Source organism: Microbispora sp. NPDC004025, assembly GCF_053604425.1.
The window spans coordinates 283,949-339,884 of the sequence record NZ_JBSGHN010000002.1 but is presented as its reverse complement, the minus strand read 5'-3'; the positions used below and the strand labels follow the sequence as shown (position 1 = coordinate 339,884).

The following is a 55,936-nucleotide window of genomic DNA, read 5'->3' as shown; positions in this document are numbered from 1 at the left end:
CGGAACAGCGCGATGCCCGGCTCGTCCATCCGGAAGGCGAGCGGAAGACCGAGCGCGGTGTAGAACTCCACGGCCTCGTCCAGGTCGCCGACGGTGAACAGGACGTTGTCGACGCCGAGCACCGTGACGCCGCTCTCAGGTGGAGTCATGGGGCGTATTCCTCCGATCCGAACAGGACGACCGCGTCGTCGGCCGCCGACCGGGGCAGCCGTCCGGCGTCCGCAGGGGCGTGGCGCAGCCGTACCGGACCGGACAGCGGCGCCTCCTCCGTGGCGCGGCGGCCTTCCGGCGTCAGGCCCACGACGCGGCGGCGCCGGTCGCCGGGATCAGCATATGCCGGAGACTCGTCATCGCCCCGGCCGTCACTCGGCGGGCGGGAGCCGTACGGCGGTGTAGTGGCGCAGGTCGTCCTCGTCGAGCGGAGTTCCGGGGAGGGGTGATTCCGCGTCGGCGCGCAGGCCGTCCAGCATGATCTCCACCACGCGTCCCATGGCCTGCTCGTTGTGCATGCCCGGCGGCGTGTACACGTTCAGGGTCATCAACAGGGCGACGTCGCCGGGGCCGATGTCGGCGCGCAGCGCGCCGTCCGCCTGTGCCCGTTCGATCATCCGCAGGACGGCGGCGATCACCCGCTGCCGCATCTCGTGCAGGTCCGGGCCGACGCGCAACCGCTGGTGCAGGTGCGGTTCGAGCTTCGCCGGCAGCACGCCCAGCCGCAGGGCCACCGAGCCGCGCAGGAAACGGCACAACGCGTGCCAGGCGTCCGGTTCCTCGCGCCAGGACGTCTCCGCCAGGTCCACAAGGCGGCGGAGGCTCTCCTCGCCCACCGCCCGCAGCAGCGCGTCCCGGTCGGGGAAGCGGCGGTAGAGCGTGCCGACGCCCACGCCCGCCCGGCGGGCGACCTCCTCCAGCGGCACGTCGACGCCCTGCTCCAGGAACAGCTCCTGCGCCGCGGCGACGATCAGGTCCCGGTTGCGGCGCGCGTCGGCGCGCAGCCCCTTCTCCACTGCCACCTCACATCTGGACGATTTTCCTCCGGTTAGGATACCGTCGTTTATGCGGAGGAAAATCTTCCGGTTAGGGGATGCGACATGACGACAGCGCTGATCTCGGGGGCCGGAATCGCGGGCCCGACGCTGGCCTACTGGCTGGCCAGGCACGGATTCCGGGTCACGGTCGTGGAACGCGGGGGAGAGCCCCGGTCCAGCGGCAATCCGGTGGACGTCCGGGGCCCCGCCGTCCCGGTCGCGGAACGGATGGGCGTCATGCCCCGGCTGCGCCGAGCCGCCACCGGCACGACGGGGGTCAGCTTCGTCGACGCGGCCGGCAGGCGGGTCGGCCGGATGGACATGCGCGCCGTGCAGCGGCCGGACGAGGTCGAGGTGCCGCGCGGCGACCTCGCGTCGATCCTGTACGAGGCGAGCCGCGACCACGCCGAGTTCCTCTTCGACGACTCCATCGCGGCGCTCGGCCAGGACGAGCACGGAGTGGACGTCGCCTTCGAGCACGCCGCCCCCCGCCGCTTCGACCTGGTGATCGGAGCCGACGGCCTGCACTCGGTGACACGGCGCCTCACGTTCGGCCAGGAGAGGGGGACACCGCAGGGCGGGCTCGTGCGCCACATGGGCCTGTACGTCGCGACGGCGCCGCTCGCCGAGGGGGCGGCCGGGGCGGGCCGGGACATCCTCATGCACAACACGCCCGGGAAGGCGATCGCCGTCAATCCGCGGCCCGCGGGCGCGTTCTTCCTCTACCGCAGCCCGGCGGCGCCGGAGTTCGACCACCGCGACACCGAGCAGCACAAGCGGATGCTGATCGACGCCTTCGCGGACGTGTCCTGGCGGGCGCCGGAGCTGCTCGAACAGGTGCGCGCCGCCGACGACCTCTACTTCGACTCCGTCAGCCAGGTGCGCCTGCCACGGTGGTGGAAGGGCCGCGTCGGGCTCCTCGGCGACGCCGCGTCCTGCGTGTCGCTGTTCGGGGACGGTTCCACCCTGGCCATGGCGGGGGCGTTCACCCTCGCCGAGGCGCTGGCCGCCCACGCCGGCGATCCCGCGGCGGCCTTCCGGCGCTACGAGGCGGCGCACCGGCGCCTGGTGGACCCCAAGCAGCGCAACGTCGCTCAGGCGTCGGCACTTCTGGTCCCCGCGACGCGAGGCGGCATCGTCGCCAGGAACCTGGCCACCCGCCTGTGGCCCGCCGTGGCCGCCACCACGCGGCTCAAGCACGCTCTCGCGCGGTGAGCGAGCGACGGCGCGATGGGCGGGGCATGGTGCCGGTGGCGTACGCGTCCGTGAGGGGGAGGTGCGGGCCGATGACCGTCACCGAGGCCGGCTCGGTCGCGGGCCGGCCGGTGTGGGGGTCGAGACCATTCATAGGATTCTCTGAGGTGGCTCACAGGGCATGCCCGGTGAGGGGGGAGGACCCTTGACCCCATCATGCGTAAGACTTCGAACGACCGGCCCGGGCTGGTCCGCCCCGATGGGAACCCCGTACGCGTCCTCGTGGTCGACGACGAACCGGACCTCGTCGAGGTCCTCGGGGCGGTGCTGAAATACGAGGGCTGGGAGGTGCGCACGGCGGGGGACGGGACGTCGGCGGTGAAGGAGGCACGGGAGTTCCGGCCCGACGCGGTGCTGCTGGACATCATGCTGCCCGGCTTGGACGGGCTGGAGGTGCTGCGCCGCCTGCGTGCCGATGCTCCGGACGTGCGCGTGCTGTTCCTGGCCGCGCACGACGCCGTGGAGGACCGCGTCGCGGGCATCACCGCGGGCGGTGACGACTACGTGACCAGGCCGTTCAGCCTGGAGGAGGTGCTCGCCCGGCTGCGCGGGCTGCTGCGCCGCGCCGGCATGGCGCGCAGCGCCGAGGGCGACCGGCTGGTGGTGGGCGGCCTGGTGATGGACGAGGACGCCCGCGAGGTGACCCGCGACGGGGAGCCGGTCGAGCTCACGCCGACCGAGTTCGAGCTGCTGCGCTTCCTCATGCGCAACCCCCGGCGGGTGCTGAGCAAGGCGCAGATCCTCGACCGCGTCTGGTCGTACGACTTCCGCGGGCAGGCGCACGTGGTCGAGCTGTACATCAGCTATCTGCGCAAGAAGATCGACGCCGGCCGGCGGCCGCTGATCCACACGGTGCGGGGCGTGGGATACGTCCTGCGGCCGTGACAGGCCATGCTGCCCCTCGCGTGACATCGTGCTGTCCTCGGCCCTCTGTTCGAGGGGGTTGCCGTGAAACAAATGTTGCATATGAGGAATACTTAGACGTTGGGGGGGCAGGGGGGTCTTTCTGAGCGGAGGTCCCTCCGCGACAAGAGAGGTGTGCAATGACCGCGACCGCTACCGAGCGCCGCACTACTGACGGGCTTCCTCACCCTTGGCCGGATGACCGCTACGAGGTCCGGTGCGACAGGGAGAGCCCGTTCACCGGTAGCCGTGACCGCTACCACTATGCCAAGAACGCCGTGGAGTCCGCGAAGGCGCTGGAACGAGCGGGACTCGCCCGCCGTGTGGTGGTCGTCAGACTGGCGGACGAGACCGTCATCTACGACCGCGTCGGCGACGTGAACATGCCTCCCGAGTCGTGGTGATTCGGCATGGCATGGTGTGACGTGTCAGGTTGCGTCATGTTCGAATAGCGGAAGACGACGATCCCCCGGGAGTTTGTCCCGGGGGATCGTCTATATCGGTATTGATCACATAATTGATCATATGGCTGGAGAAGCCTGCTCTCCTCTAGTCCTGCCGGTCCAGGGAGGCCGCCGGCCCGCCGGTCAGGCGGGCGTGCAGGTCACGTCCGGTGCCTTTCCGCCGCCCAGGCGGGCGGCGAAGCCGAAGACGGTCGAGCCGCCGACGGGGAGATTGCCGTTGTAGCTCTCGTTGCCGAACGCATGGGCGCCGACGATGCCGATCACCGGGAGGGGGACGGCCCCCCACACCTGCGTGACGACGCTGCCGTCGGTGTAGCGCCACGACACCCGCCAGCCCTTGCTGGCGGACGAACCCGTGTTGGTCACGGTGACCTGCCCGAGCGCGGTGGCGTCCCGGGTCCCGGGCCATTCGCTGGTGATCGCGTACTTCGCCCCGCAGCCGATCGAGTCCGCGGACGCCGGAACGGCCGCGATCCCGGTGGACACCAGGACCAGGGCCGCCGTGGTGATCGCTCTCTTGATCATCGATCTCCCTTCCTCGCACTGCCCGGTCGTCGCCGGGACGCCGGACCGTCCGCTCCACGCCGGTCGGTCCGCGATGGGGGTTGGTGCTCCGCCTTCCCCGGAGAGGGGTCCATCCGGGGAAGGCGGGCGACTTGGGCGAGCCCGGGAGCGCGGGCTACGCGGGGGTGCAGGTGAGGGCCGGGGTGGTGCCCGAGCCGTTGCCGGTGAAGCCGAAGCTCGTGGTGGCGCCGGGGTTCAGGCCGCCGTTCCAGGACAGGTTCTTCACCGTGACGTTCGAACCGCTCTGGCTGACGGTGCCGCTCCACAGCTGGGCGACGGTCTGGCCGTTCGGGAACGACCACCCCACCGTCCAGCCGGAGATGGCCGTGCCACCGGAGTTGAGCACGGTGACGTCCGCCTGGAAGCCGCCCTGCCACGAGTTGGTGAGCTTGTACGTGGCGGTGCACGCCTTGCCGGTGACGGGCGACGGGCTGGGCGACGGCGACGGCGACGGCGACGGCGACGGCGACGGGCTGGGCGACGGAGACGGAGACGGCGACGGGCTTGACGACGGCGACGCGGACGGGCTGGGCGACGGGGACGGGGAGACCGAGGGGCTGGGGGACGGGGACGGCTCGGTGCCCGGCGCGTTGCCCCAGATCTTGGTGGACCCCGAGTACAGCGTCATGTTCTGCACCGTCGCCGGCGTGGACGGCGTGGTGGACACCCCGGTGTACGACCAGTCGTTGGACGGGTCCCAGCTGCCCGCGCTGGCGATGCGGAACTGCACCTCACGCCGCGACTCCGACTGACCCTGCGGTGCGATGGTCTGCCCCGAGCAGTCGATCGTGACGTAGTAGACCTTGCCGGAGAACTGCGTCGGCCCGGTCGGCGGCTTGCACTGGTTGTAGTTCGCCGTCAGGGTGATCTGGCCCGGCGTGGTGTCGCCGTCGAGGGTGAAGTAGTAGCGGAACGACCCGTCGGTCAGCGCGCGGGCGGGCCAGGCCGAGTGGTTGTAGACCATGGTCTTGATCTCGGTGAAGTTCTGGCCCGTGGCGTTGACCGCCGCCTGGAGGTAGATCTCCGGGCCGTCGGGGGTCTCCGCGACCGGGAAGTTCGCCAGCGGCGTGCCGCCGTACTCCTTGTACAGCCGCACCAGCGCGCTGGTGAAGCCCGCGTTGTAGTCGGTGGCGACCTCGTTCATCACAAAGTCGGCCCGGCTGTCGGCGTAGGCGTCGTCGGCCGTCTTCGGCCCGCCGACGAGCGCGCCGTACAGGATGTGCCGGCTCTGCTCCGGCTCGCCGTTCTGGTTGTTGGTCCAGGTGCCGTGTGCGGTCCGGTGGTGCGGGTTACGTGGCGGGTTGTTCCCGAAACCGACGACGTACGACGCCTTACGCGGGTTGTCGCCGAGCGCGTAGTTGATCTGGCGGACGGCGAAGTCGTGGTAGCGGGCCTTGCGCGTGGCGTCGGTCAGCCAGTCGCTGTAGACGAGTGCCACGAAGGAGGTGTTGGCCGCGTAGCGCAGCGATCCCCACTGGTCGAGCACGGCCTGGCCGCCGGGGGAGTAGTTCACCTTCTGGCCGTTGACGCCGACCGTCCACCAGTCGAGCCAGCGGTTGGCGTCGTCGGTGTACTGCTGCTTGCCGGTCAGCTTCGCCAGCAGCGCGTAGCAGCCGTACGACTTGTCGTCCCAGGCGATCGTCCACTTGTACGACTTGGTCGTCGACTGCGACTCGGTGCCGAGGTTGGCGTAGTACGACTCGGCCTTGGCGAGGTAGGAGGCGTCCTGGGTGGCGCGGTAGAGCCAGATGGCGCCCCACACCAGCTCGTCGTTGTACCCGCTCCAGGACTTGTAGAAGTTCGACGCGTCCGTGATGCAGTCGCTGTACTTGCCGCGCACGGTGTCGGCGAAGGAGTACAGCTGCTTGGCGTGGGTGAGGAGCTTGTCGGCGTACGTGGGGTCGGTGGGGCGGAAGACGATCGAGGACGCCGCCATCGCGGCCGCCGTCTCGCCGGCCAGGTCGGACCCGCCGCACGAGGAGTCGATCTTGTACGAGGGCCTGCTCATCGGCAGCACCTCGGCCGCCCCCCACCAGGCGTGGTCGGGGTTGCCGCTGCCGACCTGCCCGTACAGCACGTTGGGGGAGGGATGCGCCTTCACGAAGTAGTCGTTGACGAAGCGCAGGTTGTTCAGCAGGTAGGTGAGCTGGCCCGAGGACGCGTAGGCGTCGCGGTACTCGACCGCGCCCCACGCGAGCATCGTGGTGCTCGCCGCCATCGGCAGGCCGAACTTGACGTGGTCGCCGGCGTCGAACCAGCCGCCGGTCAGGTCGAGCCCGACGTCCTTGCCGTCGTTCAGCGCCGAGTCGCCGCGCCAGGTGACGCGGTTGGTGGACGGCAGCTTGCCGGACTGCTGGGCCTCGTAGAAGAAGAGCGACTTCTGCAACGCCTCGCCGTAGTTGTACGCGGGGGCCGCGGAAGCCGAGGTGGGGACCGCGGCCGGGACGACCGCGGTGGAGATGATCAGCGCCGCCAGTGCCGGAAACGTACGCCGCATGGAGATGTGCCTCGCATAGGTGGGGGGTCGGGGGCGCGGCGGCGGGTCAGGCGCCGCCGCGCCCCTGCTTATTCGGTCGTGTCCCGCCGGGACACTTCCTTGGGGTGCGGTGAAGGGTCAGGCGACACCGCACCCCGGCTCACGGGGACCCGCTCAGCCGTTGGGGAAGAGCAGGCCGTACTGTCCGAGCGCGGTCGCGACGTCCGTCTGCGCCCAGAAGCGGTGGTAGCGGAAGACCGGGGCCGATCCGCCGTTCAGGTACGACTGGACCTTCGGCCAGTCCGGGTCGTTCTTGAGGAAGGACCGGATGGAGATGAAGGTCGAGTTGCTGTTGATCGTGTCGCCGTTCGGCATCTTGCCGGTCCAGCCGGACGGGACGTAGATCGGGTCGTCGATGCGGTTGTAGTCGGCCTTGGTCTCGTTGACCGACACGCCCTTGGCGTCCTGGTTGTTCTTCCAGATGCCGTCGAGCAGCGCCTTCGCCGTGCTCTTGGCCTGGGCGTGGTTCGCCTTGGCCGCGTAGAACATCAGGGTCTTGGCGTACGAACCGGCCACGCCGACGTCGTCGGTGTAGTCCTGGATGGTCACGTGCAGGCCGGTGTTGGCCGCCGGCATCCCCGGGCCGCTGAAGCTGGAGTCCGGCTGGCCGGTCCACCTCAGGGTCGAGGGCATCCGGAAGCTGCCGTCGGCGTTGATCGTGGTGCCGGACAGCGCCCAGGTGACCCACTTGTCGAGGATGGCCTTGGCGTCGCTGTTGCCCGTGGCGTAGTAGAGCTCAGCCACGCGCTCCATCGTCCAGACCTGGAAGCCGAACCACTGGTTGGACGGCGGGTCGTGGTAGACCGGCTGCCAGTCGTAGGCCATGCCGAAGAACTTCGGCAGGCCGGACGGCGGGGAGGCGTAGTGGCCCTGCCAGCTGTTGGTCGCACCGCCGGCGATGGCGCCCTCGGCCGACTGCAGCCACTTGTAGAACTGCAGCTGGCGGGTGAGGCTGGTCGACCAGTCGCTGACGGCGGTCGAACCCTTGGGCTTCAGCGAGTTGACGTTCGACAGCACCCAGGCCGCCATCGGGTTCTGGTAGCCCGAGTGGTTGTGGCTGGAGCCGATGCGCCAGGCCCATCCGGCCGACGTGTCGGTCGCGCCGCCCCAGGCGTAGTACCACGACAGCAGGTAGTTCGACGCGTTCTTGCCGGTGCCGGCCGGGCAGGAGGTGCTGGTGCAGTTCGGCTGCTTGAAGTACTTGTCGTACATCGCGTAGCGCAGGTAGTCACCCATCTTCGCCGCGTTGGCGACCGCGGTGGAGATCTGCGACTGCTTGCCCTGCTCGGTCGCCCAGGTCAGCGCCCAGTAGGCGGCCTGGACGGCGCGGGCGTCGGCGTCCGGCGCGTTGGTGTACTTCCACTGCTTCGCGTACGACGCGTCACCCGTGAACAGGTCGAGGTACCCGTTCGGGCCGCCGAACTTGAAGGTGTCGCACGACGGCTGCGGGATGGTCTCGAAGACCGACTCCTCGGGGCCGCGCTGGTAGGTGTTGATGTACGCCGGCTTGGTGGTGCCGTCGCCGCAGCGGCCGTAGCCGTAGACGTTGTCGACGTCCAGCAGCCAGTGCATGCCGTAGACGTCGGAGGTGCCGTAGGCGCTCTTCAGCTCGTTGGCGATGGGGTCGCTGCCGACGCTGACGCTGCTGTCGAGCCTCGACGGGTAGCCGCTGATGTCGTCCCACTCACCCGCGTACGTCGCCGGCTTGCTCGGGTCGTACTTGTCGTTGGTGGGCTGGTCGGCGTGCGCCGGGATGATGTACTTCTCCATCGACTGCCACGCCGTGTTGAACTTCGACCAGTCACCGGTGACCTTGCCGTACATGGCTTCCAGCCACAGGTAGTAGCTGTACGCCTCGGACGTGGTCTCGTGGCCGTGGTCCGGCGCCTCCACGAGGAACGTCTCGACCGAGTGGTACGGCACGCCCTGCGGCGAGAAGTACCCGTTGGCCGGGTCGTGGATCTTGTTGTACATCGTCAGGAAGTTCTGGACGTACTGGTTGTCCGTGCCCGGGGTGGGGCTCGCCGACGGCGACACGTCGGGCGACGGCGACACGTTGGCCGAGGGCGACACGACGGGCGACGGGGACGGCGACGGCGAGGGGGACGGCGACGGGCTCACCGGCGGGGAGGGGCTCACGACCGCCCCACAGGTCACCCCGTTGATGGAGAACGAGGCGGGCTTGTTGTTGCTGCCGGTCCACGTTCCCTGGAATCCGACGTTGGTCGTCGCACCGGTGCCCAGGTTGCCGTTCCAGGACATGTTCGTGGCCGTGACGGTGGTGCCGCTCTGGCTCCAGTTGGCCGACCAGCCGTTCGACAGTCTCTGTCCGTTGGGGAAGGTGAACCGGAGCGTCCAGTTGCTGACCGGGTCGCCCAGGTTCTTGATGTCCAGGCTGGCCGTGAAGCCGCCCGAGCCGGAACCCCAGGAGTTGAGCGCGTACTGCACGTCGCAGGACACGGCGGCGGACGCGGGAGTCTGCGCCAGCCCGACGAGAAGGCCGCCGCTCACGGTGGCGGCCGCCAGCAGTGCCAGCGGTTTCCGCGATCGTGGGAGCGCTCCCGTACTAAGAGCTCTCGTTCTCATTTTTGGAGGGTCTCCAAAGTGGTTTGGGGGTGGGAGCATCGGATGAAGAAATCCCAGGTAGCGGATTTCGCGGCCGATGCGGGCAAGGGTGAATCTGAACCGGTAGGATGGGAGCGCTCCCACAACAGGATTGTGGATTGGGCCCCCCGTATGTCAATGACAGGTTGCCGACGCCTCACCCGGTGATCCGGCCGCGCCGTGAGCCGGGGCCCCTTGCTGGTCTTTTGCCCCTCCCTGACAGATGTGGCGAGAATTCATAACTGAAACTTTCATCTGTAACGGCCCGGCCGTTCAGCCCGCCGAGGCCGGTGGTTAGGGCTCTCGGCTGCGGGTAGGCGCTTCCCAACCCTGGAAGGGAGGCAGGCCATGACCATCCAGAAGGAGTCGCTGTCCACGGGCGAACTCGTCCGACGGCTGTCCGAGGACGTCTCCCGGTTGATCCGCGACGAACTGCGGCTGGCGCGGCTCGAAATGACGCGCAAGGGCAAACGCGCGGGTATGGGCGCGGGCCTGCTCGGCGCGGCGGGTCTCATCGCGTTCTACGGCGGGGGAGCCCTCGTGGCCACGGCGATCCTGGCGCTCGCGCTGGTGCTGCCCGCCTGGGCCAGCGCCCTGATCATCGGCGCCGCGCTGCTCGCGCTCGCCGGGCTGCTCGCCCTGGTGGGCAAGGAGCAGGTGTCCCGGGCGGCGCCGCCCACTCCCGACGAGGCGATGCGCAGCCTCAAAGCAGACATCGACGTCATGAAGGAGAGTGCGCGCAGATGACCGAGACCGACCCCGGAGCGGCCCGGCCGAACGCCGGCGCCGTGGGGGTGCACAGACAGGACGTGTCCGAGCCGGTCACCGAGCCGGAGTCGCTGAACGCCGTGCGGCAGTCGCGGCCCGGTCCCGAGCCCGTCGCCGCGGCCCGGGACACCGAGACCAAGGGCGAGGACGAGAAGAAGGGCCACGACGAGATCGCCGAGGTCCGCCAGGAGATCGAACGGACCCGCGACCACCTCGGCGACACGATCGAGGCGCTGGCCGCCAAGGCCGATGTGAAGGCGCGGGCGCAGGAGCGCGTGCACGCGACCACCGCCGCCGCGCGGGCCAGGGTCGCCGAGGTCACCGGCCGGGTGCGCGACGTCACGCCGGAACCGGTGCGGGGAGCCGCCGGCAGGGTGGGTGAGCAGGCGAGGCGCCGTCCCGGCCTGGTCGCCGCCGCCGGAGCCGCGGGGACCGCGCTGCTGCTGCTGCGCCGCCTGATCGCCCGGAACCAGGGCAGTACGACGAGGCCGGGCATGTCCGGCATGTTCCAGAGGCAGGGCATGTCGTCGAGGATGCGCGGGTTCGGCGGAGGCCGCGTGGCCCGGGGGATGGGCAGGCTCGGGACCTCCGGCAAGATCGGTAAGCCGGCCGGCGGCTACCGGATGTTCGGCGCCAAGAAGAGGATCGGCGGCATGGGCCCGCTCGGCGGCAAGGGCGCGTTCAGTGGGAAGAGCGCCTTCGGCGGGCTGCGCATGCCCGGCCGTAAGCGCGGTTTCGGCGGGATGAACACGTTCGGCCGGAAGGCCATGTTCGGCGGCAGGGGAACGCGCGGCGTGTTCGGCAGGACCCGCATGTTCGGCGGCCGCCGGATGTTCCCGCAGGCACGTCACACGCTCATGCGGAGGTTCGCCCACCGATGACCGACCCCGAGGACGAGCAGGGGCCGCTCAAGAGGCTGTCGCGTCGCGACTGGATCGGAGTCGTCAAACGCACGGCCAAGGAGTTCAAGGAGGACAACGTTCCCGACTGGGCGGCCTCGCTGACGTACTACGCCGTCCTCTCGATCTTCCCCGGGCTGATCGTGCTGGTGTCGATACTCGGCCTGCTGGGCCATAGCGCCACGGAACCGCTGCTCGGGAACATCAAGTCGCTGACGCCGGGGCCGGTCCAGCAGATGCTCGAGACCGGCCTCGCCAACGTCCAGCAGCACCAGGGCACCGCCGGGGTGTTCGCGATCACGGGTCTGCTGCTCGCGCTGTGGGCGGCCTCCGGCTACATGGGCGCGTTCATCCGGGCGACCAACGCGATCTTCGACATCCGCGAGGGCCGTCCGTTCTGGAAGGTGACCCCGCTCCGGGTGGGGCTGACGCTCCTGCTGGTGATCCTGATGGCGGCCTCCGCGCTCGCCGTCACCTTCACCGGCCGGCTCGCCGAGATCGCGGGGGACCTGATCGGCCTCGGGCCGACGGCGGTCACGGTCTGGGGCATCGCCAAGTGGCCGGTCCTCGTGCTGCTCGCGGCGGGCATGATCACCCTGCTCTACTACGCGGCGCCCAACGTCCGCCAGCCCGGCGTGCGGTGGCTCAGCCCCGGCAGCCTGCTCGCAGTCGTGGCCTGGGTCGTGGTGTCCGCCGGCTTCGGGCTGTACGTCGCGCGGTTCGGCTCCTACAACAAGACGTACGGCACGCTCGCGGCCGTCGTCGTCTTCCTCGTCTGGCTGTGGCTGTCGAACATCGTCATCCTCTGCGGCGCCGAACTCGACGCCGAGCTCCAGCGCGGCCGCAGGATCGCGGATGGCGAGTCCCCGGCGGAGCCGTACGTCGACCCCCGCGACCCCCCGAAGAACCCCGAACCCGAGGAAGGCCTGAGCGAGGTGCCCGAGCCGCGGCGCGAAGCGCGCCAGGAGGCCGACGCGCCCTGAGGCCGCCCCGGCGCCGACGCGTCGGGAGTATCAGGAAGGCCCGGCCCGGCGCCGGGCCTTCCTGATGGCCGCAGGGGCCCCCGCCTTCTCTGCGGCACAGGAGAGGACGGGGACGGGCCCGGTCAGCAGCAGTAGTAGTCCGCGCTGGCCGGCGTGGCCGACGCCGCGGCGATCGCGGCGGTGACGCCGATGGACATGAGGGCGGTGAGAACGGCGGCGGCGATACGTCGGCGCATGACGAGCTCCTTTTTCGAGTCTCGGTTGGGGGATCTGTCGCGGGGCCCGGGCTCGGCCGCGTTCCACAGCGGTGGAGCCCGTGCGAAGCAGTCCCCACTGTTGGAGACCCGAGGCCCGTATGCCAGGTCTGTGCATGTCCGGAACTGTTCCGAACGTTGGAGAACCGGTGCCGTGGGTCCTCCTGTGGCGGGAAGATCCAGAATAGTATTCTGGTGTGACGGTCCATGAAGCCCGGATCGGGCGTTACTACGAGGACTTCGTGGTCGGCGACGTCTACCAGCACCCACTCGGCCGCACGATCAGCGAGCCCGACAACACCTGGTTCACGCTGCTGACGATGAACACCAACCAGAACCACTTCAACGCGCACTTCGCCGCCGGGTCTCCGGCCGGGAAGATCATCGTGAACTCGGGGCTCTCGGTGGCGATCGTGCTCGGGCTGTCGGTCATCGACGTCAGCCAGACGGCCATGATGAACCTCGGCTGGGACGAGATCCGGCTGACCCATCCGGTCTTCGTGGGCGACACGCTCTACGCCGAGTCGATGGTGGTGGACAAGCGCGAGTCGAATTCCCGGCCGTACGCCGGCATCGTCACCTGCCGGACCCGGGGGCTGAACCAGGACGGCGACGAGGTGATGTCCTGGCGGCGCGCGGTGATGGTCTACAAGCGTGACGCGCCACACGACAAGGGATACTTCCCGCGCGCCAAGACCGGCCCGATGGAGGCGTGATGGACTTCGAGCTGAACGAGGACCAGCGGCTGTTCCAGCGGACGCTGCGGGAGTTCGTGGACAAGGAGATCGTCCCCGTCGCGCCGGAGTGGGAGCGCACGGGCCGCTACCCGGCGGAGATCGTCGAGCGGTTCGCGCAGCTGGGGCTGTTCGGCGTCACGATCCCGGAGGAGTACGGCGGGCTCGACCTCGACCGCGTGTCGTTCGCCCTGGTCTTCGAGGAGATCGCCCGGGGCTGGATGGGCGTGGCGGGGGTGCTCGGCTCCCACTCGCTGTCCGCCTGGATGATCGCCAAGTACGGCACCGAGGAGCAGCGCCGCCACTACCTGCCCGGCCTCGCCACGGGAGCGCGCCGCACCGGGATCGCGCTCACCGAGCCGGGCGCGGGAACCGACCTGCAGGGCATCGCCACCCGGGCGGTCCGCGACGGCGACCACTACGTCGTCACCGGGACCAAGACGTGGATCACCAACGCGCGGCACGCCGATCCGCTGCCCGTCCTGGTGAAGACCTCGATCGAGACGCCCGCCCACCGCGGGATGTCGGTGCTGCTCGTGGACGCCGGCAGCGAGGGCCTGACCGTCAGCCGCGACCTGCCCAAGCTGGGCTACAAGGGCACGGAGACGTGCGAGGTGGTCCTCGACGGCGTGCGGGTGCCGGCGTCCCGGCTGCTCGGCGGCGTGGAGGGGCGCGGCATGCAGCAGGTGCTGTCGGCGCTCGAACTCGGCCGCCTCAACATCGCCGCCCGGGCTGTCGGCGTCGCCCAGTGCGCCTACGACGCGGCCCTGGGCTACGCCCGCGAGCGGCACGCGTTCGGGCAGCCGATCGCCGGCTTCCAGGCGATCCAGCTCAAGCTGGCCGACATGGCGACCGAGATCCAGGCGGCCAGGCTCATGACGTACTGGGCGGCCACGAAATCGGAGGCGGGGCCGGTGCGCAGCGAGGCCGCGATGGCGAAGTACTTCGCCTCGGAGGTGGCGCTGCGGGCGACGATGGAGGCGATGCGGGTCCACGGCGGGTACGGCTACTCGCAGGAGTTCGTGGTCGAGCGCCTCTACCGGGACGCGCCGCTCATGGCGATCGGCGAGGGCACCAACGACGTGCAGCGGCTGATCATCGCCAAGGCCCTCGTCGAGGGCGACGCCACCCTGGGCTGGTGACCGTGGACGGCTGCGTGTTCTGCGAGATCGCGGCGGGGGAGCGGCCCGCCCACGTGGTGCTGGACGACGAGGTCGCCGCGGCCTTCCTCGACGCCCGGCCGGTGTTCAAGGGGCACGTGCTCGTCGTGCCGCGCGGCCACGCCGAGACCCTGCCGGACCTTCCGCCGGAATCGGTCGGGCCGTTCTTCGGCCGGGTCCAGGCCGTCGTGCGCGCGGTCGAGACGGGCACCGGCGCGGCCGGCACGTTCGTCGCGATGAACAACCGGATCAGTCAGAGCGTGCCCCACCTGCACGTCCACGTCGTGCCCCGCAACCGCAAGGACGGCCTGCGCGGCTTCTTCTGGCCCCGGGTCAAGTACGACGGCGATGCCGAGATGGAGGACTACGCCGCCCGCATCCGCGCCGCGCTGGACGCGCCCGCGGGTTCTCACTGAAGCCCGGACCGCCCTGGCGCGGGGTCGCCCGCCCGCTCCGTGCCCCGCCGACTTTTCGTAACGAATCTACGTCGTAAAGGACTACAGCATGGATTTACTGCGCACCCCCGACGAGCGCTTCGCCGGGCTGCCCGGCTTCCCCTACGAACCCCGCTACGCAGAGGTGACCGGCGGCGCCCGGATGGCGTACGTCGAGGCGGGTCCCGCGGACGGCCCGCCGGTGCTGCTGCTGCACGGGGAGCCGAGCTGGTCGTTCCTCTATCGGCACGTCATCGCCGTGCTGGCCGAGGCGGGCTGCCGGGCCGTCGCCCCCGACCTGGTGGGCTTCGGCCGTTCCGACAAGCCGTCCCGCCCGGAGGACCACACCTACGCCCGGCACGTGGAGTGGGTGCGGTCGCTCGCCTTCGACGCGCTCGGCCTCGACGGCGTGACGCTGGTGGGCCAGGACTGGGGCGGGCTGATCGGGCTGCGGCTCGTCGCCGAGCATCCGGACCGGTTCGCCCGGGTCGTCGCCGCCAACACCGGCCTGCCGACCGGCGACATCCCGATGCCGGAGGTGTGGCACCGCTTCCGCGAGGCCGTCGAGAAGGCGCCCGTACTCGACATCGCCCGGTTCGTCCAGTCCGGCTGTGTCACCGAGCTGCCCGAGCCGGTGCGCCGGGCCTACGACGCGCCGTACCCCTCGGAGGAGTTCAAGGCGGGGCCGCGGGCGATGCCGGGTCTCGTGCCGATCACCCCCGACGACCCGGCCGCCCCCGCCAACCGCGCCGCCTGGGACACGCTCACCCGCCTCGACCTGCCGTTCCTCGTCGCGTTCTCCGACCGCGACCCCATCACCGGCGGCATGGCGCCGATCCTGAAGAAGTCCATGCGCGGCGCGGCCGGGCTCGACCACCCCGTCATCGCCGGGGCCGGCCACTTCCTGCAGGAGGACGCGGGCCGCGAGCTGGGCGAGGCGGTCGCCGCGTTCGTGCGGAAGACGGCCGCGCGGTAGGCGCCGTGTCCACCCGCCACCGCGCGCAGGCAGGGGCCCCGCCCGAGCGTCCCGGCGCGCGATCACGACCGTTCACCGCCGCGCGCGCGGGCGGGCGGCGGGCGGCGGGTAGGCTGCGGCGGCGTGGAACCGGTCGTCACCACGCTCGTCGTCGCCGTCCTCGTCGCCGTGCCGGCCGTCGTGCTGTGGCGGGTGCTGCGCGGCCGTCGCGACCTCGGCAGCAGTCCCGCCGAGCGGGCGACCTTCGAGACGCTGCACACCGCGTCGCTGGCCGCGCCGCCGCTGCGCGCGGGGCTCACCCAGGCCGGGGCGCTCAAGGCGTCGCGGCACCTGCGCGAGCTGCTCGGCTCCCCGGCCATCGCCGTCACCAGCGTGGAGGGGCTGCTGGTCTACGACGGGGTGGGCGACCACCACGCGGCCGACGCGTTCGAGCACGCCGCGGAGACGCTGAAGGACGGCCGCACCCAGGTGCTCGCGCTCGACTGCGCGCGGCCCGAGTGCCCCGTCAGGCACGCCGTCGTCGTCCCGCTCACCACCGACGACCGCGTCGTCGGCTCGCTCGCGGCGTACGGCGACCACGCCTCGGCCGGGCTCGTGCGGGCGGCGCAGGAGGTCGCTCGGTGGGTGGACTCCCAATTGGAGCTGGCCGAGCTCGACCGTTCCCGGACCATGCTGATGGAGGCGGAGGTCCGGGCGCTGCGGGCGCAGATCTCGCCCCACTTCATCTACAACTCGCTGACCACCATCGCGTCGTTCGTCCGCACCGACCCCGAGCAGGCCAGGGAACTGCTGCTGGAGTTCGCCGACTTCACCCGCTACTCCTTCCGGCGGCACGGCGACTTCACCACCCTGGCCGAGGAGCTGCGCTCGATCGACCGCTACCTCACGCTCGAGCGGGCCAGGTTCGGCGACCAGCTCCAGGTCACGCTGCGCATCGCGCCGGAGGTGCTGCCCGTGGCCGTGCCGTTCCTGTGCCTGCAGCCGCTCGTGGAGAACGCCGTACGGCACGGCCTGGAGGCCAAGCCGGGGGTGGGCCGGATCACGCTCGTCGCCGAGGACGCGGGCGCGGAGTGCGTCATCACCGTCGAGGACGACGGCGTCGGCATGGACCCCGAACGGCTGCGGCGGGTGCTGGCGGGGGAGGACCGCTCGGGCGCGGGCGGCATCGGCGTGGCCAACGTCGACGAGCGGCTGCGCCAGGTCTACGGCGACGAGTACGGCCTCGTGGTGGAGACCGGCGAGGGCGCCGGCACCAAGGTCGCCGTACGGGTGCCCAAGTATCACCCCGGCGTCCAGGCCTGAGCCGAGGCTCGTTCCCCTCGCGACCGCGATCCGAGCCGTGATGCGGTCGTGATGAGGAGGCGTTGACTTCCGCACGTTCCGGTCATCACTCTCTTATGGATCGGTCGGTGAGAGGGGTGATCGTGAGCGGTCTGCGGGTTCTGGCGGTGGACGACGAGCAGCCCGCGCTGGAGGACGTCGCCTACCTGCTGCGCGCGGACCCCCGCATCGGCGACGTGCTCACGGCCCGCGACGGAGCCGCCGCGCTGCGGCTGCTCGACCGCGCCATCGCGGACGGCAAGCCGGTGGACGCGGTCTTCCTCGACATCCGCATGCGCGGGCTCGACGGGGTGGTGCTGGGGCGGCTGCTGACCCAGTTCAGCCGGCCCCCGAAGATCGTCTTCGTGACGGCGTACGAGGCCCACGCCGTCGACGCGTTCGAGCTGAAGGCCGAGGACTACCTGCTCAAGCCCGTACGGCCGGAGCGGCTGGCCGAGGCGATCCGCCGGGTGTGCGGCAGCCGGGGCGAGCCGGGGGAGGGGCCGCAGGCGGACACGATCCCGGTCGAGCTGGGCGGCGTCACCCGGTTCGTGGCCAGCACCGAGGTGCGCTACGTCGAGGCGCAGGGCGACTACGCGCGGCTGCACACGGCGACCGGCAGCCACCTGGTCCGCATCCCGCTGGCCACGCTGGAGGAACGCTGGGCGTCGGCCGGGTTCCTGCGCGTCCACCGCAGTCACCTCGTCGCGGTCAAGCACATCGACGAGCTGCACATCGACTCGGGCAAGTGCGTGGTGCGGGTGGGCGACACCGAGATCCCGGTGAGCCGCCGCCACACCCGCGAGCTGCGCGACCTGCTCGTCCGCCGGGCCAGGAAGGGCCAGGCCCGGTGAGCGCCGCGGAGCCTGGGCGGTGACCGGCAAGCCCCGCAGGGCGGCGACGGGCGCGCGCGGGCAGGGCGAGGGGACGGCGCCGGGAGGCAAGCCCCGCAGGGTGACGGTGACCAGCCCTCGCACGGCGGCGGCCCGCAGGCCGCGGCATCCGCTCACCCGGGAGATCGACGAGCAGACCCGCCTGGGCGAGGTCTACATGGGCTCGCTGGTGCGGACCCAGTTCCGCCTGGCGTTGTTCGTGTGCACCGTGCTGGCCTGCGTCGTGGGCGGCCTGCCGCTGCTGTTCCTGCTGGCCCCCGAGTTGCGCGCGGTCCAGCTGCTCGGGCTGCCGCTGCCGTGGGTCGTGCTCGCGGGGCTGGTCTACCCGGCGCTCGTCGCGGGCGCCTGGCTGTACGTGCGGCAGGCCGAGCGCAACGAGCGGGACTTCGCCGACCTCGTGGAGCGCCGGTGAGGACGGCACGCCGGTGAGCCAGATCGCCGCGGTCGTCCTGGTGATGCTGGCGACCGTGCTCATCGGCGCGTTCGGCATCCGGATGTCCCGCACCACGTCGGACTTCTACGTCGCCTCGCGCACGGTCTCGCCGCTGTGGAACGCCTCGGCGATCGGGGGCGAGTACCTGTCGGCGGCCTCCTTCCTCGGCATCGCGGGCCTGATCCTCACCTTCGGCGCGGACATGCTGTGGCTGCCGGTCGGCTGGACCGGCGGTTATCTCGTGCTGCTCGTGCTGGTGTCGGCGCCGCTGCGGCGGTCGGGGGCCTACACCCTGCCCGACTTCGCCGAGGCGCGTCTGGAGTCGATGGCGGTGCGGCGGCTGTCGAGCGTGCTCGTCGTGCTCATCGGCTGGCTGTATCTCATGCCGCAGTTCCAGAGCGCCGGGCTGGTCTTCCGTACGATCACCGGGGCGCCGCCGTGGGCGGGCAGCCTGCTGGTGGCGGTGGTGGTCGCCACCAACGTGCTGTCGGGCGGCATGCGGTCGATCACCTTCGTCCAGGCGTTCCAGTACTGGCTGAAGCTGACCGCTCTGGCGGTGCCGCTGGCGTTCATGCTCGTGGCCTGGTGGTCCGACGGCACGCCGGGGCTCGCCCCGGGGGACGAGTGGGCGCTGCCGCTGCACGGGCGCGAGCATCCGGTCTACGAGACGTACTCGCTGATCCTCGCGACGTTCCTCGGGACGATGGGGCTGCCGCACGTGCTCGTCCGCTTCTACACCAACCCCGACGGCCGGGCCGCCCGCCGCACCACGCTTCTCGTGCTGACGCTGCTCGGCGCCTTCTACCTGATGCCCGCCGTGTACGGCTACCTCGGCCACGTCTACGGCATGCCGGAGAGCGACACGGTGGTCATCGCGCTGCCCGGCCGGCTGGTCGGCGGGCCGGTGGGCGAGTTCCTGACCGCGCTGGTGACCGCGGGGGCGTTCGCGGCGTTCCTGTCGACGTCGTCGGGGCTGACGGTGTCGGTCGCCGGGGTGATCGCGCAGGACATCCTGCGCGGCGGGGTGCGCGCGTTCCGCGTCGCGACCGTGCTCGCGGTGCTCGTGCCGCTCGCGCTGGCCGGGGCGGCCCGGTCGCTGCCGGTGGCGACGGTCGTGGGGCTGGCGTTCGCCGTGGCCGCCTCGTCGTTCTGCCCGCTGCTCGTGCTGGGCATCTGGTGGCGCAGGCTGACGACGGCGGGCGCGATGGCGGGGCTGCTGGCCGGCGGAGGGCTGGCCTGCGCGGCGGTCGTGGTCACCATCACCGGCGGACCGCACACCGGCTGGGCTGGGTCGCTGCTGGCCCAGCCGGCGGCCTGGACGGTGCCCGTGTCGTTCACGGTCATGGTGGTGGTGTCGCTGCTGACGCCGTCGCGGGTGCCGCGCGGCGTCGCGCGCACCATGGTCCGCCTGCACACCCCGGAGACGCTGAACGTCGACCGCGGGGACTGGCACCCGCGGTACATGTAGGTCGTCCGCCGGTGTCCGCCGGACCGCTCGGCGCGTGCAAACGACCATTCGTCGCACGGACGCGCCATGTGAACGAGCGGGCGGTACGGCTGGGCGACGCGGCGGGCATCGGGACTCGTCGGCGCACGCGTCGCACTCCTACGTTGAAGTGATTCAGATCACTATGCCGGAGGAGATCTTGTGACCGTCCAGCACGATCCATCGGTTTATGAACGTATACAGGCGGGTGAGCCGTTCCAGGAGCTGCGCCGTCGCTACCGTTCCTGGGCCTTCCCCATGACCGTCGCCTTCCTGGCGTGGTATCTGCTCTATGTGGTGCTCTCCGGGTTCGCCCGCGACTTCATGGGCACCAAGCTGTTCGGCAACATCAACGTCGCCCTCGTCTTCGGCGTGCTGCAGTTCGTGTCGACGTTCCTGATCGCCTGGGCGTACTCGCGGCACGCTGCGGCCAAGCTCGACCCGATCGCCGACGAGCTGCGCGCCGAGGCCGAGAGCCGCGACGAGGTCGGGGAGGGCACCAAGTGAGTCACGAGACGCTGTCCACGATCCTCTTCGTCGTCTTCGTCGCCGGCACGCTCGGGATCACGTTCTGGGCCAGCCGCAACACCAAGAGCGCGTCCGACTTCTACGCCGGCGGCCGGTCGTTCAGCGGCCTGCAGAACGGCCTGGCGATCGGCGGCGACTACATGTCGGCCGCGTCGTTCCTCGGCATCGCCGGCATCATCGCGCTGTCGGGCTACGACGGCTTCCTCTACTCCATCGGCTTCCTCGTGGCCTGGCTGGTGGCGCTGCTGCTCGTCGCCGAGCTCATGCGCAACTCCGGCAAGTACACGATGGCCGACGTGCTGGCGTTCCGGATGTCGCCGCGCCCTGTCCGTACGGCGGCCGGCGTGTCCACGATCGTCGTGAGCATCTTCTACCTGCTCGCGCAGATGGTCGGCGCGGGCGCGCTCGTCGGCCTGCTGCTCGGCGTCCACTCCGCGGCCGGCAAGATCTGGACGATCATCGCGGTCGGCCTGCTGATGATCATCTATGTCGTGTTCGGCGGCATGAAGGGCACCACCTGGGTGCAGATCGTCAAGGCCGTCATGCTGATGGTCGGCGCGGCGCTGATCACCCTGCTCGTGCTCGGCAAGTTCGGCTTCAACCTGTCCGGGCTGCTCGGCGACGCCGCGAGCGCGAGCGGCAAGGGCGAGGCGTTCCTCAAGCCCGGTCTCAAGTACGGCACGGACGCCCAGGGCGTCTGGGGCAAGATCGACCTGATCAGCCTCGGCCTGGCCCTGGTGCTCGGCACCGCCGGCCTGCCGCACGTCCTCATCCGCTTCTACACCGTGCCGACCGCCAGGGACGCCCGCAAGTCGGTCATGTGGGGCATCGGCATCATCGGCGTGTTCTACCTGCTGACGCTGGTGCTCGGCTTCGGCGCCGCGGCCGTGGTGGGCTCGAAGACGATCGCCGAGGCCGACAAGGCCGGCAACACGGCGGCCCCGCTGCTCGCCCAGCAGGTGGGCCAGGACCTCTTCGGCGACGTCGGCGGCACGGTCCTGCTGGCGGTCATCGCGGCGGTCGCGTTCGCGACGATCCTCGCGGTCGTCGCGGGTCTGACCCTCGCGTCCTCCTCCAGCTTCGCCCACGACCTGTACGCGCACGTCTTCAAGCGGGGCACCGCCACCGAGCGCCAGGAGGTCGTGGTCGCCCGCGTCGCCGCATTCGTGATCGGCGCGGTCGCGATCGCGCTGAGCATCTTCGCCCAGTCGCTCAACGTGGCCTTCCTCGTCTCGCTGGCCTTCGCGGTGGCCGCGTCGGGCAACCTGCCGGCGATCCTCTACAGCCTCTTCTGGAAGAGGTTCAACACGGCGGGCGCGGTCTCGGCCATCTACGGCGGCCTGATCTCCGCCGTGGTGCTGGTGATCTTCTCGCCGGTCGTCTCCGGCGCGCCGACGGCGATGTTCCCCGACGCCGACTTCCACCTGATCCCGCTGTCGAACCCGGGCATCTTCTCGATCCCGATCGGCTTCCTGTGCGGCTACCTCGGCACGATCCTGAGCAAGGAGTACAACGCTCCGAAGTACGCCGAGATCGAGGTCCGCTCGCTGACCGGCCTCGGAGCCGAGAAGGCCACGAGCCACTGACACCGGTTCCCGGCCGTACGTCGCCGGCCTTCCGGCGGTGCCACCCACCGCCGCCGGGGGCCGGCACCCCCATACGCCCGGCCGCGCCTCGCTGCGCCACCCACCGCAGCCCGGCGCGGCCGGGCGTATGCGTGCCCTGTCCCTCGCGTCATGGTGTTGGGGCACCCGCTCTGGTTATGGTTCGGTCCGTGGACAGCCCTCTCCAGACGGCCAAGGCCTGGTCGCGTTCGCGCTCGCGGAGAGGGACGCTGCCGCCCGACGGCGACGCCCGCACCCGCATCCTCGACGCCGCCGAGGAACTGTTCGCGGGCGGCGGCTACGAGGCCACGCCGACCGCGCGCATCGCCGAACTGGCAGGCGTGCCCAAGGGCCTGGTCTTCCACTACTTCCCGCGCAAGATCGACGTACTGATCTCGCTGGTGGACGAGCGCACCGTGGTGGTCGAGGAGGAGGTCGAGGCGGTCCCCGGCGACGCGGCGGGCGCGCTGTCGCGGCTCGCCCGCAGGCTGCCGCTGCGCGCGTCCCCCGCGATGCGGCGCATCCTGTTCCGGGAGGCCGACACCCACCTGTCCGTACGGGAGCGGCTCGGCCGTCTCAACGCCGAGATCATCCGCCGGGCCAGGTTCGCCCTGGAGCTCGCCCTGCCGGGCGGGCGCGGTGACGCCGCACGGCTGGAGGCCGCCGCCGCGACCTTCGCCGCGGTCCTGCTCTACCAGGAGAGCATCTGCCTGCTCACCGGTCACCACATCGACCCCGACGCGGTCGCGGAGCTGATCGCGGGCGCCCTGCGCTGACGAGGGCCACACCGTCGCCCGGTGGTCAGGCGGGCACCATCTCCTGCGACTCCTCCCGCTGGTCGCGGGGCCGTGCGGGCGCGGCGTCCTCGCCGTGGGCCGTGTCCTCGCCGTGGGCCGCGTCGTGCGGGGAGTCGTCGAGCAGGGCCAGGAGCTCGTCCATCGCCTCGCGCAGGTGGCCGACGACGCTCCAGACGTCGGGCAGCCGGGTGGGACAGGCGACGACGCCGATGTCCAGGCGGCCGTCGTAGGACGCGCAGGTGACGCTGAGCCCTCCGGTGGCGTCGGTGACCACCGACAGCGGGTGGTAGGACAGCATCCGGGCGCCGCAGAGATACAACGGCACGCGGGGACCGGGCACGTTCGACACGATGAGGTTGACTCCCGCCCCCGCGACGCCCGCGAGGCGGAACACCACCGGCGTGGCCAGCGCCGCGAAGGCGTTCGGCAGCATCGCGCACACGTCGTCCAGCCACGTGCGGTGGGACACGGCGAAGCGCCGCTTGGCGGCGGCCAGCGCGGCGCGTACGGCCGTCAGCCGCTCACGCGGGCAGGCGACGTCTGTGGCCAGCGGCGTGACCATCGCCGAGATGCGGTTGCCGACCCGCCCCTGCGCCGCCTCGCCGGACGACCCGCCGGAGTGAGGGCGCAACGCCACCGGCACGGCGGCCACCAGCGGCCGGTCGGGCAGCGCGTCGTGGGCGATCAGCCATCGCCGCAGCGCCGAGGCGCACAGCGTCATCACCACGTCGTTCGGGCCCATGCCGAAGGCCCTGGCCACCCGCCTGACCTCCGCCAGCGGCACGGAGCCGAAGGCGACCTCCCGCGTGCCGGAGATCGGGCCGTTGAAGGGCGTGCGCGGCGCGACCAGCGGCCGCGTCTCGGGCAGCGGGCGCGAATCGCCCGCGAGCGCGCGGGCGGCCTGGGCCACGAGCCGGGCGTCGGGCAGCGCCGCGACCACCGGGATCGCGTCCAGGTCCGCGGCGGCACGGGCGAGCGAGCACAGCGTCTCAACCGGCTGGACGATCGATCGGGCGACCGCCCCGGCGAGCATCGTGAGCAGGCTGGGCGGCACCGGCGGCGCCGGGGCGGGAGGCGCGTCCACCCTGCGCGGCAGCGGCGACGGATCGAGCAGTGCGGTCAGGATCTCCGAACCCGACACGCCGTCGATCGCGCAGTGGTGCACCTTGATGTAGAGGGCGCAGCGGCCGCCGGCCAGGCCGTGGACGAGGTGCGCCTCCCACAGCGGCCGGCCGCGGTCGAGCCGCCGCGCGTGGACGCCCGCCACGTACGCCGCCAGCTCCCGCTCCCCGCCCGGCGCCGGAAGGGTGGCCTCGTGCACGTGCGCGTCGAGGTCCACGTCCGGGTCGTCGAGCCAGTACGGCCGGTCGAGCCCGAAGGGCACGTCGGCCAGCCGCATCCGCAGCGGCGGGGCGAGATGCAGCCGCTCGCGCAGCAGGGCGAGCAGCGCCTCCCTGGTCAGCGTGCCGGACGGCGAGGTCGACGGGTCGAGCACGGCGACACCCGCCACATGGGCCGCGGTCGTCGCCGACTCCACGCTCAGGAACTGCGCGTCGAGTGCCGTCAACTGGCGCATCTCGTCATCCTTCCGCTCACGCCGCCCGGTCCACCGCCGCCCCGCCGCCGGTCGTCGCGCGGTTCCGGTCCGCCCGGTCGTCGCCGGCCGGCGGTCCTCGCACCCTCGGCGAGCCCCCCGGCGCAGGGCGATCACCGTCCCCGCACCGCGACCATCATCGCCGCGCGGAGTTACCGGCGCATTTCTCCCACGTGCCGCCCGGGGATGTTCAGGCGCGCCCGTGACCTGCGCGAGGAAATCGGGCTCCGCGAGCGGGCGGCCGGGGCGCCGGGGAGGCGGTGGGGCGCCGGTCAGGCCCTGCGTAGGTGGGCCAGCAGGCGGTCGACGGGCCAGGTGTTGACCACGTCGTCCGGGGTGAGCCAGGCCCGCTGTGCGATGCCCACGCCGAACCGCTGGTGGGCCAGGTGCGGGATGGCGTGGGAGTCGCTGTCGATCGAGAACTTCACGCCGTGGTGGCGCGCGAGCCGCACGAGATCGGAGGGCAGGTCGGCGCGGTCGGGGTAGGAGTCGATCTCCATGATCGTGCCGGTCCTGGCGGCGGCGCGGAACACCGCCTCCCAGTCCGCGTCCACCGCCGGCCGCTTGCCGATCTTCCGGGTCGTGGGGTGACCGATGACGTGGACGTGGGGGTTCTCGCACGCCGCGATGAAGCGGCGGGTCATCTCCTCCCGCGACTGGGTGAAGTGCGAGTGCACCGACGCGACGCAGACGTCGAACCCGGCCAGCACCTCGGCCGGCCAGTCGACCGAGCCGTCCGGGGCGATGTTCAGCTCGCTGCCGTGCAGCAGCCGCATGTCCGGATAGCTCTTCTGCAGCTCGGCGATGCGGGCGCGCTGGGCGAGTGCCTTGTCGAGGGTCATCCGCTGCATGACCAGGTCGGGCGCGTGGTCGGTCACCGCGTAGTAGGAGTAGCCGCGCACCGCGGCGGCGGCGACCATGTCCTCCAGCGAGGCGATCCCGTCGGTCAGGTCGGTGTGCGTGTGCAGGTCGCCCCGCAGGTCGTGCAGCTCGACCAGGCGCGGCAGCTCGCCGCGCAGCGCGGCCTCCACCTCGCCGCCGTCCTCGCGCAGCGCGGGAGGCACCCACCGCATGCCGAGCGCCTGGTAGATCTCCTCCTCGGTCTCGGAGGCGATGAGGCGGTCGCCGTCGAACAGGCCGTACTCCGACAGCTTCCAGCCTTTCTTGACCGCCATCTCCCGGATGCGGACGTTGTGCTCCTTGCTGCCGGTGAAGTAGACCATCGCGGCGCCCCACGACTCGGCGGGGATCAGCCGCAGGTCGACCTGGAGGCCGCGGTCGGTCCTGACCGAGGTCTTCCGCTCGCCCCTCGCGATGACTTCGGTGACGTACGGCTGCCGCGCGAACAGCTCCATCAGGGCGGGGTCGCCCACAGCGAGGATGTCGATGTCGCCGATCGTCTCGCTCATCCGGCGCAGTGACCCGGCGAAGGCGATCCGGTCGGCGGGCAGCGAGGCGATGACCCGCTCGGCCAGATCGGTGGCGACGCCGAGGTGGACCCGGTCACCCGAGCGCTCCATGTGCTCGATGCCCTTGAGCAGGTTCTCCTCGGTCTTGGCGCCGAAGCCGCGCAGGCCGTTCAGGCGGCCGGCCCGGATCGCCTCGGCCAGCGCGGCGGGGGAGTCGATGCCGAGCTCCTGGAACAGGAACAGCGCCTTCTTCGGGCCGAGCGAGGGGATCCGGGTCAGTGCGCGCACCCCCTCGGGCACCCGGCCGCGCAGGTCGTCGAGCTGGCGGAAGCTGCCACGCTCGAGGAACTCCTCCATCTTCTTGGCGATCGCCTCGCCCACGCCGGGGATCGACCGCAGAGTCTCCTTGGTGAGATCCTCGGGAAACCCCGCGATGGACTTGGCCGCCCTCTGGTAGCTGCGCACGCGGAAGGCGTCCCCGCCGTTCAGTGCGAAGAGCTCGGCATACTCCTGCAGCGCGGCAGCCGCCTCGTCATTGGCCCGTCCCATGCGTCTCAGGGTAGAAGAAGCGGGAGCGCGCGTTCGAACGAACGCATCCAGTACGGCCAGGTGTGGGTGCCGTTTCCGTAGAAATCCGTCGTCACCTTCACCCCGGCCTTCCGCGCGGCCCTGGCGAAGTTCAGGTTCTGCCGCATGATCGAGGCCTCGGTGCGATCGGTCGATGCGCCGTCCTGACGGCCTGGGTCCAGCGGGCCGGGCTCGCCGTCGCCGGAGGACGCGTAGAGGCGCACGCCCTTCAGCCGCCCGGCGAGGTCGGCGGGATTGTGCTCCGGCCAGGCGCTCGGGTCGCCCCACAGGTCCTCGGTGTCCACGCCGTTGTCCGCCATGAACGACCGGTATCCGGGGACGTCGTCGCGAATGTCGAGCACCCCGGAGAACGACGCCGCGGCCTCGAACACACCCGGATGCCGGGCGGCGTAGACGAACGCGCCGTATCCGCCCATGGAGAAGCCGGCCACCGCGCGGCGCGTGCCGGCGCCGTACCGCGGCTCGACCAGGCGGGGCACCTCGGTCATGTGGAACGTCTCCCAGCCGGGGCCGTCGCGCCAGTCGGCGTACCAGCCCATCGAACCGCCCTCGGGAACGATGACGACGGCGTCGAGGCGGGCGGTCAGCCGGGCCGTCTCACCCGTCCTGAGCCAGTCCCAGGCGCCGCCGGCGCAGCAGCCGTGCAGCAGGTACAGCACGCGCCAGCCGGTGGAACCCGGCTTCCAGCCGGCGGGCTTCAGCACCCACACCGAGCGCAGCCCGCCCGTGGCCGGAGACTCGATCACGAGCTTGTCCGTCCGCCCGTCCACGGCCTCCTGCGAGACGACCTTGGCCTCCTGGGGGACGACCTTGGCCGAAGCCGCGGCCGGGGACCGGACGGGCGGCGCGGCGGACCCGGCGGCGCCCTGGCAGCCGGTCACCAGGACGACGAGCGCGAGCCACGACAGGATCTTCTTCACGGTGAGCTGCATCTCACACCGATCACCCGCCGTCAACCCGGGAGAAGGGTTCCGCGTACGCGAAGCGCCCGCGCGGCGGCGGGACCGGCCCGTCGAACACCCGGACCTGGAAGAACTTCCCCCACTCCGGCTCGGGGGCCGTCACACCGTGCGTCTGCGAGTGCTCGAAGCCGAAGCGCGAGTAGTAGGCGGGGTCGCCGAGCAGCGCGACCAGCGGCTCGCCGAGCGCCTCGGCCGCGCCGAGCACGGCGTGCACGAGCGCCGAGCCCACGCCCCGCCGCTGATGGGCGGGGTGCACGGCCAGCGGGCCGAGCCCGAGCACGGGCACGGCCCCCACGCGGGCCCTCGTGCACACGACGTGACCCGCGATCCCGCCGTCCGGCGCCGGCGCGACGAGCGACAGCTCCGGCAGCCAGCCGGGATCGGCGCGCAGCTCGTCGAGCAACGTCGCCTCGACCGGCAGCCCGTCCGGCCGGCCCGGGTCCCGGGCCGCCTGGTAAGGGGCGAAGGCGGCGGCGACCACCGCGCGGACGGCCTCGACGTCGCCGGGGTTCTCCCGTCGGATCAGCATCCGGCCAGCCTGCCGCCCGGCCTCCCCGGCGGGCAACGGATTAAGGAGGGTGTCCCGCCCCCGGGGCCGTTCCCTCCCTGGGGGTGCGCGGGAGTGCCGGAACGGGACATCCCCGGCCGATCCCGCGCGGTGCGGGGGGAGGCGGGCGATGGCATTACCCTGCCTGGGGTGAGCCTCGATGTGTCCGTGGTGGTCCGCTACCGCAAGGCCGTGACGTACGGCGTGAACGCGCTGCTCGGCGCGCTGGAGACCGCGAAGGCGGAGTGCGATCTGCGGCTCGGGACCACTCCCGAGGAGACCGCGGCGCACATCGCGGGCAGCTCCGCGGAGCGGGTCCTGGTCCTCTGGTCGTTCTACTCGCCGGACGCCGAGGCGATGGCCGCCGAACTGGCCGCCGTGCGCGCCCTCGCCGACGATCCCAGGGTCCTGCACATCGCCGGCGGAGTGCACGCCACCGCCGAGCCGCAGCAGGTCCTCGACGCCGGCTGGGACCTCGCCGCGATCGGCGAGGGCGAACCGACGATCGTCGCGCTGGTCGAGGCGCTGCGCGCGGACCGGCCGCTCACCACCGTGCCCGGGCTGGCGGTGCGCGACGCCGACGGCGTGGCGCTGCGCACGCCGCCGGCCCCGCAGCTGCCGCTGGACGCCTTCCCGTCATTCCCCGACCGGCGCCGCCATTTCGGGCCGATCGAGATCACGCGGGGCTGTGCCTACACGTGCCGCTTCTGCCAGACGCCCTTCATGTTCGGCGGCAGGTTCCGGCACCGCGGCGTGGACAGCGTGCGCGAGCACGTCCGCCGGATGGCCGCCCACGGCCTGCGCGACGTCCGCTTCATCACCCCCACCTCCCTCTCGTACGGCACGCAGGGGCCGGAGCCGGCGCTGGACGCCGTGGAGGAGCTGCTGGCGGGAGTGAAGGAGGAGCTGCCCGCGAACGGGCGGGTGTTCTTCGGCAGCTTCCCCTCCGAGATCCGCCCTGAGCACGTGACACCCGAGGCGATGCGGCTGCTCAAGCGCTACGTGGCGAACGACAACATCATCATCGGGGCGCAGTCGGGCTCCGACCGCGTGCTCGCCGCGGCCGGGCGCGGCCACGGCAGCGAGCCGGTGCGTGACGCGGTGCGCATCGCCGTGGAGCACGGCTTCCGCCCGAACGTCGACTTCATCTTCGGGCTGCCCGGCGAGACGCCGGAGGACCAGGACGCCTCCCTGCGGCTCGCCGCCGACCTCGCCGATCTCGGCGCGCGCATCCACACCCACACGTTCATGCCGCTGCCCGGCACGCCGTGGCGGGACGCCGAGCCCGCGTTCATCCCGCTGGACACGATGCGCGAGCTGGACCGGCTCGCGCAGCGCGGCGACGCCTACGGGCACTGGCGCAAGCAGGCCGAGCACGCGGCGCGGCTGGCCGAGACGGCCAAGGCCTACCCGCGCCGCGCCCGGCGACGCCGTACGACCGACGGCTGACGCGGCGGGCCGCGCGAGCCGTGGCCCGCGCGGTCAGGGCGTCAGAACTGCTGCGGCCGGGTCTGGTACGGCTCCTCCAGGTAGGCGATCTCCTTGTCGGTGAGCGCGAGGTCCACGGCGGCGAGCGCGTCGTCCACGTGGTGGCCCTTTGTGGCACCGATGATGGGGGCCACGACGGCGGGCTTGGCCAGCAGCCACGCGAGGGCGACGGTCGCGGGGGAGACGTCGCGCTCGGCGGCGGTCCGCGCCACCCGCTCGAGGATCGCCTCGTCGGCGGGCCCGCCGTACAGCTGCTCCTGCCGGGCGCCGTCGCCGACCTGCCGCGTCGTGTCGGCCGGCTTGCCCGCGCGGGCGAGCAGGCCGCGGGCGAGCGGGCTCCACGGGATCAGTCCCACACCCTGGTCGAGGCACAGCGGGATCATCTCCCGCTCCTCCTCGCGGTGCAGCAGGTTGTAGTGGTCCTGCATGCTGACGAAGCGGGTCCAGCCGTTCCTGTCCGCGGCGTGCTGGGCCTTGGCGAACTGCCACGCCCACATGCTGGAGGCGCCGATGTAGCGGGCCTTGCCGGCCCGGACGATGTCGTGGAGGGCCTCCATCGTCTCCTCGATCGGCGTCTCGTCGTCCCACCGGTGGATCTGGTACAGGTCGACGTAGTCGGTGCCGAGGCGGGCGAGCGAGGCGTCGATGGCCGACATGACGTGCTTGCGGGACAGGCCGTAGTCGTTCCTGCCCTCGCCCATGGGGAAGTAGACCTTGGTGGCCAGCACGTAGTCGTCGCGCCGGGGGAAGATCTCGCGCAGCAGCCGTCCGGTGACCTCCTCGCTGACGCCTCCCGAATACACGTCGGCGGTGTCGAAGAAGGTGACGCCACCCTCGGCCGCCTTGCGCACGATGGGCTCGGCGTGCTCCTCGTCCAGAACCCAGCCGCCCCACTTGGCCGGCTCGCCGTAGCTCATCATGCCCAGGCAGATCCTGCTGACCTTCAGACCGGTGGTGCCAAGTCGTCGATACTCCATGGCAGCACCCTATTCATGCCAAACCGCCGGCGGAGCGGCGACCTGCGGAGGTTCTACTTGTCCTCGGCGGTCTCCTTGGCCTCGGGGTGGTCGAGCACCAGGTCGTACGTCGTGGGGAACAGCTGCCGGAAGGCGGTGTCCGTGCCCTGGACACCGGACTCCAGCACGACCTTGCCCTGACGGGTCACATCCCTCACCTGGTCGACCGTGTACTCGTGCACATTCTGGGTGGGCTCGCGCGTGATCTCGGGCGACCGCACGATCTCCGGTTCCTCCGGCACGGTGCTCTCCATTCGTCGTACGTGCTCTGCGACGTTCCGCTCATTTCCGAGTATCGGGAAAATTCCCGCCGGACGCGCGGATCGGATGGGCGGCCGGGCCCGCGACTCTAGAATCTTGTTCCATGGCGATGTACGTCCCCCTCGGTCAGGGCCGGTACCAGGCGACGGAGCACACCCAGGGGCCGTGGGACCCGCGGCATCAGCACATGGGGCCGGTCACCGCGCTGCTGGTGCACGAGATCGCCCGCGTTCCCAGCCGGTTCCCCGGGCTTCCGGCGGCCCGGCTGGCGGTGGACGTGTTCGCGCCCGTCCCGGTCGCCGAGGTGGAGGTGCGCGCCGAGATGATCAGGGACGGCAGGCGCGTGCAGTGCCTCGGCGCCTCCGTCACCTCCGGCGGGCGCGAGCTGGTCAGGGCGGCCGCGTGGCGCATCAGGGAAGCCGGCAGCCCGGCGAGCGAGGCGGCGCCGCCGCCCGCGCCGGTCCCCCCGCCCACCCCCGGCGACGCGGAGTCCTGGATCGCCCGGGGTTTCGGGTACGGCAGGGCCACGGACTGGCGGTTCGTCAAGGGCTCCCCGGACGAGGCCGGGCCCGCCGTGGCGTGGGGCAGGACGCGGGTGCCGCTGGTCGAGGGCGAGCAGACCACGCCGCTGGAACGGCTCGCGATGTTCGCCGACAGCGGCAACGGCATCAGCAACGTCCTGGACTTCGACGCCTACCTGTTCGCCAACGTCGACCTCACCATCTCGCTGTTCCGCGCCCCCGAAGGAGAGTGGATCTGCCTGGACGCGGCCACGACGATCGGTCCACGGGGACGCGGGCTCACCCGCACCACGCTGTTCGACCAGGCCGGCGAGGTCGGCACGGCCACGCAGACCCTCTTCGTCGGGCCGCGCTGACCCGGCGGGCGTCAGGCGGCCGTGCAGGTGACGGGCGCCGGCGTCCCGTTGGCGCCGCCGGACCAGCTCGCGGTGAAACCGGCCGTCGTCGACGCGTTCGGCGCGAGCGTGCCGTTCCAGGACTCGTTGGTGACGGTGATCGTGGCCCCCGACTGGGTATAGCGCCCGCCCCACATCTGGGTGATGCGCTGGCCGTTGGGGAAGGTGAGGGTGACGGTCCACGACGACGTCGCCACGGTGCCCGTGTTGCGCACCGTCAACTCGCCCTGGAAGCCGCCCTGCCACTGGTTGACCACGCGGTACGCCGCGGAGCACGCGCGCGGACCGGCCGACGGCGACGCGCCTGGGGAGGGCGAGCGGGTGGGGGAGGGCGAGGGGCTCGGCGACGCCGAGGGCGACGGTGGGGGGCTGGCCGACGGTGACGGGCCGCCCGCCGGCGGCACGCGGATGATCCGGTCGTCGTCCGCGGCCGGGGTCCCCCTGCCGTCACGGTTGCTCGTCGCCACCCAGAGCCATCCGTCGGGCCCGACCGCCGCGGCACGCAGGCGGCCGTACGTCCCCTGGAACTCGGGCACCGGAGTGCCGGTCCTGCCCGCGTTCACCGGCACCGCCCACAGCCGCGTCCCGCGCAGTGCGGCGGCGAAGAGCGTCCCGTTGGCGTAGGCGAGGCCGCTGGGCGACGCCTCCGCCGTGCTCCACGTCACGAGGGGGTTGGTGTAGCGCGAGTCGCTGCATACGCCTTCGCAGACCGGCCAGCCGTAGTTGCGGCCCGGCTGGATGTGGTTGATCTCGTCCCAGGTGTTCTGGCCGAACTCCGTGGCGTACAGCCGGCCGCTCTCGTCCCAGGCGAGCCCCTGCACGTTGCGATGGCCGTAGCTGTAGACGCGGGAGCCGGCGATCGGATTGTCCTGCGGGACCGCGCCGTCGGGCGTCATACGCAGGATCTTGCCGCCTGGGCTGTTCAGGTCCTGCGCGTTGGCGGAGTTCCCCGCGTCTCCCGTGGCGACGTACAGCATGCCGTCGGGGCCGAACGCTATGCGCCCGCCGTTGTGGAACTGGGCGCGGGGGATACCGGTGAGGATCGGCTGCTGGGTCTGCGGCGCGTTCAGCCGGAACCGGACCACCCGGTTGTCGGAGGCGGAGCTGAAGTACGCGTAGACCCACCGGTCCGCGGCGTACGCCGGGGAGACCGCGATGCCGAGCAGGCCGGCCTCGCCCCCCGGCGAGACGTTCGGGACGGTGGCCACCCGTACGGGCGCGGACCCGGGACGCACCTGCGCGATGGTCGCGGTGTCGCGTTCGGAGACGAGCGCGCTGCCGTCGGGAAGGAAGGCCATTCCCCAGGGCACCCGCAGGCCCGTCGTGGCGGCCTGTGCCCGGGTGAAGTCGAACCCGCCGGTCGCCGCGCCCGCCGCGGTGGGCCGGGCGGCGACGAGCGCGGTGGAGGCGAGCACCGCGCTGAGGGTGGTCGCGAGTGCCACGGCGAGACGCTTGGACATCGAAGGCTCCAGGTCGAGATGTGGGTGTGCGGCTCATACCCCGTCGAACGCGTCCGCCGCGCCCGGTCCCGGCCGTACGCGCGGTCGGGGCCGGGGGCGGCGGGACGGACAGGAGTCATCTGGCCGTGCAGGTGATGGGCGACGGCGTCTCCACAGCGCTGCCGGACCAGCCGATCGCGAACGTCACCGTCACCGAGGCGCCCGGCGGCAGCAGGCCGTTCTGGGTGATGGTCACCGTGGAGCCCGGGGGGTTGGAGCCGTTCCACTGCACGTAGTTCAGACCGTTGGGGACCTTGAAGGTGACCGTCCACGAGGTGATGGGCACCGTTCCCGTGTTTCGCACCGTCAGTTCGCCCCAGGGAGCTGCCGCCATCGAGAGGTGGAACCGGATCGTCGCTTCGCAGGAGCGCGTGACCACGAAGGACGGGCTGGGCGACGGTGACGGGCTCGGTGACGGGCTCGGTGACGGGCTCGGTGACGGCGACGGGCTGGGGGACGGAGACGGTGAGGGGCTCGGCGTCGGAGAGGGGCACGGTGATGCGCTGGGGGAGGGCGAGGGGCTGGGGGACGGTGAAGGGCTGGGGGAGGGCGGCAGGGAGGGACTGAGCGAAGGGGAGGGGTCGGCGGAGGCCGACGGGCTGGGGGACGCCGAAGGGCTGGGAGACGGCGACGGGCTCGGCGACGGGCTCGGTGAAGGACTGGACGCGGGGGAGGGGCACGGTGCGGAGCCGCCCGGTGAGGAGCCTCCCGGCGACGAGGGCGACGGGCCGGCCGACGGCGAGGTTCCCGGGCCGGACGGTCCGATGGGCGGGATCCGGACGATGAGGTCGTCGCCGGGGCCCACCGTCCCCCTGCCGTCGCGGTTGCTCGTCGCCGCCCAGAGCCAGCCGTCCGGGCCGACCGCCACGGTGCGCAGCCGGCCCAGCCTTTCCTGCAGCTCGGCCACCGGAGCGCCGGTCCTGTTGCCACCGCTGACCGGCACCGTCCACAGGCGCTTGCCGCCGAGGGCCGCGGCGAAGAGCGTGCTGTTGGCGTACGCCAGGCCGCTGGGCGACGCCTCGGCCGAGCTCCAGGTCACCAGGGGGTTGGCGACGTTCGAACTGCCGCACATGCCCTCGCAGGCGGGCCAGCCGTAGTTGAGACCCGGCCGAATGTGGTTGATCTCGTCCGTGGAGTTCTGGCCGAACTCCGTGGCGTACAGCCGGCCGGCCTCGTCCCAGGCGAGCCCCTGGACGTTGCTGTGGCCGTAGCTGTAGACCGGAGAGCCGGCGAACGGGTTGGTCACGGGGACCGCGCCGTCGCGTGTGATGCGCAGGATCTTGCCGCCGAGAGGCGAGCTCTGGGCGATGGAGGGGTAGCCGGCGTCGCCCGTGGCGACGTACAGCATGCCGTCGGGGCCGAACGCGATGCGCCCGCCGTTGCGGGACTGGCCCCGGGGGATTCCGGTGAGGATCGGCTGCTGGGTCTGCGGGGCGCCTAGCCGGAACCGGACCACCCGGTTGTCGGAGGCGGTGCTGATGTACGCGTAGACCACCTGGTCCTGCGTGAACGTGGGAGACAGCGCGATGCCGAGCAGGCCGCCCTCGCCCCCCGGCGTGACGTTCGGGACGGTGGCCACCCGTACGGGCGGAGAGCCGGGACGCACCTGGGCGATGGTCGCGGTGTCGCGTTCGGAGACGAGGGCGCTGCCGTCGGGGAGGAAGGCCATTCCCCAGGGCACCCGCAGGCCCGTCGTGGCGACCTGCACCCGGGTGAAGTCGAACCCGCCGGTCAGCGCGTCCGCGGCGCCGGGCCGGGTCACGACGAGCGCCACGGCGGCGATCACGGCGCAAAGGACGATGGACAGTGCCTCGGACAATCGCGTGCGCATCACATGCTCCCGGGGCGGGACGGTGGCTACCGGCTCACCGCCATCGAAAGCGCCCGCCGTGCCCGAAGCAATCGACCGGCCGACACCCGCTCATCGACCTGCGCGTACATCCGCCGGCCGGGTCCGGCGCGGGAAACTTTCACGGCCCCGCGGCCAGCCGGCCGCCCGGCGGCGGGTCAGCGGGCGTGGCGGGTCAGCGGGCGTGGCGGGTCAGCGGGCGTGGCGGGTCACTGCGTACACGACAAGGGCGAGGCCCGCGAGGATCTGGCCGCCCAGGATGACCCGGTTGAGGTCCAAGGCCGGTCGCCAATGCACGTCGTCGTCCTTGAGGACGAACATCCCGACCGGCCTGTTGACGACGCCGCCGCCTCCTCCGCGGGCCTCGCCGCCCTTCTCCGGGCTGCGGCCGAAGCCGCCCCCCGCGCGCACCGCCACCACGGGGATGAACGTCACGCCGTCCTTCTCGTACGGCTCGCCGAAGACACGCTGGCCGGTCAGCTTCCTGAGTAGTTGTTCCATGCGGCCGATTCTTCAGGATCTGCGCGAAGTACGCTCAGCCGAGCCTCCACCACGGCCGGGGACGCGTGTCATCCCCTCATCGCCTATCGCGGCGTGCTCGACGGACCTGGAGCGGGCGCGGAGACGCCGCCAACTCCTCGGCAAGCCGCCCACAAGTCGTGATGCGTACAAACAGTGGCATGAACGACTACGACATCCGGCGGCCGGCGCCCGCCGACGCGGCGGCGATTCACGAGGTGGTCGCCGAGCACGACATCGAAGTGACCGGCAAGCCCGACTGGACGCTCGACGACGTCGCCGACACCCTCGGAGAGCTGGACCTGGAGCGCGACAGCTGGGTGGTCCGCTCGGGCGGGCGGCTCGTCGGCTGGGGCTATGCCAGGCGCAAGGGTGACAGCGACAACGTGGACATCGACGTGCAGGCGCGGGAGCCCGGCGCGGCCGCGCTGCTGTGGGATCTGGCGCTCGGCCGCGCCGGCGACCTCGCCCGCGAGGCCGGGCACGACCACGCGGTGGTGGACGTCAGCGTCTACGAGCAGGACTCGGTCATGCGCGAGGCCGCCAAGGAGCGCGGCTTCGCGCCCGCGACCAGCTTCCACCGCATGCGGACCGACCACGCCGGCGTACGGCCCGCCTTCCTGCCCGGGGTCACGGTCGAGGCGGGCTCGCCCGAGGGCGAGGAGGTGCTGCGCGCGGCGCACGCCGTCCAGCAGGAGGGCTTCGCCGAGCACTTCGGGTTCGTGCCGAGGACGTTCGAGGAGTGGGCCGAGGAGATGGAGGCGTCCAGCGCGAACGACTGGACGCAACTGCTGCTGGCCCGCGTCCACGGCGAGCCCGCGGCGATGCTGCTCGGCACCAACCACTTCGTGCCCGACGAGAACTGCGGCTACGTCCGCACGCTCGCGGTGCGGCCCGCCTTCCGCGGGCGCGGCCTCGGCCGGCTGCTGCTCACGCGGGCCTTCGAGGCCGACGAGCGGCGCGGGCGGGTGGGCACGATCCTGCACGTGGACAGCAACAACACGACTCCGGCGCTCGGCCTGTACCGGTCGGTCGGCATGCGCCCCGTGCTCGTCATCGACGTCTGGCGGGCCCTCGTCCGTCCCGGATCTTGAGACCGCGTTGCTCACAACCCGGATGCCTCTACTGTGAGATAGGGAGAAAACAGACAGCAAGGAGAGTTGATGCTGCACGAGAGGCTCGAGGCGGTCTACGACAACGTCCTGCGCCGCAATGCGGGTGAGACGGAGTTCCACCAGGCCGTACGCGAGGTGCTGGAGAGCATCGGCCCCGTCCTCGGCAAGCACCCCGAGTACGCGGAGCAGAAGATCATCGAGCGGATCTTCGAGCCGGAACGGCAGATCATCTTCCGGGTGCCCTGGGAGGACGACCAGGGCGAGGTGCACATCAACCGTGGTTTCCGGGTCGAGTTCAACAGCGCGCTCGGGCCGTACAAGGGCGGGCTGCGCTTCCACCCCTCGGTCTACCTCGGCATCATCAAGTTCCTTGCCGTCGAGCAGATCTTCAAGAACAGCCTGACCGGCCTGCCGATCGGCGCGGGCAAGGGCGGCGCGGACTTCGACCCGAAGGGCCGCTCCGACCGGGAGATCATGCGCTTCTGCCAGAGCTTCATGACCGAGCTGTACCGGCACATCGGCGAGTACACCGACGTGCCCGCGGGAGACATCGGCGTCGGCGGCCGGGAGATCGGCTACCTGTTCGGCCAGTACAAGCGCATCACGAACCGGTACGAGTCCGGCGTGATCACCGGCAAGGGGCTGGCCTACGGCGGCGCCCAGGTCCGCACCGAGGCCACCGGCTACGGCTGCGCGTTCTTCGTGGAGGAGATGCTCAAGGCGCGGGGCACGTCGTTCGACGGCAAGCGGACGGTCGTCTCGGGCTCGGGCAACGTCGCCATCTACGCCATCGAGAAGGTGAACGAGCTGGGCGGCGTCGTCGTGGCCTGCTCCGACTCCTCCGGCTACGTGGTGGACGAGAAGGGCATCGACCTCGACCTCCTCAAGCAGATCAAGGAGGTCGAGCGACGCCGCCTCAGCGCGTACGCCGAGCGCCGGGGCTCCGGGGCGGCGTACGTGGCCGGGCGCAGCGTGTGGGAGGTGCCCTGCGAGGTGGCGCTGCCGTCGGCGACGCAGAACGAGATCACCGGCAAGGACGCCGAGGCGCTGGTGCGGGGCGGGTGCGTCGCGGTCGGCGAGGGCGCCAACATGCCCACCATGCCCGAGGGCATCCGGGTGTTCCGCGAGGCCGGGGTGGCCTTCGGCCCCGGCAAGGCCGCCAACGCGGGCGGCGTGGCCACCAGCGCCCTGGAGATGCAGCAGAACGCCAGCCGAGACTCGTGGACGTTCGAGTTCTCCGAGCGGCGGCTCCAGGAGATCATGAGCGACATCCACGCCCGCTGCCTGGAGACCGCCGACGCGTACGGCATGCCGGGCGACTACGTGGCCGGCGCCAACATCGACGGCTTCCGGCGGGTGGCGGACGCCATGCTCGCCCTCGGCCTCATCTGAGCGCCCACGTAACGCTCATCGGCCGCCCCGGCGGGTGCGAAGGAGAGGCAGCGCGCACCCGCCCGCGGCCAGCGAGACCGCGGCGAGCGCCAGCGACGTCACCGCTGCGGCGTGCGCGGACGGGGCGAGGCCGAGGAACAGCGTGCCGAAGACGGCCACGCCGACCACCTGGCCGAGCTGGAGCATCATCGCCAGCAGGCCGCTGGCGTCGGCCGCGTCGGCGGGCGCGACCCGGGCCAGCGCCACCGCCATGAGCGGGCTGAACGTGCCCGCCATGCCGGCCCCGATGGCCGCGAAAGCGACCTCCAGCAGCGGCTCGCCGTGGCCCCCGCCGGCCAGCGCCGCCGCCAGGGCGAGCTCGCCCGCGGCGGTGACGACGGCGGATGTGACGATCATCGGCCGGTGCAGGCGGGCCGGCAGCCGCTTCCAGTTCAGGCTGGTGAGCCCGAAAGCGGCGGCCGCGGGGATGAACAGGCAGCCCGCCCGCAGGGCGCTGTCGCCGAGGCCGCCCTGCAGGTGGAGGGCCATGGCGAACAGCCAGCCGCCGTACGCCGCCATGACGAGGAAGACGCCCGACGCGGCGGCGGCCACCCCGGGGGCGCGCAGCAGGCGGCCGGGGACGAGCGGATGGGCCGCGCGCCGCTCCACGAGCAGGAACGCGCAGAACGCGAGCACCGCCGATCCCATGGAGATCCACCCCCACAGCGGCCAGTTCTCCTCGTGGCCGAGCACGAGCGGCACGACCAGCAGGCAGACGGACAGCGACAGCGTGACCAGGCCGGGCACGTCGAGCCGCTGCTCGCGCCGCACGTGGGCGGCGGGCAGCGTACGGGCGCCGGCGACCAGGAGCACGAGGCCGACAGGCACGTTGACCAGGAAGACCGGCCGCCAGGCCGTGCCGAACAGGTCGGCGGTCACCAGCAGCCCGCCGAGCACCTGCCCGACGACCGCGCCGACCGAGATGACCGTGGCGTAGACGCCGAGCGCGCGTCCCCGGGCCGCGCCGTCGAAGGTGACCTGGATCAGGCTGAGCACCTGGGGCACCATCAGGGCGGCTCCCGCGCCCTGCACCAGCCGGAAGGCGATCAGCACGCCGATCGAGGGGGCGAGCCCGCACATCAGCGACGCGGCCGTGAACACCACGAGCCCGGTGAGGAACAGCCGCCGGTAGCCGAGCAGCCCTCCGAGGCGTGCCCCGGTGATCAGCAGTATCGCGTACGCCACGGTGTAGCCGGAGACGACGAGCTGCAGCCCGGAGCCGGTGGCTCCGAGGTCGGCGCGCATCGTGGGCGCGGCGACGTTGACGATGGTGGCGTCGAGGACGGCCATGAACTGCCCCGCCAGGATGACGGTGAGCAGCAGGGCCGGCGAGGTCCGCCGCGCGACCGGCGCGCGGGTGGTGACAGTGGTCATGGCGGCAACGATGCGGCCGCCGCGATACCGGTGCCGAGAGCCTGCGGATACTGGTAGCGACACCACCTGGCAACGCGCGGGCGCACCCGCCAGGATGGAGAGGTGACGACGGGGACCCGCACCAGGCACACCAGGCGTGAGGAGCTCGCCGCCTTCCTGCGCAGCAGGCGCGAGCGGATCCGGCCCGAGGACGTCGGGCTGCCGCCCGGGCTGCGCCGCCGTACGCCGGGGCTGCGGCGGGAGGAGGTCGCCCAGCTCGCCGGCGTGGGCGTGACCTGGTACACCTGGCTGGAGCAGGGCCGTCCCATCAACGCGTCGGTGCAGGTGCTGGACGCGATCGCCCGCACGCTGCGGCTGGACGCGGCCGAGCGGGAGCATCTCTACCGGCTGGCCGATCTGCCGGAGGTCGCCGGTCCCGGCGACTCCGGGGACGGGCTCGACGCCGAGGTGCACACGATCCTGCGCCGGCTCGATCCGCTGCCCGCCTGCGTCTACAACGGCCGCTACGACCTGCTCGCCTGGAACGCCGCGTACGGCACGATCTTCGCGTCCGTGGTCGGCCGGCCCAGGCTCGAACGCAACGTCCTGTGGCGGGTGTTCACGATGCCGGGCTGCTGCTGCCCGCTGGTGAACAAGGAGGAGGAGCTTTCCCAGATGGTCGCCACCCTGCGGGCCGCCTTCGGCAGGCACGTGGGGGAGCCGGTGTGGACGAACTTCGTCACCCGGCTGTCGGCGGCCAGCCCCGACTTCGCCCGGATGTGGGCGACGCACGACGTGGCCAGGCCGGGGGCGCGGATGAAGCTGTTCCAGCACTCCTCGGTGGGGCTGATCAGGATGACGTCCACCAGCTTGGCGCTGGCGGCGCCGCCGGAGACCCGCATCGTGGTCTACACGCCGACGGACGACGAGAGCCGCGGCCGCATCGAATGGCTGCTGGCCCACCCGGAGGCCGCCCACTGCCCGGTGCATGGCGACCCCGTCCACGGGTAAAGGCGCGGTCATGGCCTGTCGTATCAGTGAACTCGTCGTCGACTGCCACGACCCCGAGCGGCTCGCCGCCTTCTGGAGCGAGGTGCTGGGTTTCGAGGTGATCGAGCGCAAGGACGACTGGGTGGAGATCGGCCCGCCGGGCATCGGTTTCGGCGGTCTCCAGCCGACGCTCATCTTCCAGTCGGTGCCCGAGCCCAAGCGGGACAAGCTGCGCCTGCATATCGACGTCAACCCCACCGACCGTGACCAGGAGGCCGAGCTGGAGCGCCTGCTGAAGCTCGGCGCCGTGCCGGCCGACGTGGGCCAGACCGGTGAGGAGGACTGGCACGTGCTGGCCGACCCGGAGGGCAACGAGTTCTGCCTGCTGCGCCGCCGCCTGTGAGCCTCGCGGGGGCCGATGCGGTAGCGTCCGGAGAGTGGCGAGGATCTTCACGGTCGACGAGGCCGAATCGCTGATGCCGGTGGTGCTCCAGCACGCCCGGGAGTTCATCGCCGTACGTGCCGACCTGGCCGAGCTCACCCACGACCTGCGGCACGCGGGCGCCTCACCCCTCGGCGGCCTGCCGGAGGCCAAGGGCCTGGAGGCGCGGATGGACGAGATCCTGAGCTGGTTCGACGCCGAGGAGATCGAGATCAAGGGCGTCGCCCCGCTGCTCGTCGACTTCCCCGCCGTGCTCGGCGGCGTGTCCGTACGGCTGTGCTGGCTGGAGGGGGAGACCGCACTGGGCTGGTATCACCGCAGTGACCTCGGTTTCCCCGGCCGCCGCCCGCTGTCCTGATCTCGCGGCCGCCGCCGCCACTGCCCTGACGACCTGGTCCGTCCGCGGCGGACAGGAGCGGGCGCGGGCCGGTACGGAGGGGGAGAAACGGCTGGACTCTCCCACACTGGGAGACCTCATGCTGGGGGCGTGAACGAGGAACCGCCGCCGATCGGGCGGTTCGCCAGGCTCGATCGAGCATCGGACAGCGGCGGCACTACGCCGAGCTCGGCCTGCCGGTGTCCGGGTACGTGGACGAGCACACCGGATGTCGGTGGTCACTACCGGCGCGAGGCGCTGCCGGCCGGGCTGCCGCGCTCGCTCGACGTCCCACACTGGAGGAGCTTATGACACCGCAATTGGTCCACTACGGCCCCGTCACCTGCCTCAACGTCACAGGCATGGGCGAACCCGGCGGTGCCGAGCATGTCTCGGCCATCGGCGCCCTCCACGCTGTGGCCTCCGTCATGGGCGGCCCCGCAGGGCCGCTGGAGGGTCGCTGGTGGGTGGAGGATGTCTCCAGGCCGCCACTGGAGGTGCCGCGCGATCAGTGGCGATGGCATCTGCTGTTGCCGCTGCCCGACGTACCCGAATCGGGGGTGGTCGAGGCGGCACGCGAGCGGGCACGTGCGTCCGGCGCGGCCGTCGATCGCGTCCAGGTGGTCACCTTCACGGAGGGCGAGTGTGTCGAGTTGCTCCACGAGGGGCCCTACAGCGAGGAGAAGGCGTCGCTCGACGTGCTGGAGGCCTTCATGTCCGAGCACGGTCTGCTGCGCAACGGGCTGCACCATGAGATCTACCTGACCGATTTCACCGATCCTCAGCCCAAGACGATGCTCAGGCAGCCGGTGACGCGCGCCGCCGGCTGATCGGCGGCCGGCCCCCGTCGAGCGGGAGGACGCCCCGCCGCCGGTCGCAAGCCCGCACGCGTACCGGGACGGGGCGTCGCGGGTGCGGGGCGCGGTGCTGTGCGGCCGACGCGTCGCCCACTTCGAGTTCACGTCGTCACGGTGGCATGCGATAACCCGCGTCGAGCCTGGGACTGGCTGCGTTGAAATATCTGTTCTCGACGATGTGAGCGGCGAACGCCGCGAATTCGTCCGGAGTCCCGAGCCGGCGAGGATTGAGGAACTGTTTGATCCCCTCCGCCTTTGTCTCCTCGTCGGCGTAGTCGTCGACCATCGGGGTGTCGAAGCCGCCGGGGACGATGGTGTTGACGCGTATTCCCCGCCCGGCGAACTCCCGGGCGGCGGGCAGGGTCATGCCTTCGACGGCGGCCTTCGTCGCGGCGTATCCCACCAATCCGATGGTTCCTTCGTGGGCGGCGACGGAGGAGGTGTTGATGATGACTCCCCGCTCGCCGTCCTCGTCGGGCGCGTTGCCCAGCATCACGGCCGCCGCGTGGCTCATGACGGTGAAGGTGCCGATGAGGTTCGTGCTCACGAGCCGGGTCAGCACGGTCGTGTCGCTGGGCCGTCCGGTGTCGGTGACGAGGATGACGGGCGCGAGGATGCCGGCGGTGTTGACGTTTATGTCGATCGTTCCGAACCTGTCCAGGGTGGCGGCCACTACGGCGGCGACCGCTTCGGCATCGCCTATGTCGGCGCCGATCCCGAGGGCGTTCTCGCCGAGGTCGCCGGCGATCTGGGCGGCGAGCGCGCCGCGCCGGCCGACGATGACGACGTTCGCGCCCCGAGCGGAGAAATGTCGTGCGACTCCCGCACCGAGCCCTGAGGTGCCACCGGCGACGAGGACTGTCTTGCCGCGAATGTCCATGAACTACCTTCCGGAGCAGGTCGATGGCACGTTTCACGGCTGTGCGCCGTCTCAGGCATCCCCCACAGTTTGTGCGTAGCCGGGGGCTCCGGATATGCATGCAGTGGTCTTCTTCGGTCGACCCCCGGGAAGCAATTCCTTTCCCGCCGGGAAGGCTCTTAATTTTTTTGGGGTAACCGTTAAGGCCGCCGCGCCGAATTCACTATGGTCGAAACGGCGATTTCGTCGTCGGTGAATCGCCCCGCACGCGCGGCGGGGCTTGGCATGCCGGACACGACCTTCAGTCGGACAGGTCGTCGAAGCCCTCGATCTCGCCGAAGGCGGCGCCGTACCGGACACACACCATGCGGGCCACCGACTCGTGCGCGCCGAGCGGCTCGGCGCACCCGGCGCCGATCGACTCGGCGGCCGTCGTGATCCGGTCAGGGTCGGCCTCGGGCCCGATGACGTACGGCACCATGGCCAGCCGGTTGGCGCCGATGTTGCGCAGGCGCTCGGCGGCGTCGCGCACGCTCGGCTGGCCGTCCAGCGCGGCGGGGACGACCGGGAGCGTCAGGCGGGCGGCCAGCAGGACGGCCGTCGCGTCGGCCCCGCGGGCGGCCTCGTCGCCCCCGGCGGTCGCGACGATGATCCCGTCGACGGGGGAGGAGACGTTGAACAGGCGCATCCGGTCGGCGCGGGCCAGGCCCGCCTCGGCCAGGCGCACGTGCAGGGCCTCGGCCAGCAGCGGGTGCGGGCCGAGCGGATCGGTGATCTTCACCGCGGCCTCGCTCTGCGTCACGGCCTCCCGGACGGCGCGCAGCACGCGCGGATGAGGCCCGGTGACGAGCGGGACGACGACCGCGGCCGGTCCGTCGGAGGGCCGCTGCGCGGCGATGGAGGCGAACTCCTTGGTGAGGTCGCCGCCGCCGTCGGCCAGCGAGACGATGCGAAGGTCGATCTGCGGGTTGTCGATCCTGACGATGGAGGCGACCTCCATGGCCACGTCCCCGTTCGGGCCCACCGGGTCACCGGCCCTGCCCGGCACCGCGAGGACCAGGGCGGGCGCGTCGGGCGGCAGGTCGGCGGGGAGCGGTCGGCGGTGGCGGCCGGTCCCGGGCCGAGGAGAGCGCTCCCTGATGGGGAGCTTCGGGGGGTCCTCGTGACCTTCGTTCACATCGGCGGATTCTAGGGCGAATCTGGCCGAAGAGCAGAACCAACGCGCGGCTTGTTGCGTCTTGGTGATCTAGGCGGTTTACATCTTCGTTACTTGACGCTCCCCGCGGGGGCGGGTTTGATATGGACTCATCCGGCCGTAAACGTTTACCGATGGCTCACGTTACTGGCTGGTAAACGATTACAGGACACTCTCTTCCAAGTGAGGTGGCCGGTGACCGAGGGTCCCACGATCACCACGATCGCGCAACGCGCCGGTGTGTCGATCGCCTCGGTGTCCCGGGTGCTCAACGGGCTTCCGACGCGTGAGGACACCGTGCGGCGCGTCATGCGCGCGGCCGACGAGCTCGGCTACGTGCCCAACTCGGTCGCCCGCTCGCTCCGCAACCGCCGCACCGACCAGGTCGCCTTCGCGATGGCCGACATCGGCAACCCGGTCTACGTGGCGATGGTGCGCGAGATCCAGCCGGTGCTGAAGGATGCCGGCTACCGGCTCCTCATCCACTCCACCGACGGTGACGCCGAGGACGAGCTCGGCGTGCTGCGCGGGCTGCGCGAGCGCTACGTGGACGGCCTCATCATCAGCCCGCTGCGGGGCGTGACCGAGGAGCACGTGCGGGCCATCGTCGCCGCGCGCGCCCCCGTCGTCGTCATCGGCGCGTTACCGGAAGGCATGCCGGAGGGCGCGCCGGTCGACAACGTGCGGACCGACTCCAGGACGGGCGTCCGGCTCGCGCTCGACCACCTGTACGCCATCGGCAGGAGACGTGTCGGCTTCCTCAACGGCCCGCTCGACACCGTCCCCGGCGCCGCCCGCGCCGCCGCCTACCGGGAGGCCCTGGAGGCGCTGGGCCTGCCGTACGACGAGGACCTGGTCGAGGTGGGCGACTTCTACCGCGACAGCGGCGCCCGCGCCGCGCGGGCGCTGCTGGCGCGCGCGCCCGGCCTGGACGCGCTGATGTGCGCCAACGACCTCATCGCGCTCGGCGCCCTCGACGTGCTGCGCGAGCACGGCCGGGACGTCCCCGGCGACGTGGCGGTGGTGGGGATGGACGACACCGACCTCGCCTCGGTGACCTGGCCGACGCTCACCAGCGTCTCGCTCGGCTCGGCCGAGCGCGGCAGGGCGGCGGCCACGCTGCTGCTCGACCGGCTGCAGAACGGCCCCCGCGAGCCGCAGGTGACGGTCGTGCGGCCGAGTCTCACCATCCGCGGCTCGACCGCTGTTCCCGGTCCGCCCGGCACCGCCGGGGACGGCCGGTGACCGCGCTCGCCGAGCGGCCGCACGGCGGGTCCCAGGGCCGGTCTCGGGGCGGCTCACAGGGCGGCCCACAGGGCGGCCGGCGGTCCCGGGGGGCGCTGGCGCTGATGCTGCCCGCGCTGGTGCCGGTGCTGGTGTTCAGCGTGGGCCCGCTGGTCTACGGCATCCTGCTGGCCTTCACCGACGCGCGGTCCGGCCGCAACACCGAGACCTCGTTCGTCGGCCTGGAGAACTTCGCCGAGCTGCTGTCGGACGGCGACTTCTGGGAGTCGTTCCGCATCGGCCTGGTCTGGGGCCTGTCGGTGACCGTGCTGCAGTTCCTCGCCTCACTGGGGCTCGCGCTGCTGCTCAACCAGGATCTGCGTCTGCGCGGCGTCGCCCGGGTGCTGGCGGTCGTGCCGTGGGCCATGCCGCCGGTGGTGATCGGTCTGATGTGGCGGCTGGTGTACCACCCGGACGCGGGCCTGCTCAACGGCCTGTTCGGCACGCGCGTCGACTGGCTGCACGACTTCTCCCTCGCGCTGCCCGCCGTGATCGTGGTCGGGGTCTGGACCGGCATGCCGCAGACCACGGTCGTGCTGCTCGCCGGCCTGCAGAACGTGCCCAGGGAGCTGTACGAGGCGGTCAGCGTGGACGGCGCGGGCGCCTGGCGGCGCTTCTGGAACGTCACGCTGCCGCAGCTGCGGCCGGTGATCGTGGCCATCACCTCGCTCGACTTCGTGTGGAACATCAACCAGTTCAGCCTGGTCTACGTGCTCACCCAGGGCGGGCCCGGCGGGCGGACGAGGCTGCCCATGCTGTTCGCGTACGAGGAGGCGTTCCGGTACGGCTTCTTCGGCTACGCCGCGACGCTCGGCGTGGCGATCACGATCGTCGTGCTGGCGGTGCTGGGCCTCTATCTGTGGCGGCAGGCGCGGGAGGCGGCCTGAGATGCGCACTGACCTGACCCGCGCGCTGAGATATCTCGCCCTGCTGGGATACGTCGTGTTCCTGGCGTTCCCGCTGCTGTGGCTGCTGTCCACGGCCCTGAAGACGCCGCAGGAGATGGCCGCCCTCGATCCCACGTGGATCCCGCGCCGGCCGACCCTGGCGAACTTCGCCGACGCCTTCGGCGAGCAGGACCTGGTCGGCGCCGCCCTGCGCAGCCTCGTCGTCGCGGTCGCCACCGCCCTGATCACGGTGGCGCTCGCGCTGCCCGCGGCGTACGCGCTGGCCCGCTACCGGGGCGCGGCCGGGCGGATCGCGATCGGGTGGGTGCTGGTCAGCCAGGTCTTCCCGGTCGTCCTGGTCATCATTCCGCTGTTCATGGTGCTGCGGCGGCTGGAACTGGTGAACACGCTCGCCGGGCTCACGGTCGTGCACGTCACGTTCGTCATGCCGTTCGCGCTGTGGATGCTGCGCGGGTACGTGCGGGCGGTGCCGCGCGAGCTGGAGGAGGCGGCGGCCGTGGACGGCGCGGGGCGGCTGCGGGCGCTGGCCGCCGTCGTCGCCCCGCTGCTCGCGCCCGGCGTGGTCGCGACGCTGCTGTTCGGCTTCATCTCGTCCTGGAACGAGTTCCTGTTCGCCCTCGTGATCCTCAAGGATCCCGAGGTGGAGACCCTTCCGCTGACGCTGGTGCGCTTCGTCGGCCCGGAGGGGGTCGCCCGGCTCGGCCCGCTGGCGGCGGCGTCGCTGCTCGCGACCGTGCCGAGCCTCGTCTTCTTCGCGATCATCCAGCGGCGCCTGCGGTCCGGCCTGATGGCCGGCGCCGTCAAGGGCTGACCCGCATGGCGACCATCGATTGGAGGTCTCAATGAAGAGATTGAGTGCCGTGCTGGCCGTGGCGGCGGTCGCGCTCGCCGCCGGATGCGGAGGCGGCGGCGGCGACGCCGGGTCCGGGCAGGACGGGCAGCCGGTGAAGCTGCGCTTCCTCAGCCTGGCCTGGCAGAAGGAGTCGATCGAGGCCAACAAACAGATCGTCGCCGAGTGGAACACGGCCAACCCGAAGATCCAGGTCGAGTACGTCCAGGGGAGCTGGGACAACGTCAACGACCAGCTCGTGACCTCGTTCGAGGCCGGCGACCCGCCGGACGTCATCCACGACGACTCCCCGGCGCTGTCGAGCTTCGCCTCGCGGGGCTTCCTGCTGGACCTCACCGGCAAGGTCCCCGACGAGCTGAAGAACGACATCCCGCAGGCCGCGTGGGACACCGTCACCTTCTCCGACGGCAAGAGCGGCCAGGGCGTGTACGGCGTGCCGTTCCTGCAGGAGTCGCAGGTGCTCATCGCCAACAAGAAGCTGCTCGACGGCGCCGGTGTGCGCGTGCCCACTCCGGACGCGCCGTGGACGTGGGACGAGTTCGCCGACGTGGCGAAGAAGCTCACCAAGAAGGGCGCGTACGGCGTGGCCTGGCCGATGAAGTCGCCGGTCAACAAGGTGCTGAACCTGGCGCTGAACTTCGGCGGCACCTTCTTCGACACCCGGGACGGCAAGACCACGGTGAAGGCCGGGCCGCAGGAGCGGGAGGTGCTCCAGCGCATCCACGACCAGCTCTACACGGACAAGTCGGCCGACCCGTCCGCGCTCGGCATGGGCACCGCCGACCCGCTGCCCGGTTTCTTCGCCGGGAAGTACGCGATCCTCCCCGTCGGGGTGTACCTGCGCCAGCAGGTCGCCGAGCAGGCGCCGAGCGGGTTCGAGTGGGTCACGCTGCCGCCGCTGAAGGGCGTCACCTCGCAGCAGGGCGCGGTGTCCCAGACGCTGTCGGTGGCCGCCGACAGCGAGCACCCCGACGAGGCGCTGAAGTTCATCGCCTACTTCCTCAACGGCCCGAACCAGGCGAAACTGGCCAAGGGTGACTGGCTGCTGCCCACCAGCACGACCGCGGCGAAGGACCCCGCGCTCACGACGGAGGAGAACGGCTGGGACGTCGCCACCGCCTCGGCGAAGGACCTCGTCGTCGCGCCGTTCCTCAAGGTGAACGGGTACGACGAGTGGAAGAGCAAGGTGGCCACGCCGGCGATGCAGGAGTACTTCGCCGACAAGATCAGCCTGGACGAGCTCGCCACGCGGCTCGTCGAGGAAGGGAACAAGGTGCTGGAGCGGTACAGCCGATGATCTCCGTCCGCGACCGCGCCCGGGGCTGCCTGCTCGGCCTCGCCGCCGGCGACGCCCTGGGCGCGCCCGCGGAGAACCTCGGGCCGGAGGAGATCGCCGCCCGGTGGGGCGTGCTCACGGACATCGAGGGCGGCGGCACCGACGACACCGAATACACGATCTTCGCCGCCACCGTGCTCCTGCGCCACGGTCACGGGCTCACCTCAGAGGACGTGGCGCGGGCCTGGCGCGAGGAGGTCGTGGCGCGGCTCGACGGGCCGATGCGCGGCGCCGGGTTCTCCGAGCTCGGCACCGTGGAGGCCCTGCGGCGCGGCCTGGAGCCGCCGCTGACCGGCCGGTGGCACGCCCACGGCTGGTCGGACGGGCTGGCCATGCGGGCGGCGCCGTACGGGATCTTCGCGGCGGGCGACCCGGACGAGGCGGCGCGGCTGGTGGAGGCCGACGGGCGGGTGAGCCACACCGGCGAGGGGATACTCGGCGGCCGGGCGGTGGCCGCGGCGGTCGCGGTGGCGATGACCGGGGCCCCGCCGGGCGAGGTGGCCGAGGCGGCCCTGCGGGCGGTGCCGGAGGACTCCTGGACGGCCCGCAACCTCCGGGCCGCGCTCGACGTCGCCGCCCGCACGCCCCGTCCCCTCCTGGGACCCGCCCCGCACGGTTCCTCCGGGCGTGCTTCGCACGGTTCCTCGGGTCGTGCTTCGCATGACTCCGGGCGTGCTCTGCACGAGTCCTTTGGGCGTGCTTTGCACGATTCCTTCGGGCGTGCTCTGCACGACGCCGTCGTGATGGCGCACTACCCGTGGACGGACCTGGCGCCCGAGGCGGTCGCCCTCGCGTTCGCCGCCTACATGGCGGGCGGCGGGGAGGTGGAGGCGTCGGTCGTCACCGCGGCCAACCTCGGCAGGGACGCCGACACCACCGCCGCCGTCGCCGGGGCCCTCGCGGGGGCGGGCCGCGGCGAGGCGGCGGTGCCGGAGCGCTGGGCGGCGCGGATCGGCCCGGTGGCCGGGCGCTGCCTGCCCGTGGTCGCCGGACGGGACATCCGCGACGTGGCCGACGAGCTCGTGAAAGGAATGTAGGACCAGATGGCATCGGGGGAGAGGCTCGACCGGGTGCGGGGGGCCTTCGCCGGCCTCGCCGCCGGCGACGCGGCCGGCTGGCCCGCGGCCCGGCACCGGTCGGCGCTGCTGGCCGGCTGGAGCAGGCGGCTGCACCGGGAGCTCGACGCGTTCGCCGAGGAACACCAGGTCACCACGCTGCCGGTGCCGTTCGCGCTGAACCAGCCGGTGGCGCCGCTGGCACTCGGCCCGTCCGACGACGCCGAGTGGCTGGCCTGGACGGCCCTGACCATCGGGGAGGACAGGGCGGAGGCGTTCGGCCGCCTCGCGGGCCGCGGCGACGTCCGGGCGCGCGTCTCGGTGTGGGCCGCGCTCGACAACCTGGCGGCCGGCAAGCGCCCGCCCGCCAGCGGGCACGACAACCCCCACCACTTCGACGACGCGGCGGCCGTGCGGGCCGTCGCCTTCGGCGCCGCGGGCCTGGACCCGGTGGAGGACGCGCGCGTCACCAACGCGGAGGACGGCGTGCTCGGGGCGGTGGCGACGGCCAAGGCCGTCGCCGCGCTGACGCGGGGCGCCGCGATGGCCGAGGCGGTGGAGGAGGCGCTCGGCGCGCTGCCGCCCGGCACGGCCATCGGGCACGCGGCGCGCGAGGCGCTCGCGGCGGCGCGGGCGGCGGGTTCGCCCTTCGCCGCCGTCCCTGCCCTGGACGCCGCCGTGCTCGACCACGTCTACAGCTACGGCGTCGCCGCCGCGCAGACGGTGCCGATCGCGCTGGCCCTCGCGGACGCCGCCGTCTCCGCCGCCGGAGGGACGCCGGAGGGGTTCGGCGCGGGCGTCTCGGCGGCGGCCTGCCTCGCGCCGGTCGCCGACTCCGCGCCCGCGCTCACGGGCGCGCTGCTCGGCTGCGCCGTGGGCTACGACGCGCTGCCCGCCGCCTGGCGCGAGCGGGTGCGCACGCTGGCCGGGTGCTGCCTGCCGGAGCTCGCCGGAGCCGACCTGCTGGACATCGCGGGGAGGCTCGCATGAGGCCCACCCCATCACGCGTACGGACAAGGGGGAACACCGGATGACGCCGCAGGACGACCTGCTGGCCGATCGCGCCGTGGGGTGCGTGGCGGGCGCCGCGGTGGCCGACGCGCTCGGCGGGGCCACCGAGGGATGGACGCCCGAGCAGATCCAGGAGCGTTACGGCGGCCGCGTCCGCGGTGTCGTCCCTCCCTTCAACGAGAACTGGCGCGACGCCCGCCCGATCGCGCCGTACCACAAGGGGGACGGCCACGTCACCGACGACACGTTGATGACGCACGCCCTCATCCGCGTGTACGAGCGGGTCGGCGGCCACCTCGACGCCTACGCCGCGGCCGAGCACCTGGTGCCCGAGATGATCGGCGAGAGGCGGTGGATCCCCGAGCTGGAGGCCGAGGCGCTGCCCCTCCAGCGGGTGTTCCTCGCCGAGAAGTGGCTCGTGCTGCGGCTGCACTACGGCCACGCCGACCCCCGTGAGGCCGGCGTCGGCAACATCGTCAACTGCGGCGCCGCGATGTACATGGCCCCGGTCGGCGTCGTCAACGCCGGCGACCCCGACGGCGCGTACGCCGAGGCGATCGACCTGGCCGGGGCGCACCAGTCGAGCTACGGCCGGGAGGCGGCGGGGGTGCTGGCGGCGGCCGTCGCCGAGGCGATGCGGCCCGGCGCGACACCCGACTCGGTCGTGGCCGCCTGCCTGCGGCTGGCCCACGACGGCACCCGGGCCGCCATCGACGCGGTCTGCTCGGTCGCCCGGAAGCTCGGCCACTGGGAAGGCTCGTTCGAGGCGCTGCGGGCGGCGGTCCGGCCCTACGACACGGTGGCCGACACCTACCGCGACCAGGGCCTGGGGGCACGCCGGCCGAGCCGGCTGCACAGCATCGAGGAACTGCCGCTCGCGCTGGCGTTCCTGGTCATCGCGAAGGGCGACTACCGGGAGACCGTGCTCGGCGGCGTCAACTACGGACGCGACGCCGACTCGATCGCCTCGATGGGCGGGGCCCTCGCCGGGGCGCTCGGCGGACGGGCCGCCGTCCCGGCCGACTGGCTGGAACGGGTGGCCACGGCCAGCCGTACGGACCTGGTCGGGCCGGGGCTGGCGCTCGCGGCCGTGGCGCGGCGGGTCCACGCGGCCGACCGGGAGCGCCGCCGCGCGCACGAGGCCGCCTTCGACGCCCTGCTCGCGCCGCGCCGGGACGAGGACTCCCGGTGATCCGGCTGACGTGGGCGCAGCCGGAGGACCTGGTCGGCCACGAGCTGCGGCAGGCCGCCGAGGACGGGCGGGGGGCGTTCCCCGAGGTGGCGGCCGCCGCCGGCCGCTGGCACGCCGCCGGGGGACACGACGCCCCGCCCCGGGCGGGCGCCTCCGCCGGGCCCGCGCCCGAGGGGCTGCGCGCGCTGGCCGGGGAACTGCTCGACGAGCTGGCCGCGATCGGTTCGCCGCTGCCGGAGCCCTCCTCGCTGGAGGAGATCATCGCGTCCTGCCCGGACTGGCCCGGCGGGCGCGCCGCCGTCCGGCCCGAGCCCGGGCGCGTCCTGGCCGCCTGGTGGGGGAGGGCCGCCGGATGCCTGCTGGGCAAACCGGTGGAGAAGATCCCCCGCGAGGGGATCAGGGCCGTCGCCGAGGCCACCGGCAACTGGCCGATCCGCGGCTGGTTCACGGCCAGGGGGCTGCCGCCGGAGATCGCCGAGCGCTGGCCGTGGAACCGCCGCAGCGCGGCCACCAGCCTCGCCGAGAACATCGACGGCGTGCCCGAGGACGACGACCTCAACTACGCGCTGCTCACGCTCACCGTGCTCGAACGGCACGGACCGGGCTTCACGACCGAGGACGTGGCGCGGACCTGGCTCGACGCGCTGCCCGCCGGGCGGGTCTTCACCGCCGAGCGGGCGGCCTACCGCAACCTGCTCCTGGGCCTCGAACCCCCCGCGACCGCCACGTATCGCAACCCGTTCCGCGAATGGATCGGCGCGCTGATCAGGGCCGACGTGTACGGCTGGGCCAACCCGGGCGACCCGGCGACGGCCGCGACGTGGGCGTGGCGGGACGCCCGGCTCAGCCACACGGCCAACGGGATCTACGGCGCGATGTTCGCCGCCGCCATGTGCGCGCAGGCGCTCGTGGCCGGGAGCGTGGACGAGGTGATCGAGGCCGGGCTGTCGGTCGTGCCGCCCGGCTCGCGCCTGGCCGTCGCCGTACGGCAGGCCGTGGCCGACGCCGCGGCGGAGCCGGACTTCGAACGGGTCGCGGACCGGCTGTACGCGCGGCATGGACAGCTCCATTGGGTGCACACGGTCAACAACGCGGCCCTGCTGGCGGCGGCCCTCGTGCACGGCGCAGTGCACGGCGCAGTGCACGGCGCCGGGGATTTCGCCGCGACCGTCGGTTCGGCCGTGGCCGGAGGCTGGGACACCGACTCGGCCGCCGCCACGGCCGGATCGATCGCCGGGGCGCTCGCGGGCGGCGTCCCCGCACGGTGGACGACCCGGGACCGGCTGGCCAGCAGCCTGCCCGGCTTCGACGGCGTGTCCATCGAGTCGCTCGCCGCCCGCACGCTCGCGCTCATCGAAGGGAACCGGCAGTGATCTCGGTGTTCGGCAGCGCCAACATGGACCTGGTGGCGTACGTCGCCCAGGCCCCCAAACCAGGGGAGACCATCACGGGCCGGGCTTTCCGCACGATCCCGGGTGGCAAGGGGGCCAACCAGGCGATCGCCGCGGCCCGGGCGGGGGCCGAGGTGGCCTTCCTCGGGGCGGTGGGGGACGACGCGTTCGGGCCGGGCCTGCGCGCCGCGCTCACCGAGGCGGGCGTCGACACGAGCGGGCTGCGTGTCGTGCCCGGCCCCTCGGGCGTCGCCCACATCGTGGTGCAGGACGGCGGAGACAACTCGATCATCGTGGTGCCCGGGGCCAACGGCGCCGTCACCGGCCCCTCGCCGCGCGACGTGGAGACGATCGGCCGGTCCGACGCCCTGCTGCTGCAACTGGAACTGCCGATGGACGCCGTGGTCGCCGCGGCCCGGGTGCCCGGCGCGCAGGTGATCCTGACCCCGGCCCCCGCCGTGCCGCTGCCGGCCGAACTGCTGGAGGCCGTCGGCCTCATCGTGCCCAACGAGCACGAGGCGGCGGCCCTGACCGGCCGCGACGATCCCCGCGACGCGCTGGAGGCGTTGCTCGACCTCGTCCCCGAGGCCGTCGTCACCCTGGGCGCGCGGGGCGCCCTGTACGGCTCGCGCGACGGCACCCGGCTGCGCGAGCCCGCCGTACCGGTGCGGGCGGTGGACACCACGGCGGCGGGGGACACCTTCGCGGGGGCGCTGGCCGTGGCCAGGAGCGAGGGACGCGACCCGGCGCGGGCGCTGCGCTTCGCCTCGGCCGCGGCGGCGCTGTCGGTGCGGCGGGAGGGCGCCAGCACCTCGATGCCGCGCCGCCACGAGATCGACCGTCTGCTGGAGGGCCGGAACATGGAGGCGCTGTGAAGGGGCCGCTCGACGGCGTACGGGTGATCGACGCCGCGACGCTGTTCGCCGGGCCGACCGCGGCCATGCTGCTCGGCGACTACGGCGCGGACGTCGTCAAGGTCGAGCACCCCCGCAGGCCGGACCCGTCGCGGGGGCACGGGCCCGAGGGGCTGTGGTGGAAGATGCTCGGCCGCAACAAGCGCACGATGACGCTCGACCTGTCCACGCCGGAGGGCCAGGACCTGATGGTCCGGCTGATCGAGGACGCGGACGTGCTGGTCGAGAACTTCCGCCCCGGCACGCTGGAGCGCTGGAACCTGTCCTGGGACCGGCTCAGCGAGGTCAACCCGGGCCTGGTGCTCGCCCGGGTCACCGGCTTCGGCCAGTTCGGCCCGTACGCCAGGCGGCCCGGCTTCGGCACCCTCGCCGAGGCGATGAGCGGGTTCGCCGCGATGACGGGGGAGCCCGGCGGGCCGCCCACGCTGCCGCCGTTCGGGCTCGCGGACGGCATCTGCGCGCTGGCCACCGCGTTCGCCGTGATGACGGCCCTGCGGTCGGGCCGCGGGCAGGTCGTCGACCTGTCCATCGTCGAGCCGATCCTGACCGTGCTCGGCGCCCAGCCGACCGTCTACGACCGGCTCGGGGTCGTGCCCCCGCGCACGGGCAACCGCTCGGTCAACAACGCGCCGCGCAACACCTACCGGTGCCGCGACGGCTCCTGGGTCGCGGTGTCCACCTCCGCCCAGAGCATCGCCGAACGGGTGATGCGCCTGGTCGGGCGGCCCGAGCTGGCCGAGGAGCCGTGGTTCGCCACGGGCGCGGGCCGGGTGGCGCACGCCGACGAGCTCGACGCGGCCGTGGCCGCGTGGGTCGGCGAGCGGACCCGGGAGGAGGTGCTCCGGGCGTTCGAGGAGGCGGAGGCCGCGGTGGCGCCGATCTACGACGTGCGCGACGTGCTGGCCGACCCGCAGCTGCGGGCGCTCGACGCCGTGACCACGGTGGAGGACCCCGAGCTGGGCCCGCTGCGGATGCAGAACGTGATGTTCCGGCTGTCGGAGACCCCCGGACGCATCCGGTGGACCGGCCGTCCGCACGGCGCCGACACCGACGAGATCCTGCACGGCCTCGGCCTGACCGATGCGGACATCGATGCCCTGCGGACCAAGGGCGTGGTGTGACATGTCACAGCGGGGTGCGGCATGAGCGCCGATCACGCGGAAAGGGGCACGGACGATTCGCGAGGAGTTGACGTGGTGCCTACCACCGGCTTTCCTACCGGGCCTTCAGCCGGCAGCCCCCTGACATGGTTGTACGTGCCCGCCGACCGTCCGGACCGGGTCGCCAAGGCGCTCGGCGGCGAGGCCGACATGGTGATCGTGGACCTGGAGGACGCGGTCGCCCCGGAGAACAAGGGCACCGCCCGGGCCGCGACCGTCGCCCTGCTGGCCACGCCGCAGCCGCGCGTGGAGATCCGCGTCAACGACGTCCGCACGCCGTACGGCCAGGCCGACCTGCACGCGCTCGGCGCACTGCTGCACGGCAGCGGCGGCCTGCGCGTCCCGAAGGTGGAGTCGGCCGACGAGGTCCGCTGGGTCGCCGACGCGGTGCCGGGCGTGCCGCTGCGCCCCGTCGTCGAGTCGGCCCTCGGGCTGGAGCGGGCGTTCGAGATCGCCACGGCCTCCCCGGCGGTGGCCGGGATCGGCCTGGGCGAGGCCGACCTGCGCGCCGACCTCGGCGTGACCGGTGAGGCGGGCCTGACTTGGGCGCGTTCCCGCATCGTGGTCGCGGCCCGGGCGGCGGGCCTGCCGGCCCCGGCGCAGTCGGTGTTTCCGAACGTCCGCGACCTCGACGGCCTGGCCGCGTCCTGCGCCGAGGGCCGGGCCATGGGCTTTCGCGGCCGGGCGGCCATCCATCCCATCCAGCTGCCGGTGATCGCGGCGGCCTACCGCCCGACCCGGGAGGAGATCGCCGCCGCCCTGGAGATCGTCTCCGCCGCCGACCAGGGGGCGGTCGCCCTCGCCGACGGCCGTTTCGTCGACGAGGCCGTCGTCCGCCAGGCCCGCCGCATCCTCACCGACGCGGGCGACCACTGAGGCGCTCTACGTCGTCCGCCGCGCGACGAACACGAACTCGCGGCCCGGGCGGTCGGGGGCGTCGCGCACGT

The 55,936-nt window shown here is 72.3% G+C and carries 54 protein-coding genes (2 of these 54 cut by a window edge); 36 read left to right on the top strand and 18 right to left on the bottom strand.

Annotation, left to right across the window (positions count from 1 at the left end; all coding sequences use genetic code 11):
* Positions 1-149, bottom strand: partial view of a VOC family protein gene (locus ACWEQG_RS05965; RefSeq protein WP_452282138.1) — the beginning only. 265 nt of this gene lie to the left of the window's left edge; the window shows 149 of its 414 coding nt (coding positions 1-149); its start codon is at positions 147-149; its stop codon lies beyond the left edge, outside the window.
* Between the two features lie 213 nt (positions 150-362).
* Positions 363-1,013 carry a TetR/AcrR family transcriptional regulator gene (locus ACWEQG_RS05960; protein ID WP_452282136.1) on the bottom strand — a complete coding sequence of 217 codons (651 nt, stop codon included), beginning with the start codon at positions 1,011-1,013 and terminating at the stop codon, positions 363-365.
* Between the two features lie 78 nt (positions 1,014-1,091).
* Between ACWEQG_RS05960 and ACWEQG_RS05955 the strand changes: the two genes are divergently transcribed.
* The 3 genes from ACWEQG_RS05955 to ACWEQG_RS05945 all read left to right on the top strand — a co-directional run bounded on the left by ACWEQG_RS05955 (position 1,092) and on the right by ACWEQG_RS05945 (position 3,589).
* Positions 1,092-2,243 (top strand): FAD-dependent monooxygenase, encoded by a 1,152-nt coding sequence (locus ACWEQG_RS05955; RefSeq protein WP_452282134.1) that lies wholly within the window; start codon positions 1,092-1,094, stop codon positions 2,241-2,243.
* A 195-nt stretch (positions 2,244-2,438) separates the two neighbouring features.
* Positions 2,439-3,167 (top strand): response regulator transcription factor, encoded by a 729-nt coding sequence (locus tag ACWEQG_RS05950; RefSeq protein WP_452282132.1) that lies wholly within the window; start codon positions 2,439-2,441, stop codon positions 3,165-3,167.
* Positions 3,168-3,325: 158 nt separating this feature from the next.
* Positions 3,326-3,589: a hypothetical protein gene (locus ACWEQG_RS05945; RefSeq protein ID WP_363466919.1), complete on the top strand. Its 264-nt coding sequence runs from the start codon at positions 3,326-3,328 to the stop codon at positions 3,587-3,589.
* A gap of 183 nt (positions 3,590-3,772) precedes the next feature.
* Here the strand turns inward: ACWEQG_RS05945 and ACWEQG_RS05940 are convergent, their stop codons facing one another.
* The 3 genes from ACWEQG_RS05940 to ACWEQG_RS05930 all read right to left on the bottom strand — a co-directional run bounded on the left by ACWEQG_RS05940 (position 3,773) and on the right by ACWEQG_RS05930 (position 9,260).
* Positions 3,773-4,174, bottom strand: coding sequence for a cellulose binding domain-containing protein (locus ACWEQG_RS05940; protein WP_452282130.1), 402 nt, complete (start codon positions 4,172-4,174; stop codon positions 3,773-3,775).
* Between the two features lie 154 nt (positions 4,175-4,328).
* A complete protein-coding gene (locus ACWEQG_RS05935) occupies positions 4,329-6,710 on the bottom strand; it encodes a glycoside hydrolase family 9 protein (RefSeq protein WP_452282128.1) in 2,382 nt (793 codons plus the stop codon).
* A 153-nt stretch (positions 6,711-6,863) separates the two neighbouring features.
* Positions 6,864-9,260, bottom strand: a complete 2,397-nt coding sequence (locus tag ACWEQG_RS05930; protein ID WP_452282126.1) for a glycoside hydrolase family 48 protein — start codon at positions 9,258-9,260, stop codon at positions 6,864-6,866.
* Between the two features lie 441 nt (positions 9,261-9,701).
* Here ACWEQG_RS05930 and ACWEQG_RS05925 point away from each other — a divergent pair, with 441 nt between their 5' ends.
* From ACWEQG_RS05925 to ACWEQG_RS05860, 14 genes are all read left to right on the top strand, one after another.
* Positions 9,702-10,100: a phage holin family protein gene (locus tag ACWEQG_RS05925; protein WP_346228197.1), complete on the top strand. Its 399-nt coding sequence runs from the start codon at positions 9,702-9,704 to the stop codon at positions 10,098-10,100.
* Positions 10,097-11,002: a DUF3618 domain-containing protein gene (locus ACWEQG_RS05920; protein ID WP_452282124.1), complete on the top strand. Its 906-nt coding sequence runs from the start codon at positions 10,097-10,099 to the stop codon at positions 11,000-11,002. Before ACWEQG_RS05925 ends, ACWEQG_RS05920 begins: the two co-directional genes overlap by 4 nt.
* On the top strand, positions 10,999-12,003 hold the full coding sequence (locus ACWEQG_RS05915; RefSeq protein WP_452282123.1) for a YihY/virulence factor BrkB family protein: 1,005 nt from the start codon (positions 10,999-11,001) through the stop codon (positions 12,001-12,003). The genes ACWEQG_RS05920 and ACWEQG_RS05915 overlap by 4 nt, the downstream gene beginning before the upstream one ends.
* Before the next feature lie 451 nt (positions 12,004-12,454).
* Entirely contained in the window at positions 12,455-12,973 is a 519-nt protein-coding gene (locus ACWEQG_RS05910; RefSeq protein ID WP_452282121.1) for a MaoC family dehydratase, read from the top strand.
* Positions 12,973-14,133, top strand: a complete 1,161-nt coding sequence (locus tag ACWEQG_RS05905; RefSeq protein ID WP_452282119.1) for an acyl-CoA dehydrogenase family protein — start codon at positions 12,973-12,975, stop codon at positions 14,131-14,133. Before ACWEQG_RS05910 ends, ACWEQG_RS05905 begins: the two co-directional genes overlap by 1 nt.
* On the top strand, positions 14,130-14,567 hold the full coding sequence (locus ACWEQG_RS05900) for an HIT family protein (RefSeq protein ID WP_452282117.1): 438 nt from the start codon (positions 14,130-14,132) through the stop codon (positions 14,565-14,567). The genes ACWEQG_RS05905 and ACWEQG_RS05900 overlap by 4 nt, the downstream gene beginning before the upstream one ends.
* Positions 14,568-14,655: 88 nt before the next feature.
* Entirely contained in the window at positions 14,656-15,561 is a 906-nt protein-coding gene (locus ACWEQG_RS05895) for a haloalkane dehalogenase (protein WP_452282115.1), read from the top strand.
* Between the two features lie 123 nt (positions 15,562-15,684).
* A complete protein-coding gene (locus tag ACWEQG_RS05890) occupies positions 15,685-16,863 on the top strand; it encodes a sensor histidine kinase (RefSeq protein WP_452282113.1) in 1,179 nt (392 codons plus the stop codon).
* A 122-nt stretch (positions 16,864-16,985) separates the two neighbouring features.
* Entirely contained in the window at positions 16,986-17,735 is a 750-nt protein-coding gene (locus ACWEQG_RS05885) for a LytR/AlgR family response regulator transcription factor (RefSeq protein ID WP_452282866.1), read from the top strand.
* Between the two features lie 19 nt (positions 17,736-17,754).
* Entirely contained in the window at positions 17,755-18,186 is a 432-nt protein-coding gene (locus tag ACWEQG_RS05880) for a hypothetical protein (protein ID WP_452282111.1), read from the top strand.
* A gap of 43 nt (positions 18,187-18,229) precedes the next feature.
* On the top strand, positions 18,230-19,675 hold the full coding sequence (locus ACWEQG_RS05875) for a sodium/solute symporter (protein ID WP_452282864.1): 1,446 nt from the start codon (positions 18,230-18,232) through the stop codon (positions 19,673-19,675).
* 180 nt (positions 19,676-19,855) lie between these two features.
* Positions 19,856-20,200 (top strand): DUF485 domain-containing protein, encoded by a 345-nt coding sequence (locus ACWEQG_RS05870; protein WP_363465840.1) that lies wholly within the window; start codon positions 19,856-19,858, stop codon positions 20,198-20,200.
* Complete coding sequence (locus ACWEQG_RS05865) at positions 20,197-21,807, top strand: solute symporter family protein (RefSeq protein ID WP_452282109.1); 1,611 nt, start codon at positions 20,197-20,199, stop codon at positions 21,805-21,807. Before ACWEQG_RS05870 ends, ACWEQG_RS05865 begins: the two co-directional genes overlap by 4 nt.
* 188 nt (positions 21,808-21,995) lie before the next feature.
* On the top strand, positions 21,996-22,601 hold the full coding sequence (locus ACWEQG_RS05860) for a TetR/AcrR family transcriptional regulator (RefSeq protein WP_363465835.1): 606 nt from the start codon (positions 21,996-21,998) through the stop codon (positions 22,599-22,601).
* Positions 22,602-22,626: 25 nt separating this feature from the next.
* Here the strand turns inward: ACWEQG_RS05860 and ACWEQG_RS05855 are convergent, their stop codons facing one another.
* The 4 genes from ACWEQG_RS05855 to ACWEQG_RS05840 form a co-directional block, all read right to left on the bottom strand.
* A complete protein-coding gene (locus ACWEQG_RS05855) occupies positions 22,627-24,198 on the bottom strand; it encodes a wax ester/triacylglycerol synthase family O-acyltransferase (RefSeq protein WP_452282107.1) in 1,572 nt (523 codons plus the stop codon).
* A gap of 290 nt (positions 24,199-24,488) precedes the next feature.
* The gene (gene polX, locus ACWEQG_RS05850) at positions 24,489-26,174 is read right to left on the bottom strand and encodes a DNA polymerase/3'-5' exonuclease PolX (protein ID WP_452282105.1); all 1,686 of its coding nucleotides are present in this window, start codon (positions 26,172-26,174) and stop codon (positions 24,489-24,491) included.
* A 5-nt stretch (positions 26,175-26,179) separates the two neighbouring features.
* Positions 26,180-27,145, bottom strand: a complete 966-nt coding sequence (locus tag ACWEQG_RS05845; RefSeq protein WP_452282103.1) for an alpha/beta hydrolase — start codon at positions 27,143-27,145, stop codon at positions 26,180-26,182.
* A 10-nt stretch (positions 27,146-27,155) separates the two neighbouring features.
* Positions 27,156-27,704 (bottom strand): GNAT family N-acetyltransferase, encoded by a 549-nt coding sequence (locus tag ACWEQG_RS05840; RefSeq protein ID WP_452282100.1) that lies wholly within the window; start codon positions 27,702-27,704, stop codon positions 27,156-27,158.
* 168 nt (positions 27,705-27,872) lie between these two features.
* Between ACWEQG_RS05840 and ACWEQG_RS05835 the strand changes: the two genes are divergently transcribed.
* The gene (locus ACWEQG_RS05835; RefSeq protein ID WP_363465823.1) at positions 27,873-29,171 is read left to right on the top strand and encodes a TIGR04013 family B12-binding domain/radical SAM domain-containing protein; all 1,299 of its coding nucleotides are present in this window, start codon (positions 27,873-27,875) and stop codon (positions 29,169-29,171) included.
* Positions 29,172-29,212: 41 nt separating this feature from the next.
* On the opposite strand, the gene ACWEQG_RS05830 is transcribed toward ACWEQG_RS05835, so the two are convergent.
* On the bottom strand, positions 29,213-30,187 hold the full coding sequence (locus ACWEQG_RS05830; protein WP_452282099.1) for an aldo/keto reductase: 975 nt from the start codon (positions 30,185-30,187) through the stop codon (positions 29,213-29,215).
* 53 nt (positions 30,188-30,240) lie between these two features.
* Positions 30,241-30,468 (bottom strand): hypothetical protein, encoded by a 228-nt coding sequence (locus ACWEQG_RS05825; RefSeq protein ID WP_452282097.1) that lies wholly within the window; start codon positions 30,466-30,468, stop codon positions 30,241-30,243.
* A 122-nt stretch (positions 30,469-30,590) separates the two neighbouring features.
* Between ACWEQG_RS05825 and ACWEQG_RS05820 the strand changes: the two genes are divergently transcribed.
* On the top strand, positions 30,591-31,364 hold the full coding sequence (locus ACWEQG_RS05820) for a thioesterase family protein (RefSeq protein ID WP_452282095.1): 774 nt from the start codon (positions 30,591-30,593) through the stop codon (positions 31,362-31,364).
* Between the two features lie 11 nt (positions 31,365-31,375).
* Here the strand turns inward: ACWEQG_RS05820 and ACWEQG_RS05815 are convergent, their stop codons facing one another.
* From ACWEQG_RS05815 to ACWEQG_RS05805, 3 genes are all read right to left on the bottom strand, one after another.
* Positions 31,376-32,863 (bottom strand): PQQ-dependent sugar dehydrogenase, encoded by a 1,488-nt coding sequence (locus tag ACWEQG_RS05815; protein ID WP_452282093.1) that lies wholly within the window; start codon positions 32,861-32,863, stop codon positions 31,376-31,378.
* Positions 32,864-32,978: 115 nt separating this feature from the next.
* Positions 32,979-34,733: a PQQ-dependent sugar dehydrogenase gene (locus ACWEQG_RS05810; protein WP_452282091.1), complete on the bottom strand. Its 1,755-nt coding sequence runs from the start codon at positions 34,731-34,733 to the stop codon at positions 32,979-32,981.
* A gap of 210 nt (positions 34,734-34,943) precedes the next feature.
* Entirely contained in the window at positions 34,944-35,252 is a 309-nt protein-coding gene (locus ACWEQG_RS05805) for a spore germination protein GerW family protein (RefSeq protein WP_452282089.1), read from the bottom strand.
* 179 nt (positions 35,253-35,431) lie between these two features.
* Between ACWEQG_RS05805 and ACWEQG_RS05800 the strand changes: the two genes are divergently transcribed.
* Entirely contained in the window at positions 35,432-36,364 is a 933-nt protein-coding gene (locus tag ACWEQG_RS05800; protein ID WP_452282087.1) for a GNAT family N-acetyltransferase, read from the top strand.
* A gap of 69 nt (positions 36,365-36,433) precedes the next feature.
* On the top strand, positions 36,434-37,777 hold the full coding sequence (gene gdhA, locus ACWEQG_RS05795) for an NADP-specific glutamate dehydrogenase (protein WP_452282085.1): 1,344 nt from the start codon (positions 36,434-36,436) through the stop codon (positions 37,775-37,777).
* Between the two features lie 15 nt (positions 37,778-37,792).
* Here the strand turns inward: gdhA and ACWEQG_RS05790 are convergent, their stop codons facing one another.
* Positions 37,793-39,190 carry an MFS transporter gene (locus ACWEQG_RS05790; protein ID WP_452282083.1) on the bottom strand — a complete coding sequence of 466 codons (1,398 nt, stop codon included), beginning with the start codon at positions 39,188-39,190 and terminating at the stop codon, positions 37,793-37,795.
* A gap of 102 nt (positions 39,191-39,292) precedes the next feature.
* Here ACWEQG_RS05790 and ACWEQG_RS05785 point away from each other — a divergent pair, with 102 nt between their 5' ends.
* The 4 genes from ACWEQG_RS05785 (at position 39,293) to ACWEQG_RS05770 (ending at position 41,807) form a co-directional block, all read left to right on the top strand.
* The gene (locus tag ACWEQG_RS05785) at positions 39,293-40,180 is read left to right on the top strand and encodes a helix-turn-helix transcriptional regulator (protein ID WP_452282081.1); all 888 of its coding nucleotides are present in this window, start codon (positions 39,293-39,295) and stop codon (positions 40,178-40,180) included.
* Between the two features lie 10 nt (positions 40,181-40,190).
* The gene (locus ACWEQG_RS05780; protein WP_452282079.1) at positions 40,191-40,562 is read left to right on the top strand and encodes a VOC family protein; all 372 of its coding nucleotides are present in this window, start codon (positions 40,191-40,193) and stop codon (positions 40,560-40,562) included.
* A gap of 34 nt (positions 40,563-40,596) precedes the next feature.
* Positions 40,597-40,959: a DUF2203 family protein gene (locus ACWEQG_RS05775; protein WP_452282077.1), complete on the top strand. Its 363-nt coding sequence runs from the start codon at positions 40,597-40,599 to the stop codon at positions 40,957-40,959.
* Positions 40,960-41,285: 326 nt separating this feature from the next.
* Entirely contained in the window at positions 41,286-41,807 is a 522-nt protein-coding gene (locus ACWEQG_RS05770; RefSeq protein WP_452282075.1) for a GyrI-like domain-containing protein, read from the top strand.
* Positions 41,808-41,943: 136 nt separating this feature from the next.
* Here ACWEQG_RS05770 and ACWEQG_RS05765 read toward each other — a convergent pair whose 3' ends face one another.
* Positions 41,944-42,714 (bottom strand): SDR family NAD(P)-dependent oxidoreductase, encoded by a 771-nt coding sequence (locus ACWEQG_RS05765; RefSeq protein ID WP_452282073.1) that lies wholly within the window; start codon positions 42,712-42,714, stop codon positions 41,944-41,946.
* Between the two features lie 280 nt (positions 42,715-42,994).
* A complete protein-coding gene (locus ACWEQG_RS05760; protein WP_363465784.1) occupies positions 42,995-43,870 on the bottom strand; it encodes a sirohydrochlorin chelatase in 876 nt (291 codons plus the stop codon).
* A 213-nt stretch (positions 43,871-44,083) separates the two neighbouring features.
* Between ACWEQG_RS05760 and ACWEQG_RS05755 the strand changes: the two genes are divergently transcribed.
* From ACWEQG_RS05755 to ACWEQG_RS05705, 11 genes are all read left to right on the top strand, one after another.
* Entirely contained in the window at positions 44,084-45,133 is a 1,050-nt protein-coding gene (locus ACWEQG_RS05755; RefSeq protein ID WP_452282071.1) for a LacI family DNA-binding transcriptional regulator, read from the top strand.
* Positions 45,130-46,059: a carbohydrate ABC transporter permease gene (locus ACWEQG_RS05750; RefSeq protein ID WP_452282069.1), complete on the top strand. Its 930-nt coding sequence runs from the start codon at positions 45,130-45,132 to the stop codon at positions 46,057-46,059. The genes ACWEQG_RS05755 and ACWEQG_RS05750 overlap by 4 nt, the downstream gene beginning before the upstream one ends.
* 1 nt (position 46,060) lies before the next feature.
* Complete coding sequence (locus ACWEQG_RS05745; protein ID WP_452282067.1) at positions 46,061-46,891, top strand: carbohydrate ABC transporter permease; 831 nt, start codon at positions 46,061-46,063, stop codon at positions 46,889-46,891.
* A 31-nt stretch (positions 46,892-46,922) separates the two neighbouring features.
* On the top strand, positions 46,923-48,227 hold the full coding sequence (locus ACWEQG_RS05740; protein WP_452282065.1) for an ABC transporter substrate-binding protein: 1,305 nt from the start codon (positions 46,923-46,925) through the stop codon (positions 48,225-48,227).
* On the top strand, positions 48,224-49,303 hold the full coding sequence (locus ACWEQG_RS05735; protein WP_452282063.1) for an ADP-ribosylglycohydrolase family protein: 1,080 nt from the start codon (positions 48,224-48,226) through the stop codon (positions 49,301-49,303). Before ACWEQG_RS05740 ends, ACWEQG_RS05735 begins: the two co-directional genes overlap by 4 nt.
* Before the next feature lie 6 nt (positions 49,304-49,309).
* Positions 49,310-50,311: an ADP-ribosylglycohydrolase family protein gene (locus tag ACWEQG_RS05730; RefSeq protein WP_452282061.1), complete on the top strand. Its 1,002-nt coding sequence runs from the start codon at positions 49,310-49,312 to the stop codon at positions 50,309-50,311.
* 40 nt (positions 50,312-50,351) lie between these two features.
* The gene (locus tag ACWEQG_RS05725) at positions 50,352-51,524 is read left to right on the top strand and encodes an ADP-ribosylglycohydrolase family protein (RefSeq protein ID WP_452282059.1); all 1,173 of its coding nucleotides are present in this window, start codon (positions 50,352-50,354) and stop codon (positions 51,522-51,524) included.
* Entirely contained in the window at positions 51,521-52,897 is a 1,377-nt protein-coding gene (locus ACWEQG_RS05720) for an ADP-ribosylglycohydrolase family protein (protein WP_452282057.1), read from the top strand. Before ACWEQG_RS05725 ends, ACWEQG_RS05720 begins: the two co-directional genes overlap by 4 nt.
* Positions 52,894-53,790, top strand: a complete 897-nt coding sequence (locus tag ACWEQG_RS05715; RefSeq protein ID WP_452282055.1) for a ribokinase — start codon at positions 52,894-52,896, stop codon at positions 53,788-53,790. The genes ACWEQG_RS05720 and ACWEQG_RS05715 overlap by 4 nt, the downstream gene beginning before the upstream one ends.
* Positions 53,787-54,950 carry a CaiB/BaiF CoA transferase family protein gene (locus tag ACWEQG_RS05710; RefSeq protein ID WP_452282053.1) on the top strand — a complete coding sequence of 388 codons (1,164 nt, stop codon included), beginning with the start codon at positions 53,787-53,789 and terminating at the stop codon, positions 54,948-54,950. The genes ACWEQG_RS05715 and ACWEQG_RS05710 overlap by 4 nt, the downstream gene beginning before the upstream one ends.
* Before the next feature lie 135 nt (positions 54,951-55,085).
* Positions 55,086-55,865 carry an HpcH/HpaI aldolase/citrate lyase family protein gene (locus tag ACWEQG_RS05705; RefSeq protein ID WP_452282051.1) on the top strand — a complete coding sequence of 260 codons (780 nt, stop codon included), beginning with the start codon at positions 55,086-55,088 and terminating at the stop codon, positions 55,863-55,865.
* A gap of 6 nt (positions 55,866-55,871) precedes the next feature.
* On the opposite strand, the gene ACWEQG_RS05700 is transcribed toward ACWEQG_RS05705, so the two are convergent.
* Positions 55,872-55,936, bottom strand: the 3' end of a protein-coding gene (locus ACWEQG_RS05700) for a class I SAM-dependent methyltransferase (RefSeq protein ID WP_452282049.1). 664 nt of this gene lie beyond the right edge of the window; the window shows 65 of its 729 coding nt (coding positions 665-729); the start codon falls outside the window, past its right edge; it ends in the stop codon at positions 55,872-55,874.

Coding starts and splice junctions, on each gene's coding strand:
- ACWEQG_RS05955 (WP_452282134.1), top strand. CDS start 1,092: ATGACGACAGCGCTGATCTCGGGGGCCGGAATCGCGGGCCCGACGCTG.
- ACWEQG_RS05950 (WP_452282132.1), top strand. CDS start 2,439: ATGCGTAAGACTTCGAACGACCGGCCCGGGCTGGTCCGCCCCGATGGG.
- ACWEQG_RS05945 (WP_363466919.1), top strand. CDS start 3,326: ATGACCGCGACCGCTACCGAGCGCCGCACTACTGACGGGCTTCCTCAC.
- ACWEQG_RS05940 (WP_452282130.1), bottom strand. CDS start 4,174: ATGATCAAGAGAGCGATCACCACGGCGGCCCTGGTCCTGGTGTCCACC.
- ACWEQG_RS05935 (WP_452282128.1), bottom strand. CDS start 6,710: ATGCGGCGTACGTTTCCGGCACTGGCGGCGCTGATCATCTCCACCGCG.
- ACWEQG_RS05925 (WP_346228197.1), top strand. CDS start 9,702: ATGACCATCCAGAAGGAGTCGCTGTCCACGGGCGAACTCGTCCGACGG.
- ACWEQG_RS05920 (WP_452282124.1), top strand. CDS start 10,097: ATGACCGAGACCGACCCCGGAGCGGCCCGGCCGAACGCCGGCGCCGTG.
- ACWEQG_RS05915 (WP_452282123.1), top strand. CDS start 10,999: ATGACCGACCCCGAGGACGAGCAGGGGCCGCTCAAGAGGCTGTCGCGT.
- ACWEQG_RS05905 (WP_452282119.1), top strand. CDS start 12,973: ATGGACTTCGAGCTGAACGAGGACCAGCGGCTGTTCCAGCGGACGCTG.
- ACWEQG_RS05895 (WP_452282115.1), top strand. CDS start 14,656: ATGGATTTACTGCGCACCCCCGACGAGCGCTTCGCCGGGCTGCCCGGC.
- ACWEQG_RS05875 (WP_452282864.1), top strand. CDS start 18,230: ATGCTGGCGACCGTGCTCATCGGCGCGTTCGGCATCCGGATGTCCCGC.
- ACWEQG_RS05855 (WP_452282107.1), bottom strand. CDS start 24,198: ATGCGCCAGTTGACGGCACTCGACGCGCAGTTCCTGAGCGTGGAGTCG.
- polX (WP_452282105.1), bottom strand. CDS start 26,174: ATGGGACGGGCCAATGACGAGGCGGCTGCCGCGCTGCAGGAGTATGCC.
- ACWEQG_RS05845 (WP_452282103.1), bottom strand. CDS start 27,145: ATGCAGCTCACCGTGAAGAAGATCCTGTCGTGGCTCGCGCTCGTCGTC.
- ACWEQG_RS05840 (WP_452282100.1), bottom strand. CDS start 27,704: ATGCTGATCCGACGGGAGAACCCCGGCGACGTCGAGGCCGTCCGCGCG.
- ACWEQG_RS05830 (WP_452282099.1), bottom strand. CDS start 30,187: ATGGAGTATCGACGACTTGGCACCACCGGTCTGAAGGTCAGCAGGATC.
- ACWEQG_RS05820 (WP_452282095.1), top strand. CDS start 30,591: ATGGCGATGTACGTCCCCCTCGGTCAGGGCCGGTACCAGGCGACGGAG.
- ACWEQG_RS05815 (WP_452282093.1), bottom strand. CDS start 32,863: ATGTCCAAGCGTCTCGCCGTGGCACTCGCGACCACCCTCAGCGCGGTG.
- ACWEQG_RS05810 (WP_452282091.1), bottom strand. CDS start 34,733: ATGCGCACGCGATTGTCCGAGGCACTGTCCATCGTCCTTTGCGCCGTG.
- ACWEQG_RS05805 (WP_452282089.1), bottom strand. CDS start 35,252: ATGGAACAACTACTCAGGAAGCTGACCGGCCAGCGTGTCTTCGGCGAG.
- ACWEQG_RS05800 (WP_452282087.1), top strand. CDS start 35,432: ATGAACGACTACGACATCCGGCGGCCGGCGCCCGCCGACGCGGCGGCG.
- gdhA (WP_452282085.1), top strand. CDS start 36,434: ATGCTGCACGAGAGGCTCGAGGCGGTCTACGACAACGTCCTGCGCCGC.
- ACWEQG_RS05790 (WP_452282083.1), bottom strand. CDS start 39,190: ATGACCACTGTCACCACCCGCGCGCCGGTCGCGCGGCGGACCTCGCCG.
- ACWEQG_RS05780 (WP_452282079.1), top strand. CDS start 40,191: ATGGCCTGTCGTATCAGTGAACTCGTCGTCGACTGCCACGACCCCGAG.
- ACWEQG_RS05770 (WP_452282075.1), top strand. CDS start 41,286: ATGACACCGCAATTGGTCCACTACGGCCCCGTCACCTGCCTCAACGTC.
- ACWEQG_RS05765 (WP_452282073.1), bottom strand. CDS start 42,714: ATGGACATTCGCGGCAAGACAGTCCTCGTCGCCGGTGGCACCTCAGGG.
- ACWEQG_RS05745 (WP_452282067.1), top strand. CDS start 46,061: ATGCGCACTGACCTGACCCGCGCGCTGAGATATCTCGCCCTGCTGGGA.
- ACWEQG_RS05740 (WP_452282065.1), top strand. CDS start 46,923: ATGAAGAGATTGAGTGCCGTGCTGGCCGTGGCGGCGGTCGCGCTCGCC.
- ACWEQG_RS05735 (WP_452282063.1), top strand. CDS start 48,224: ATGATCTCCGTCCGCGACCGCGCCCGGGGCTGCCTGCTCGGCCTCGCC.
- ACWEQG_RS05730 (WP_452282061.1), top strand. CDS start 49,310: ATGGCATCGGGGGAGAGGCTCGACCGGGTGCGGGGGGCCTTCGCCGGC.
- ACWEQG_RS05725 (WP_452282059.1), top strand. CDS start 50,352: ATGACGCCGCAGGACGACCTGCTGGCCGATCGCGCCGTGGGGTGCGTG.